General features: G+C 68.0%; 49 protein-coding genes (1 of these 49 running past the window's edge). 41 read left to right on the forward strand and 8 right to left on the reverse strand.

All coding sequences use genetic code 11. The features are described from left to right. Positions 1-366 carry the end of a cyanate transporter gene (locus AC3WQR_RS02435; protein WP_492741049.1) on the forward strand. 945 nt of this gene lie to the left of the window's left edge, so only the last 366 of its 1311 coding nucleotides appear in the window; the start codon falls outside the window, past its left edge; its stop codon occupies positions 364-366. Between the two features lie 20 nt (positions 367-386). Then, complete coding sequence (locus tag AC3WQR_RS02440; RefSeq protein WP_492741050.1) at positions 387-881, forward strand: nucleoside deaminase; 495 nt, start codon at positions 387-389, stop codon at positions 879-881. An 8-nt stretch (positions 882-889) separates the two neighbouring features. Here the strand turns inward: AC3WQR_RS02440 and AC3WQR_RS02445 are convergent, their stop codons facing one another. Further along, on the reverse strand, positions 890-1744 hold the full coding sequence (locus AC3WQR_RS02445; RefSeq protein ID WP_492741051.1) for a DUF7822 domain-containing protein: 855 nt from the start codon (positions 1742-1744) through the stop codon (positions 890-892). A gap of 131 nt (positions 1745-1875) precedes the next feature. Here AC3WQR_RS02445 and AC3WQR_RS02450 point away from each other — a divergent pair, with 131 nt between their 5' ends. Beyond that, on the forward strand, positions 1876-2268 hold the full coding sequence (locus AC3WQR_RS02450; RefSeq protein ID WP_492741052.1) for a hypothetical protein: 393 nt from the start codon (positions 1876-1878) through the stop codon (positions 2266-2268). Positions 2269-2293: 25 nt separating this feature from the next. Here the strand turns inward: AC3WQR_RS02450 and AC3WQR_RS02455 are convergent, their stop codons facing one another. From AC3WQR_RS02455 to AC3WQR_RS02465, 3 genes are all read right to left on the reverse strand, one after another. Further along, complete coding sequence (locus AC3WQR_RS02455) at positions 2294-2719, reverse strand: PaaI family thioesterase (RefSeq protein ID WP_492741053.1); 426 nt, start codon at positions 2717-2719, stop codon at positions 2294-2296. A 100-nt stretch (positions 2720-2819) separates the two neighbouring features. Then, a complete protein-coding gene (gene dkgB / locus AC3WQR_RS02460; protein WP_492741054.1) occupies positions 2820-3641 on the reverse strand; it encodes a 2,5-didehydrogluconate reductase DkgB in 822 nt (273 codons plus the stop codon). Between the two features lie 57 nt (positions 3642-3698). Next, the gene (locus AC3WQR_RS02465) at positions 3699-4901 is read right to left on the reverse strand and encodes an MFS transporter (RefSeq protein WP_354345761.1); all 1203 of its coding nucleotides are present in this window, start codon (positions 4899-4901) and stop codon (positions 3699-3701) included. Between the two features lie 520 nt (positions 4902-5421). Between AC3WQR_RS02465 and AC3WQR_RS02470 the strand changes: the two genes are divergently transcribed. From AC3WQR_RS02470 to AC3WQR_RS02485, 4 genes are all read left to right on the forward strand, one after another. After that, positions 5422-5658 carry a hypothetical protein gene (locus AC3WQR_RS02470; RefSeq protein ID WP_354338803.1) on the forward strand — a complete coding sequence of 79 codons (237 nt, stop codon included), beginning with the start codon at positions 5422-5424 and terminating at the stop codon, positions 5656-5658. Between the two features lie 45 nt (positions 5659-5703). Further along, a complete protein-coding gene (locus AC3WQR_RS02475; RefSeq protein WP_492741055.1) occupies positions 5704-6012 on the forward strand; it encodes a helix-turn-helix domain-containing protein in 309 nt (102 codons plus the stop codon). Continuing rightward, positions 5975-6994: a reverse transcriptase family protein gene (locus AC3WQR_RS02480; protein WP_492741056.1), complete on the forward strand. Its 1020-nt coding sequence runs from the start codon at positions 5975-5977 to the stop codon at positions 6992-6994. Before AC3WQR_RS02475 ends, AC3WQR_RS02480 begins: the two co-directional genes overlap by 38 nt. Before the next feature lie 328 nt (positions 6995-7322). Next, on the forward strand, positions 7323-7643 hold the full coding sequence (locus AC3WQR_RS02485) for a hypothetical protein (protein ID WP_492741057.1): 321 nt from the start codon (positions 7323-7325) through the stop codon (positions 7641-7643). Between the two features lie 49 nt (positions 7644-7692). On the opposite strand, the gene AC3WQR_RS02490 is transcribed toward AC3WQR_RS02485, so the two are convergent. After that, positions 7693-8538 (reverse strand): alpha/beta hydrolase, encoded by an 846-nt coding sequence (locus tag AC3WQR_RS02490; RefSeq protein ID WP_235944225.1) that lies wholly within the window; start codon positions 8536-8538, stop codon positions 7693-7695. Between the two features lie 164 nt (positions 8539-8702). Between AC3WQR_RS02490 and AC3WQR_RS02495 the strand changes: the two genes are divergently transcribed. After that, positions 8703-9332: a 2-hydroxychromene-2-carboxylate isomerase gene (locus AC3WQR_RS02495; RefSeq protein WP_070060143.1), complete on the forward strand. Its 630-nt coding sequence runs from the start codon at positions 8703-8705 to the stop codon at positions 9330-9332. A 25-nt stretch (positions 9333-9357) separates the two neighbouring features. Here AC3WQR_RS02495 and AC3WQR_RS02500 read toward each other — a convergent pair whose 3' ends face one another. Next, positions 9358-10269 carry a LysR family transcriptional regulator gene (locus AC3WQR_RS02500; RefSeq protein WP_056575757.1) on the reverse strand — a complete coding sequence of 304 codons (912 nt, stop codon included), beginning with the start codon at positions 10267-10269 and terminating at the stop codon, positions 9358-9360. Positions 10270-10449: 180 nt separating this feature from the next. On the opposite strand from AC3WQR_RS02500, the gene AC3WQR_RS02505 reads away from it, so the two are divergent. From AC3WQR_RS02505 to AC3WQR_RS02560, 12 genes are all read left to right on the forward strand, one after another. Next, positions 10450-11103, forward strand: coding sequence for a hydrolase (locus AC3WQR_RS02505; RefSeq protein WP_062474264.1), 654 nt, complete (start codon positions 10450-10452; stop codon positions 11101-11103). Positions 11104-11132: 29 nt separating this feature from the next. Further along, entirely contained in the window at positions 11133-11429 is a 297-nt protein-coding gene (locus AC3WQR_RS02510; RefSeq protein ID WP_159273859.1) for a DUF1427 family protein, read from the forward strand. An 80-nt stretch (positions 11430-11509) separates the two neighbouring features. Beyond that, the gene (locus tag AC3WQR_RS02515) at positions 11510-13411 is read left to right on the forward strand and encodes an amidohydrolase (protein WP_492741073.1); all 1902 of its coding nucleotides are present in this window, start codon (positions 11510-11512) and stop codon (positions 13409-13411) included. Between the two features lie 8 nt (positions 13412-13419). Next, complete coding sequence (locus AC3WQR_RS02520) at positions 13420-13818, forward strand: DoxX family protein (RefSeq protein ID WP_492741058.1); 399 nt, start codon at positions 13420-13422, stop codon at positions 13816-13818. Continuing rightward, entirely contained in the window at positions 13811-15394 is a 1584-nt protein-coding gene (locus tag AC3WQR_RS02525) for an MFS transporter (protein ID WP_492741059.1), read from the forward strand. Before AC3WQR_RS02520 ends, AC3WQR_RS02525 begins: the two co-directional genes overlap by 8 nt. Before the next feature lie 60 nt (positions 15395-15454). Continuing rightward, positions 15455-16276 carry an alpha/beta fold hydrolase gene (locus tag AC3WQR_RS02530; RefSeq protein WP_139702990.1) on the forward strand — a complete coding sequence of 274 codons (822 nt, stop codon included), beginning with the start codon at positions 15455-15457 and terminating at the stop codon, positions 16274-16276. A 76-nt stretch (positions 16277-16352) separates the two neighbouring features. After that, a complete protein-coding gene (gene dapF, locus AC3WQR_RS02535; protein ID WP_492741060.1) occupies positions 16353-17237 on the forward strand; it encodes a diaminopimelate epimerase in 885 nt (294 codons plus the stop codon). After that, complete coding sequence (locus tag AC3WQR_RS02540) at positions 17234-17929, forward strand: DUF484 family protein (protein WP_095948166.1); 696 nt, start codon at positions 17234-17236, stop codon at positions 17927-17929. The genes dapF and AC3WQR_RS02540 overlap by 4 nt, the downstream gene beginning before the upstream one ends. Before the next feature lie 53 nt (positions 17930-17982). After that, the gene (locus AC3WQR_RS02545) at positions 17983-18570 is read left to right on the forward strand and encodes a YdcF family protein (protein ID WP_235944226.1); all 588 of its coding nucleotides are present in this window, start codon (positions 17983-17985) and stop codon (positions 18568-18570) included. Between the two features lie 40 nt (positions 18571-18610). Further along, positions 18611-19531, forward strand: coding sequence for a tyrosine recombinase XerC (locus AC3WQR_RS02550; protein ID WP_369631242.1), 921 nt, complete (start codon positions 18611-18613; stop codon positions 19529-19531). A gap of 61 nt (positions 19532-19592) precedes the next feature. After that, the gene (locus AC3WQR_RS02555) at positions 19593-20807 is read left to right on the forward strand and encodes a class I SAM-dependent rRNA methyltransferase (protein WP_492741061.1); all 1215 of its coding nucleotides are present in this window, start codon (positions 19593-19595) and stop codon (positions 20805-20807) included. Positions 20808-20908: 101 nt separating this feature from the next. Next, positions 20909-21961: a CobW family GTP-binding protein gene (locus AC3WQR_RS02560; protein WP_062474247.1), complete on the forward strand. Its 1053-nt coding sequence runs from the start codon at positions 20909-20911 to the stop codon at positions 21959-21961. A 72-nt stretch (positions 21962-22033) separates the two neighbouring features. On the opposite strand, the gene AC3WQR_RS02565 is transcribed toward AC3WQR_RS02560, so the two are convergent. Then, a complete protein-coding gene (locus tag AC3WQR_RS02565; protein ID WP_492741062.1) occupies positions 22034-23572 on the reverse strand; it encodes a YdgA family protein in 1539 nt (512 codons plus the stop codon). A 442-nt stretch (positions 23573-24014) separates the two neighbouring features. Between AC3WQR_RS02565 and dksA the strand changes: the two genes are divergently transcribed. The 21 genes from dksA (at position 24015) to AC3WQR_RS02670 (ending at position 48376) form a co-directional block, all read left to right on the forward strand. Continuing rightward, positions 24015-24905 carry an RNA polymerase-binding protein DksA gene (gene dksA, locus AC3WQR_RS02570; protein WP_409574652.1) on the forward strand — a complete coding sequence of 297 codons (891 nt, stop codon included), beginning with the start codon at positions 24015-24017 and terminating at the stop codon, positions 24903-24905. Positions 24906-24989: 84 nt separating this feature from the next. After that, positions 24990-26603: an STAS domain-containing protein gene (locus tag AC3WQR_RS02575; protein WP_492741063.1), complete on the forward strand. Its 1614-nt coding sequence runs from the start codon at positions 24990-24992 to the stop codon at positions 26601-26603. Positions 26604-26707: 104 nt separating this feature from the next. Continuing rightward, positions 26708-27253: an ATP-dependent protease subunit HslV gene (gene hslV, locus AC3WQR_RS02580; RefSeq protein ID WP_056508874.1), complete on the forward strand. Its 546-nt coding sequence runs from the start codon at positions 26708-26710 to the stop codon at positions 27251-27253. Between the two features lie 2 nt (positions 27254-27255). Beyond that, the gene (gene hslU, locus AC3WQR_RS02585) at positions 27256-28584 is read left to right on the forward strand and encodes an ATP-dependent protease ATPase subunit HslU (RefSeq protein WP_095743605.1); all 1329 of its coding nucleotides are present in this window, start codon (positions 27256-27258) and stop codon (positions 28582-28584) included. 273 nt (positions 28585-28857) lie between these two features. Further along, entirely contained in the window at positions 28858-29286 is a 429-nt protein-coding gene (gene mraZ / locus AC3WQR_RS02590) for a division/cell wall cluster transcriptional repressor MraZ (RefSeq protein ID WP_056576192.1), read from the forward strand. 8 nt (positions 29287-29294) lie between these two features. Beyond that, on the forward strand, positions 29295-30218 hold the full coding sequence (gene rsmH / locus AC3WQR_RS02595) for a 16S rRNA (cytosine(1402)-N(4))-methyltransferase RsmH (RefSeq protein WP_062474238.1): 924 nt from the start codon (positions 29295-29297) through the stop codon (positions 30216-30218). A 2-nt stretch (positions 30219-30220) separates the two neighbouring features. Then, positions 30221-30562: a cell division protein FtsL gene (gene ftsL / locus AC3WQR_RS02600; protein ID WP_062474236.1), complete on the forward strand. Its 342-nt coding sequence runs from the start codon at positions 30221-30223 to the stop codon at positions 30560-30562. After that, a complete protein-coding gene (locus AC3WQR_RS02605) occupies positions 30559-32313 on the forward strand; it encodes a peptidoglycan D,D-transpeptidase FtsI family protein (RefSeq protein ID WP_062474234.1) in 1755 nt (584 codons plus the stop codon). Before ftsL ends, AC3WQR_RS02605 begins: the two co-directional genes overlap by 4 nt. 1 nt (position 32314) lies before the next feature. Next, complete coding sequence (locus AC3WQR_RS02610) at positions 32315-33880, forward strand: UDP-N-acetylmuramoyl-L-alanyl-D-glutamate--2,6-diaminopimelate ligase (RefSeq protein WP_492741064.1); 1566 nt, start codon at positions 32315-32317, stop codon at positions 33878-33880. Between the two features lie 5 nt (positions 33881-33885). Continuing rightward, positions 33886-35325: a UDP-N-acetylmuramoyl-tripeptide--D-alanyl-D-alanine ligase gene (locus AC3WQR_RS02615; protein ID WP_492741065.1), complete on the forward strand. Its 1440-nt coding sequence runs from the start codon at positions 33886-33888 to the stop codon at positions 35323-35325. A 15-nt stretch (positions 35326-35340) separates the two neighbouring features. Next, complete coding sequence (mraY, locus tag AC3WQR_RS02620; protein ID WP_070060130.1) at positions 35341-36519, forward strand: phospho-N-acetylmuramoyl-pentapeptide-transferase; 1179 nt, start codon at positions 35341-35343, stop codon at positions 36517-36519. A 10-nt stretch (positions 36520-36529) separates the two neighbouring features. Next, on the forward strand, positions 36530-38815 hold the full coding sequence (gene murD / locus AC3WQR_RS02625) for a UDP-N-acetylmuramoyl-L-alanine--D-glutamate ligase (protein ID WP_492741066.1): 2286 nt from the start codon (positions 36530-36532) through the stop codon (positions 38813-38815). Next, positions 38812-40107 (forward strand): putative lipid II flippase FtsW, encoded by a 1296-nt coding sequence (ftsW, locus tag AC3WQR_RS02630; protein ID WP_062474228.1) that lies wholly within the window; start codon positions 38812-38814, stop codon positions 40105-40107. Before murD ends, ftsW begins: the two co-directional genes overlap by 4 nt. Beyond that, the gene (gene murG / locus AC3WQR_RS02635) at positions 40104-41168 is read left to right on the forward strand and encodes an undecaprenyldiphospho-muramoylpentapeptide beta-N-acetylglucosaminyltransferase (protein ID WP_487848087.1); all 1065 of its coding nucleotides are present in this window, start codon (positions 40104-40106) and stop codon (positions 41166-41168) included. Before ftsW ends, murG begins: the two co-directional genes overlap by 4 nt. Then, positions 41165-42628, forward strand: a complete 1464-nt coding sequence (murC, locus tag AC3WQR_RS02640; protein WP_492741067.1) for a UDP-N-acetylmuramate--L-alanine ligase — start codon at positions 41165-41167, stop codon at positions 42626-42628. Before murG ends, murC begins: the two co-directional genes overlap by 4 nt. Then, complete coding sequence (locus tag AC3WQR_RS02645) at positions 42625-43596, forward strand: D-alanine--D-alanine ligase (protein ID WP_062474222.1); 972 nt, start codon at positions 42625-42627, stop codon at positions 43594-43596. The genes murC and AC3WQR_RS02645 overlap by 4 nt, the downstream gene beginning before the upstream one ends. Before the next feature lie 3 nt (positions 43597-43599). Next, entirely contained in the window at positions 43600-44388 is a 789-nt protein-coding gene (locus tag AC3WQR_RS02650; protein WP_062474220.1) for a cell division protein FtsQ/DivIB, read from the forward strand. A 20-nt stretch (positions 44389-44408) separates the two neighbouring features. Continuing rightward, the gene (ftsA, locus tag AC3WQR_RS02655) at positions 44409-45638 is read left to right on the forward strand and encodes a cell division protein FtsA (RefSeq protein ID WP_056575685.1); all 1230 of its coding nucleotides are present in this window, start codon (positions 44409-44411) and stop codon (positions 45636-45638) included. Between the two features lie 170 nt (positions 45639-45808). After that, a complete protein-coding gene (gene ftsZ, locus AC3WQR_RS02660; RefSeq protein ID WP_062474218.1) occupies positions 45809-47023 on the forward strand; it encodes a cell division protein FtsZ in 1215 nt (404 codons plus the stop codon). A 227-nt stretch (positions 47024-47250) separates the two neighbouring features. Further along, positions 47251-48174 carry a UDP-3-O-acyl-N-acetylglucosamine deacetylase gene (gene lpxC / locus AC3WQR_RS02665; protein ID WP_056575680.1) on the forward strand — a complete coding sequence of 308 codons (924 nt, stop codon included), beginning with the start codon at positions 47251-47253 and terminating at the stop codon, positions 48172-48174. A gap of 25 nt (positions 48175-48199) precedes the next feature. After that, positions 48200-48376: a hypothetical protein gene (locus AC3WQR_RS02670; RefSeq protein WP_167394968.1), complete on the forward strand. Its 177-nt coding sequence runs from the start codon at positions 48200-48202 to the stop codon at positions 48374-48376. 10 nt (positions 48377-48386) lie between these two features. Here the strand turns inward: AC3WQR_RS02670 and AC3WQR_RS02675 are convergent. Continuing rightward, positions 48387-49319: LysR family transcriptional regulator (locus AC3WQR_RS02675; RefSeq protein ID WP_492741068.1), on the reverse strand; the 933-nt coding region annotated here is incomplete at its 5' end.

A 49319-nucleotide genomic window follows, 5' to 3' on the forward strand; every position in this document is an offset into this window, starting at 1 on the left:
GCGCTGCCCGTGCCGGCGGCCGTCATCGCCGTCGTGCTCGGCGCCGGTTTGGGCGGTGCGTTCTCGCTGTGCATGGTGCTCGCGCTCGACCACCGGCCCGACCCCGCGCAGGCCGGCGCGCTCGCGGGCTTCATGCAGGGCGTGGGCTTCATGATCGCGGCGCTCGCGCCCTTCGTCACCGGCTGGGTGCGCGAGCAGACCGGCGGCTTCACCATGGCCTGGGCCTACCTGGCCGCCGTCACCGTGCTGCTGCTGCCCGCCGTGCTGCGCTTCGATCCGCGCCGCTACGCCGGTGCCACTGCCGGCCTGTTCGGCGCGCAGACTGCATCCGCGCCGTCCCCCATCGACCAGGCTCGCAAGGCTTGAGACCCAAGGAGATTCGACCCATGTACCAAGAACACTTCATGCAGCGCGCCCTGGCCCTTTCGGCCCGGGCGCTCCAGGAGCCCGGCACCGAGCCCTTCGGCGCCGTCGTGGTCAAGAACGGCGAGGTGGTGGGCGAGGGCTTCAACCACTCCGTCGCGCACCACGACCCGACCTCGCATGGCGAGGTCGAGGCCATTCGCGATGCCTGCCGCCGGTTGGGCACCGTCGACCTGTCGGGCTGCGAGCTCTACACCTCGTGCGAGCCCTGCGCCATGTGCGTGGCGGCCATGCACATCGCGGGCATCGGCCAGCTGTACTACGCGGCCACGCTCGCGCAGTCGGGCGAGGCATTCAAAGGCGTGACCGTGGCGGCGCGCCACCCCATCGACGTCGACGTGCTGCGCACCGAAGCCGGCGCACCGCTGGCCGCGCGTGCGCAGCCGGCCGAACAGAAGATGGACGCCGAAGCCGTGCGCATCCTCTCGGCGTGGGCCGAGCCGCGACGCGGCGACTGAAGCAAGCGCTACGCAGCAGCAGCGTCGCCGCGCGTTGCGGCTTCGAACTCGGCGCGGTTGAGCAGGCCGAAGTACAGCACGTCGTACCACTGCAGCCCCAGCGGATATTCCGTGGCGCGGCTGCGCGTGCTGTCGCAGTCGTCGTCGAAGCGCAGCCCGAAGAACGCATCGAGCGGGGCCGCCTGCTTTTTCGCACCGGTTTCGCGCAGCAACTGCGCCGCCGCTGCGATGTCTTGCGGCAGCGCATCGAGCGCGGCGCCGGCCTGCTGGCAGCGGGCAAGCTCCTTCTCGACGCAGGCCCGCAGCGGGGCTTCTTCCGATTCGGTCATGGTGTCGAGCTCGACCGTCTCCAGCAGCAGGTGCTCGTTGCGGTGGGCTTCGAGAAAAGCCAGGGTCTCGTCCAGCCAGCCCGGCAGCTGCGTCGAGCCCGTCGCGGGTGTGGCCGCTGCGCGTGCGACAGCCGCCGGAGTCGCCTTCGGTGCGGCGGACGGCGAGAACCAGCCCTTGAGCCGGTCGACGAACGACGCGGCCTTCGGCGCGGCCACGACGGGCGCTGCTACGGGCGCAGGCACCGGCGCCTGCGCCGCCAGGTACCGCATGATGTCGATGAGCCGCTTCACCCGCGCAAAGCCCGGCTCGAAGCGGCCGCTGATCGCGTACAGCCGGACCTTCTCATCCCCTTCGTCGCTGTCGAGGCCATCGGAGATCAGCGACGCGCACAACTGCGGATCGCCCGACATCAGCAGTCGGTACATGAACGGAATGTCGTAGTTCCATTCGGACAGGCCCGAGATTGTTTCGGGTCGGTCCGTGTACGCCGTGGGCCGGTTGGTGAGGCTGTAGAGGTAAGAGCGATTGGCCATGGATCAAAGTGTGAATGGCGGCTGCAATGCGAGCGCGTCGCCGTGACAAGAATGAAGAAGAGCCACCCCTCGCGAAGCGGCCTTCGGCCTGGTCGGCAGATTCTGCCTTCGCCAGATTTACACTCCGCCCCATGCAAGGAAAGCAAGGAAGCAACGACGTTCAGCGCGGCCTGCAGCCCGTGGTGGAGCTGCGGTCTGAAGGCGCGTCGTACCTGTATTCCGTGCGCGCGCCGCGCTCCAAGGGCGTGATCCCGCCCAGCTCGTACAGCCACACCGGCTTTGCCAGCGTCGCCGATTGCCTGCGCGACATTGCCCGCGCGCTCGGGGGCAACTTCAGTCGCATCTACGTGCGCCTCGAAGGCCATTGCGTCGGCGAGCGCGACATTGCCGAGCTGCGCAAGGCGCCCGACATCGTCGCGGCCGAACTGCAGGCCCTGTGCCGCGCGGTGATCGCCGAGCAGCAGCAGAAGCAGAAGCAGAAGCAGCAACAAGATCAGAGCGAAGCCACCACGCCGCGTTGCTAGCCGCGCGAAGCGGGGTGTCGTTCGCTCACTGCGGCACGTTCACGATGGTCGCTTGCATCATCGCCACCACCTTGTAGTCGGTGTCGCCCGCCTTCGCGAAGGCACGCACCTCGCCCGTGCACACCGCGAGCAGCTTGCCCGAGCTTTGCACCCGGCCGACGGCCAGGAAGCGCTCGCCCAGCGCGGGCCGCATGAAGTTGATCTTGAACTCCGCCGTCACCACGTCGCAGCCCTGCTGCGCCTTCGTGAGCCCCGCGTAGCCGCAGGCGCTGTCGACGATGCTCGTCACCGCGCCCGCATGCACATAGCCGCGCTGCTGCGACAGCGCTTTTGAAAACGGCATCTCGATGTGCACCTCGCCGTCGCCCACATGCACCAGCCGCGCGCCGAGCGTGCCCATCAGGCCCTGTGCATTGAAGCTGTCGGAGATGCGGGTGTGGAGGTCGGTCATGGCTGGCAAGCGAAAAGAAGCAGAAGAAAAGGGCGCCCATGGAGGCGCCCCGAGGGGTCACTGCATTCTGCCGCGCGGCGCTACGCCCGGTGCCAGCGCCTCAATCCCACGCCGGCGACAGCCCTTGCGGATCGGTCAGCCGCTCGCCCCGGTCGAGCGCGGCGATCTGCGCCATCTCGGCCTCGGTCAGCGTGAGCTGCTGCGCCTTCAGGTTGCTTTCGAGGTTCGCGCGCTTCGTCGACGACGGAATCACCGCGTAGCCCAGCTGCATCGCCCAGGCCAGCACCACCTGCGCGGGCGTCGCGCCGTGCGCCGTGGAAATCGCGCCGATCACCGGGTCGTTCAGCACCTTGCCGTAGGCCAGCGTCATGTACGAGGTGATGCGGATGCCCTGGCTCTGCGCGAAGGCCGCCACCTTGCGGTTCTGCAGGTAGGGGTGCAGCTCGATCTGGTTCGTGGCAATGGCCGGCGCGCCCACGGCGGCAATGGCCTCCTGCATCAGCGCGATGTTGAAGTTCGACACACCGATCTGCTTCGTGAGCCCCAGCGCCTTGGCCTCGGCCAGCGCGCCCATGAACTCCGCCACCGGCACGGCGTTGGCGGGCGAGGGCCAGTGGATCAGCGTCAGGTCCACATGGTCTGTGCGCAGCTTGGCCAGGCTGTCTTTCAGGCTGGGCACCAGCTTGTCTTTCGCGTAGTGGTCGGTCCAGATCTTGGTGGTGATGAAGAGCTCGCTGCGGGCCACGCCGCTTTCGGCAATGGCCTGGCCCACCTCGGCTTCGTTGCCGTAGATCTGCGCCGTGTCGATCGTGCGGTAGCCCAGGTCGAGGCCGTTCTTCACCGAGTCGATCACCACCTGGCCCTGCAGGCGGAAGGTGCCGAGGCCGAAGGCGGGAATGGAAGAGTTGTTGTTCGTGGTCATGGCGTGTGTTGTCCTTGTGCGTTCAAAGAAAGGGAAAAGAAGAGGGAGGAAGAAGGCTCAGTGCCCGACCGGCACCGGCCCCGAGGCGCGCACCGGAATGCCGGCACGGCGGTCGAGCGAGCCGCTCCACTGCGTGAGGGCCAGCGACACCAGCACGACGAGTGCGCCGATCCAGGGCGTGTGCATCAGCCCGAGGTGCGTCACGATCAGGCCGCCGGCCCAGGCCGCGCCTGCAATGCCCAGGTTGAAGGCCGCGATGTTCAGGCCCGAGGCCACGTCCACCGCCTGCGGCGTGAAGCGTTCGGCCTGCTTCACCACGTACACCTGCAGCCCCGGCACGTTGCCGAACGCCACTGCGCCCCACATCAGCACCGCCACCAGCGCCAGCCACTTGTGCGGCGCCGCGAAGTTGAAGACCAGCAGCACGGCCGCCAGCAGCGCAAAGATGATCTTCAGCGCCGGAATCGGGCCCATGCGGTCGGCCAGCTTGCCGCCCCAGATGTTGCCCACCGCCACCGAGATGCCGTAGACCAGCATCACCCAGCCCACCGCGCCGGCGCTGAAGCCCGACACCTCCGTGAGGATCGGCGCCAGGAACGTGAACGGAATGAACGAGCCGCCGTAGCCGATGGCCGTCTTGGCATACACCAGCAGCAGGCGCGGCTCGGCCAGCACCTTGGCTTGTTGCGCCAGCGAGGCCGGCGGCGTGTGGCGGATGTTGCCCGGCACGAAGATCCAGCTGCCGATGAAGGCGACCACGCCCAGCGCCGACACCGCCAGGAAAGTCTCGCGCCAGCCGAAGTGCTGCCCGATGAACGTGCCCAGCGGCACGCCCGTGACCAGCGCCACCGTGAGGCCCGTGAACATGATCGCGATGGCGCTCGCCGCCTTTTCCTTCGGCACCAGGCCGGTGGCAATCGTCGAGCCGATCGAGAAGAACACCCCGTGCGCCAGCCCCGTGAGCACGCGGGCGGCAATCAGCGATTCATAGCTGGGCGCCTGCCACGCCAGCAGGTTGCCGACCGTGAACAGCGCCATCAGCCCGAGCAACAGCGCCTTGCGCGGCAGCTTGCCCGTGAGGGCGGTGAGCACCGGCGCGCCAATGGCAACGCCCAGCGCATAGAGGCTGACCAGCAGGCCCGCCGAGGGAAGGCCGATGCCGAGGTCGGCAGCGACGGTGGGAATGAGGCCAACGATGACGAACTCGGTCGTTCCGATGGCGAAGGCGCTGAGGGTCAGCGCGAGTAAGGCGATTGGCATGAGAGCACTCCTTGTGGGATGAGGAGGAGTGTCTTGCGGTTACCTTTGCGGATAAATGGGGGTTGGGTCAGAAGATAGTTGCTCTAAGCGCAATAGTCTCAGGGCAGACCGGATCGCTGGGTGTCACGCCTTGAAACAAAAAAACGTACTGACAGTCAAATGTTGACTGTCTATGACAACTAGAATTCGACCACGGCGGCACGTTACCGTGCTGACGCGGTTCTTCCTAGATTGTGTTTTTCCTTCATTCCACGAAGCAAAGTCAGTGATCAGGCTTCGCGTAGGCGAAGTCCCTCTGCTGGACAGAAGCAGAGCGTTAACGCAGCTGTCCCCCCGGGCGACCGGAGGACGGTGACGAGTGAGTCGAGTTCCTCAAGCCCAGTACGTAGTGCTGGGGGGACAGAGGGGACAGGCGCATTGAGTCGGCGGCAACTGTGATGGGCTTGGTAGTCGAGTTGGCTCCTTTTCGGCGCTGCTTAGTGGGGACAGGGCAATGTCGCCTTGAGAAGGAGTTTCAGAAATGAACAAGCAATCTTGTGAGAACAACATCGAGGTCCTGAAAAAGGTTCGCGATGCATGCAGTAGCCAACTCGACGATGGAGTGTTGTCTGATTTGAATCGCGTAATTGATGAACTGGAGAAAGTTCGTGATGGCGGTTTGAACGCGGCGGAGGCCAGCCGGCTTGCGCTGCGGGTGCTTCAGATGTTCGCGGTATTGGTTCACCTCGTGACCAACATCCGTGATTGGATGAAGTGATGACGACGGGCTCCCCAAGCCCATTCTTTGTTTAGATGGACTTTCATGAATATTGGCAGTGCTATCCAGCTTTCGAGAACAAAGCGGAAGCTCTCGCAAGTCCAACTCGCAAAGCGGGCTGGAATATCTGTTTCTTACTTATCTCTGCTTGAGCGGTCACTTCGCGATCCGCCTCTCTCGACCCTCCAGAAGGTTGCTGCGGGTCTCAATATGCCCTTAGAGATACTGTTCTTTCTTGGAGCAGAGGGCAAAGAGCTTTCTGGATTGAGCCAGGAACTGGCGGGACAACTTGCTGTTGCAGCGCTGGAGCTTTTGAATGAGCCTGAACCTCCTCAAGCCGATCTACCCCTATAGACCAATCAGTTCGTTGAAAGCATTGGCTGCTGCGTTGCGGGTAAGCGAACAAGCGCTGATTGAGATTGCAGGTTCCGCGGATCAGATGTATCGCAAGGTCAAGCCGAAGCCTGGTTCAAGTCGGCAAACTTTCGATGCCAACGCGCCGTTGAAACCTCTGCACGCGCGAATAAAAAAAGCGATCCTCGCGAAGGTAGTCTTTCCAAGCTATCTAACTGGGAGCTTGAAGGGGCGTGACTACAAAACCAATGCCGATCTACACGCCAACAAGAGTGTTGTAATTTGCGAGGATGTGAAGGGATTCTTCAACTCGGTATCGGCAGAGCTCGTCTATGACCTTTGGCGAAACTTCTTCAAATTTGCGCCTGAGGTCGCGCAAGTCTTGACACAGCTCACAACGAAGGATGGAGCGTTACCTCAGGGAGGGATTCCTAGTTCTTTCCTCGCGAACTTGGTGCTTTGGCGAGATGAGCCGCTCTTGCAAGCCAAGCTGCACGCGCGCGGCGTAACCTACTCCCGGTACGTCGATGACATCGCGATGTCTTCTAAGTCACCTCTAACTCTCACGGAGAAAAAAGAGTTGATCGCAGCGGTCTACGGGATGCTTCGAAAGAACAATCTATATGCGCGCCGCGACAAGCACGAGATCACTCCTGCCACAGAACGGATGATCGCAACGAAACTTGTCGTCAATCGAAAGGCGGCATTGCCTAGTGAACGTCGATCAAATGCTCGTGTTCCCGTATTCCAAGTGGAAAAGATGGCTGAGGGCGATTTTGATCCTGCAGAGCTAGCGTTAGCTCTGAACAAGGCTGCGAATCGAGTGGGTCAGCTTGGTCGATTTCATCGAAATCTGGCCAAGCCACTAAAAGAGCGGCTGTCTAGAGTTCGTGACCTCTTGCCAGCGGTGGCGATGGTGCCCGCAATTACTGGATCGCCAGTTCAACTTGAAGATGAAGTGTCTGCGCCCCCTTGGGAGTAGCCGCGTCACGTGCGAAGCGTCAAGAACGCAACTGGAGTGACGGAGCCTCGCGCGCTAGTGCTCTAGATATACTGCCCCGTCGCGCAAAAAAAGCGCGATCGGGTTTGGAAGCCCGCTAAAACCCCTGCGACGAAAGCCGCAGGACCCGCACATGGTCTGCGGCTTTTTCGTTCGCGCTGCTTTTTTAGGCGGCTCGGACGGGAGGGCGCGAGCCCTGCCGGTTTCTCTACAAGGGGTTTTCCGGTCTTCCAACCCGTTCGAGCTGCCGCCATCGTTTGGAAGCGGGGGCGTCGGTTGTGGCAAACCAAAATCCCTTCGGAGGCCGCACATGGCTGAATCTGCATCCGTCCCAGCGCAACCGAGCGCCCGTCCCACTTCCTCGTCATCAGACCTCGACGACCTTGCGGTCCAAGCCTGCGACGACGCCGACAACCTCAACGCTGTAATGCGCGCCTACACCGCGCTAGAAAAGCTCGTAGACACCAGCGCCCTGAACGACAGCGAAGAGCTCGCCCCCACCCGCACCGAACTGAGCGCCTTGCTGCGCCTGCTCAACGAGGCGTTGATGACGCGCATCGCCACCGTCAACGAGACAGCCGGTGCCGTGCGCGATGCGCTGCAAGCGCACCCCTCGCTCAAGCCGGCCTAGCTCCTGGCGGCCGGCGTGAGGCCTCTGCATCACGCCCGGCCCGCAACCCTCAAGCCGCCTTCGTCTCCGGCAACACCGCCGTCAGCGCAAAGTCCACCAGCATCAGCCAGGTCTCTTCGAGCCCGGTGATGTTGTGGTGGTCCGAGTTCGACACGGTCTGCACGCTCACGGGCGTGGGCCAGGCGGCGATGAGTTTTTCGGAGCGTTCGTGGGGCACCACGTCGTCCTTCGCGGCGAGCAGCACCTGGGTCTTGGCGGCGACTTCCTTGCTGTGCTCGATGGAGTTGAAGCGGTGGCGCAGCAACAGCGACAGCGGCACGAGCGGAAAGCGCTTCTTGGCGACTTCGAGCAGCGAGTCGTACGGCGTGATGAGCTGCAGGCTCGCAAACTCCTGCCGCGCCACGAGCTGGATGGCCACGCCGGTGCCCAGGCTGCGGCCCACCACGTGCAGGCGCGCCTGCGGAAAGGCGCGGCGCAGGTGGCTGGCGAACTGGGCGGCGTCGGCCACGGAGGCGATTTCAGACGGCGCGCCCTGCGAGTCGGCTACGCCCCGGTAGTTGAGGGCGGCAAAGCCGAAGCCCTCGGGCAGCCAGTGCAGCATCTGCGCGGTGGCGCGCACGTCTTCGCCGCGGCCGGCGAAGTAGATGAACAGGTCCTGCAGCGCGTCTTCGCCCTGCGGGTGGTACACGTAGCCGCGCACCATGCCGCCCGGCACGGGGTGCGAGTAGGTCGAGAAGTCGTCCGACAGATGCACCACGGGCAGCTTGCGGGCGTTGAAAAGAATGTGGCCCTGGCGCGTGGCGAGCAGGGTCCAGTAGGCGGCCAGGCTGCCAATGGCGGCGGCCGAGGCCGACAGGGCAATGCGGGCAATCTTGGCTTGGGTGTTCTTCTGCAAATCAGGGCTCCCGAGAAAGTGGCGGCGTGGCATCGCAAGGGCAGGGCCCGGCCGGTGCACAACGCGCAAGGGGCGTAGTTTCACCGCGTTCGCGAGGCGGTGCGTTGCGAGGTGTATGGCCGTGGCGCGCGGCGCGCCGGCCGGGGGCTGAAGATAATCCCCGCATGATCGCCATCGACTGCTACTACAGCCTTTCCTCGCCCTGGGCCTACCTCGGCGGCCCGCAACTGCAAGACATCGTGCGCCGCCACCATGTGCAGCTCACGCTCAAGCCCTACGACTTCCAGGCGGTGGTGCCGCAGACCGGCGGCATTCCGCTGAAGACGCGCCCCGAGCCGCGCCGCACGTACCACGCGCTGGAGCTGTCGCGCTGGCGCGATTACCTCGGCATGCCGATGAACCTGGAGCCCGCGCACTACCCGAAGGGCGCGCCGACCGATCCGAACTGGAACAAGTACCCCGGCTGGATGGTGATCGCCGCCCAGCTGCAGGGCCTGGACGCGCAGCCGCTGTCGCACGCGCTGCTGCGTGCGCTGTGGGCCGAGGAGCGCGACACGGCGCAGGCCGCGGTGCGCATCGCGATCGCCGACGAAAACGGCTACGACGGCGCGGCGCTGCAGGCGCTGGAGCAGTCGGCCGAGGTGCTGGCGGTGTACCGCGCCAACAGCGCCGACGCGGTGGAGGCGGGCGTGTTCGGCGCGCCCACGTTCATCCTGAACGGCGAGCGCTTCTGGGGACAAGACCGGCTGGCGTTTCTCGACCGGGCGCTCGACAAGCTGCGCGCCGGCGGCTGAGCGACAAGCTCTCTTTTTTCTTCTCTCAGAGGAACGAGCGCGGCAGCAGCGCGGGCACGAGCGTGCGGTGCAGCCGCTCGCGCCACCAGCGCAGCGCCTGGCCCTGCGCGCCGGTCTTCCACGCGAGCCAGAAGGCTTCGGGCGCGCGCGGTTCCTCGGTCGGCAGTTCGACCAGCGTGCCGCGCGCCAGCTCGTCGGTGATGCAGGCGCGCGGCAGAAAGCCGTGGCCCAGCCCGGCGACCTGGCAGGCGACCTTGGCGGCCATCGACGGCACGGTGATGCGCGGCTGGCCGGCCATGAGGCCCACGGTGCGGTCCGACAGGGTGCGCGCGGTGTCGCCGACCACGATGGCGTTGCAGTCGATGAGGTCGCCGCGCTGCACGGGGCGCTTCAGCCGCGTGAGCGGATGGGTGGGCGCGACGCAGAAGGCGAACGCCAGGCTGCCCACGGCCACGGCCTGGTGGCCGCCGCCGGCCGGGCCTTCGCCCGCGGCCACGACGATGTCGGCGCGGCCCTCGCGCAGCGCCTCCCAGCTGCCGGTGAGCGCCTCGCAGCCGATGCGCAGCCGCGTGCCGCAGCGCAGGTCTTCGAAGGCGCGGATGTCGTCCATGAAGGCCTGCGTGGGAATGAGCGAGTCGTGCACCAGCCGCAGCTCTGATTCATAGCCGGTGGCAATCTGCCGCATGCGCGATTCGAGGTCGCTCGCGGCGCCGAGCAGCCAGCGGCCTTCCTTGAGCATTTCTTCGCCGGCGGCGGTGAGGGTCACGCGCGGGCCGTTGCGCTCGAACAGCAGCATGCCCAGCTGTTCTTCGAGCTTGCCCACGGCGTAGGAGATGGTGGAGGGCACCTTGTTCAGCCGCGCGGCGGCGGCGGCAAAGGAGCCGTGGCGCGCAATGGCGTCGACGACCTCGATGGCTTCCAGGGTGAGCTTGAGCACGGCGCGTTCCTCGCAGCAAAAAGGAATGATCGAAAACTTCGATCATTGATGGTGAAAATTTTCGTCGATAGAGGCCTGCGTGCACCGGATGATTCAGCCCACGCCAAGGAAATTCCCTCCGAAAGCGATTGTGAACCGAATCGAATATCCACGCACCCAACTTTGCCGAAGGAGCCTTTCATGACCGTCCAAGCCACCCCCACCGCCGGCGCCAAGCTGCTCACCCCCACCGACCACACGCTGGTGATGATCGACTTCCAGTCGCAGATGGCCTTTGCCACGCACTCGATCGACGCCGTCAACCTGCGCAACAACGCCGCGCTGGTGGCGCAGGCGGCGGCCGGCTTCAAGGTGTCGACCATCCTCACGACCGTGGCCGAGAAGAGCTTTTCGGGCCCGATGTTCAGCGAGATCACCGACGCCTTCCCCGGCCAGAAGATGCTGGACCGCACCTCGATGAACACCTGGGAAGACGCCGCCGTGATCGAGCGCGTGAACGCCATCGGCAAGCCGCGCATCGTGCTGGCCGGCCTGTGGACCAGCGTGTGCATCGTGGGCCCGGCGCTGTCGGCGCTGGACCAGGGCTTCGAGGTGTACGTGATTGCCGACGCCTGCGGCGACGTGTCCACCGAGGCGCACAACCGCGCGATGGAGCGCATGGTGCAGGCCGGCGCGCAGCCGATGACCTCGCTGCAGTACCTGCTGGAGCTGCAGCGCGACTGGGCGCGTGGCGACACGTACGAGTTGACGACCGGTATTGCGAAGAAGGTGGGCGGCGCCTACGGTCTGGGCGTGACGTACGCCAAGACCATGTTCGGCGCCCACGAGGGTTGAGCGCAGAGCACCCGGAAGGCCGACCGACCATGAAGACCTATGTCGTTTCCCTCGCGCTCGGCCTGCTGGTCGGCGTGATCTACGCGCTCTTCCAGGTGCGCTCGCCGGCGCCGCCGGTGATCGCCCTGGTGGGCCTCTTGGGCATCCTGCTCGGCGAGCAGATCCCGCCGCTGGTGCGGCAGGTGTTCGACCGGCCGGCCGCCACCTCGTGGCTGCATGACCAGGTCAAGCCGCACGTGTTCGGCGAGCTGCCGACCTGCGCACAGCCCGGGGCGGTGAAGTCCGCCGCCGCCGGCAGCCGCCCGTCCGAGCGGAGCGACGCATGAACGCCCCCGACCCGCAACGCCGCCACTTCCTGGGCGCCCTCGGCGCCTTTGCAGCCACCTCTCTCGCACCCGCATCCACCATGGCCACCACCCAGACCCCCGACCTCATCCTGCGCAACGGCCGCTTCACCACGCTGGACCGTGCCAACCCCACGGCCGACGCGGTGGCCATCAAGGACGGCCGCTTCACCCGCGTGGGCCGCGCCGAAGACGTGCTGCCGCTGGCCGGCAGCCAGACCCGCGTGATCGACCTGCAGGGCCAGCGCGTGCTGCCGGGCCTCATCGACAACCACCTGCACATCATTCGCGGCGGCCTGAACTACAACATGGAGCTGCGCTGGGACGGCGTGAAGAGCCTGGCCGACGCCATGGGCATGCTCAAGCGCCAGGTGGCGATCACGCCCGCGCCGCAGTGGGTGCGCGTGGTGGGCGGCTTCACCGAGCACCAGTTCGTCGAGAAGCGCCTGCCGACCCTGGCCGAGCTGAACGCGGTGGCGCCCGACACCCCGGTGTTCATCCTGCACCTGTACGACCGCGCGCTGCTCAACGGTGCCGCGCTGCGCGCCGTGGGCTACACGAAAGACACGCCCGCGCCGCCCGGCGGCGAGATCGTGCGCGACAGCGCCGGCAACCCCACGGGCCTGCTGCTGGCCAAGCCGAACGCGGCCATCCTGTACGCCACGCTGGCCAAGGGGCCGAAGCTGCCCTTCGACTACCAGCTCAACTCCACGCGCCACTTCATGCGCGAGCTCAACCGCCTGGGCGTGACCGGCGCCATCGACGCGGGCGGCGGCAACCAGAACTATCCCGACGACTACGAGGTGATCCAGAAGCTGCACGACGACGGGCAGCTCACGATCCGCCTGGCCTACAACCTCTTCACGCAGAAGCCCAAGGCCGAGAAGGACGACTTCCTGAACTGGACCGCGAACTCCAGGTACAAGCAGGGCGACGACTACTTCCGCCACAACGGCGCGGGCGAGATGCTGGTGTTCTCGGCGGCCGACTTCGAAGACTTCCGCCAGCCGCGCCCCGACATGGCGCCCGAGATGGAAGGCGACCTCGAAGGCGTGGTGCGCATCCTGGCGCAGAACCGCTGGCCCTGGCGCATGCACGCGACCTACGACGAAACCATCAGCCGTTCGCTCGACGTGTTCGAGAAGGTCAACAAGGACACGCCGCTGGCCGGCCTGAACTGGTTCTTCGACCATGCCGAGACGATTTCCGAGAAGTCGATGGACCGCATCGCCGCGCTGGGCGGCGGCGTGGCGGTGCAGCACCGCATGGCCTACCAGGGTGAGTATTTCGTCGAGCGCTACGGCCCCGGCGCGGCCGAGGCCACGCCGCCGGTCAAGAAGATGCTCGAGCGCGGCCTGAAGGTGTCGGCCGGCACCGACGCGACGCGCGTGGCCTCGTACAACCCGTGGGTGTCGCTGTCGTGGCTGGTCACGGGCAAGACGGTGGGCGGCATGCGGCTGTACCCGCAGCGCAACTGCCTGGACCGCGAGGCCGCGCTGCGCATGTGGACCGAGAACGTCACCTGGTTCTCGAACGAAGAGGGCAAGAAGGGCCGCATCCAGGAAGGCCAGCTGGCCGACCTGGTGGTGCCCGACCGCGACTTCTTCGCCTGCGCCGAATCGGAGATTGCCGACACCACGGCGCTGCTCACGATGGTGGGCGGCAAGGTGGTCTACGGCGCCGGCCCGTTCGCCGCGCACGACGAAGGCGGCCTGCCGCCCGCCATGCCCGACTGGTCGCCCGCGCGCACCTTCGGCGGCTATGCGGGCTGGGCCGACACGGCGCGGTCCGCGGAAGGCGCGCCGCTGCAGAAGGTGATGCGCAACGCCGCGATGTCGTGCGCCTGCGCCAACGACTGCAACGTGCACGGCCACAGCCACGCGACGGCCTGGAGCAGCAAGCTGCCCATCGCCGACCTGAAGAGCTTCTGGGGCGCGCTGGGTTGCGCCTGCTGGGCGGTGTGATGAAGGCCATGCACTGGACCCTGTCGCCCGCCGTGCGCTGGATCGCCTTGCTGCTGCTGTGCGCGGCCTACCTGCAGGGCGGCCTGAACAAGGCGCTGGACTTCAACGCCGCCATCGCCGAGATGAACCACTTCGGCCTGGCGCCGGCCGGCCCGCTGGCCGTGGCGGTGATCGTGCTGGAGCTGGGCGCCGCGGCGCTCATCCTCACCGGCTTCTGGCGCTGGCTCGGCGCGCTCGCGCTGGGCGGCTTCACGCTCATGGCGACTTTTGTCGCGCTGCGTTTCTGGGAGATGCCGCTGGGGCAGGAGCGCTTCATGGCGGCCAACGCCTTCTTCGAACACCTGGGCCTGGTCGGCGGCTTCCTGCTCGTCGCCTGGCTCGACCTCAAGGAGCGCCACGATGACTGAGCCCCAAGCCAAAGCCGCCGGCGCCTTCGCGCCGCTGCGCCAGCCGGTCTTCGCCGTGCTGTGGGCCGCCACGGTGCTGGGCAACATCGGCAGCTTCATGCGCGACGTGGCCAGCTCGTGGCTGGTGACCGACCTGTCGGCCAGCCCGACGGCGGTGGCGCTGATCCAGACGGCGGCCACGCTGCCGATCTTCCTGCTGGCGATTCCGGCGGGCGTGCTCTCGGACATCCTCGACCGCCGGCGCTTCCTGATCTTCGTGCAGGTGCTGCTGGCCGCGGTGAGCGGCACGCTGCTGGTGTTGTCGCACACGGGCGCGCTCACGGTCGAATACCTGGTCGCGCTGACCTTCGTGGGCGGCATCGGCGCGGCGCTGATGGGGCCGACCTGGCAGTCGATCGTGCCGGAGCTGGTGCCGCGCAGCGAGCTGAAGGGCGCGGTGGCGCTCAACTCGCTGGGCATCAACATCGCGCGCTCCATCGGGCCGGCGGCGGGCGGGCTGATCCTCGCGAGCTTCGGCGCAGCCGCCACCTACGGGCTCGACGTGCTGAGCTACGTGTTCGTGATCGCGGCGCTGCTGTGGTGGAAGCGCCCGGCGGCGGTCGACAGCGGGCTGTCCGAGAACTTCTTCGGCGCCTTCCGCGCGGGAATCCGCTACACGCGGGCCAGCAAGGAACTGCACGTGGTGCTGCTGCGCGCGGCGGTGTTCTTTTTGTTCGCCAGCTCGGTGTGGGCGCTGCTGCCGCTGGTGGCGCGCCAGATGCTCGGCGGCACGGCGAGCTTCTACGGCATCCTGCTCGGCGCGGTGGGCGCGGGCGCCATCGGTGGTGCGTTGGTGATGCCGCGGCTGCGTGCGCGGCTCGATGCCGATGGCATGCTGCTGCTGGCCTCTTTGCTCACAGCCGCGGTGATGGGCGCCCTGGTGTTCGCGCCGCCGCAATGGCTCGCGGTGCCGATGCTGGGCGTGCTGGGTCTGGGCTGGATCATTGCGCTGACCACGCTCAACGGGGTGGCGCAGTCGATCCTGCCGAACTGGGTGCGCGGGCGCGGGCTGGCCGTGTACCTCACGGTGTTCAACGGCGCCATGGCCGCCGGCAGCCTGGGCTGGGGCCTGGTCGCGCAGCAGATCGGCGTGCCGGCCACGCTGGTGGCGGGCGCCGTGGGGCTGGTGGTGATGGGGCTGGTGTTCCACCGCGTGCGGCTGCCCGCCGGCGAGGCCGACCTGCAGGCCTCGAACCACTGGCCCGAGCCGCTGCTGGCCGAGCCGGTGGCGCACGACCGCGGGCCCGTGATGATCCAGGTCGAGTACCGCATCCGCAAGGAAGACCGGCCGGCGTTCCTCGATGCGATGAAGCGCCTGTCGCTGGAGCGCCGCCGCGACGGCGCCTACGCCTGGGGTGTGCACGAGCATATGGCCGACGCCGAGCGCGTGATGGAGTGGTTCCTCGTGGAGTCGTGGGCCGAGCACCTGCGCCAGCACCACCGCGTGTCGCACGCCGACGCCGACCTGCAGGCCGAGGCGCTGCGCTTTCACATCGGCCCGGGCAAGCCCGAGGTGCATCACTTCCTGGCGCTCTGAGCGGCGCGGATTCTTCTTTCTCTTTCCCTTTCACCCTTTCGTCCATCTCAAGGAAAAACCATGACCACACTGACCCTTCGCGACGGCACCGAGCTCTATTACAAGGACTGGGGCAGCGGCCAGCCCATCGTCTTCAGCCACGGCTGGCCGTTGAGTGCCGACATGTGGGACGCCCAGATGCTGTTCTTCGCCGAGCGCGGCTACCGCGTCATCGCGTTCGACCGCCGCGGTTTCGGCCGCTCCAGCCAGCCCTGGACCGGCTACGACTACGACACCTTCGCCGACGACATCGCCGAGCTGATCGAAAAGCTCGACCTGAAAAACGTGATCCTGGCGGGCTTCTCGATGGGCGGCGGCGACGTCACGCGCTACATCGCGCGCAAGGGCAGCGCGCGCGTGGCGAAGCTGGCGCTCATCAGCGCGGTGACGCCGCTGTTCATGAAGACCGCCGACCATCCCGTGGGCCCCGAGGCGTCGCTCTTCGCGGGCATCCGCGCCGGGCTGGCCGCCGACCGGGCGCAGTTCATCGACGACTTCAGCACGCTGTTCTACGGCACCAACCGCCCGGGCGCGAAGGTGTCGCAGGGCGTGTTCAAGCAGACGCTGCAGATCGCGCTGCAGGCCTCGATCAAGGCCACCATCGACTGCGTGACGGCGTTCTCCGAGACCGACTTCCGCCCCGACATGGCGAAGATCGACGTGCCCACGCTCGTGATCCACGGCGACGACGACCAGGTCGTGCCCTTCGAGGCCACGGGCAAGCTGGCGGCCGAAATGATCAAGGGCAGCCAGCTCAAGCTGTACGCCGGCGCGCCGCACGCCACCTGCACCACGCACGCGGCGCAGGTCAACGCCGACCTGCTGGCGTTCATCCAGGGCTGAGGCCGGGTGTGTCGAAAGGGCCGCGCCCTGCGGCCCTTTCGGCGCGAAGGGCGGCGCCGGTGGCGATAATCCGGCGATGCGAATCCGCTTTACCAAGATGCAGGGAGCCGGCAACGATTTCGTCGTGCTGGACGAAACGCGCGGCACGCTGGGCCTCACGGCCGCGCAGTACCGCTTCCTGGCCGACCGCCATTTCGGCGTCGGCGCCGACCAGATCCTCACGGTGCGCCCGTCGCCTGCCGAGGGCATCGACTTCCAGTACGTGATCCACAACGCCGACGGCGGCGAGGTGGAGCAGTGCGGCAACGGGGCGCGCTGTTTCATGCGCTTCGTGAGCGAGCACGGCCTGACCGAGAAGAAAGACGTGCGCGTGCAGACGCTGGCCGGCGTGATCGAACCGCGCATGGGCGACGACGGCCGCGTGACGGTCGACATGGGCGCCCCGGTCTTCGAGCCGGTGCGCGTGCCCTTCGACACGGCCGGGCTCGACCCGCAGCACCGGGGCGACTGGCAGACCTGGCACCTCGCCCTGGGCACCCGGGCCGGCAGCGCTATCGTTTCGGTAGCGGTGCTGTCCATGGGCAACCCGCACGCGGTGCAGGTGGTCGACAACGTCGACACCGCGCCGGTGGCCGAGCAGGGCCCGCAGATCGAGCACCATCCGCGTTTTCCGCAGCGCGTGAACGCGGGCTTCATGCAGGTGGTCGACCGCACGAACATCAAGCTGCGGGTGTTCGAGCGCGGCGCCGGCGAAACGCTGGCCTGCGGCACGGGCGCCTGCGCGGCGGTGGTGGCAGGCATCCGCCTGGGGCTGCTGGACACCCGTGTCGACGTGCAGACGCACGGCGGCATTCTCACGATCGAGTGGCAGGGCGACGGCCGGCCGGTGCTCATGACAGGACCGGCCACGACGGTGTTCGAGGGCGAGATCGACGTGCCCGACATTTCGGAACAGCCATGACCCCATTCACCCACGACAACAACGCCATGAACCCGATCACCGAAGACGACATCGCGAACTACCTGTCGAACACGCCCGACTTCTTCGAACGCCACGCCCAGCTGCTGGCGCAGGTGCAGCTGACCAGCCCGCACGGCAACCGCGCCGTGAGCCTGCAGGAGCGCCAGGCTGAGATGCTGCGCGAGAAGATCAAGGCGCTGGAGCACCGCCTGATGGACATGGTGCGCCACGGCACCGAAAACGTCGTCATCGCCGACCGCCTGCAGCGCTGGACCAAGGGCCTGTTGACCACGCGCGACCCGCGCAGCCTGCCGTACCGCATCGCGGTCGACCTGCAGTCGCTGTTCCTGGTGCCGCAAACGGCCATCAAGGTGTGGGACTGCGGCACCGAGTACCTGAATGAAGCCTATGCCCAGTGGGTGAGCGACGACGTGAAGGCGCTGGCCACCTCGCTCACTTCGCCGTACTGCGGGCTCAACGCGGGCTTCGAGGCGGCCAACTGGTTGCCCGAGCCACAGGGCGCCGCGTCGATCGCGCTGATTCCGCTGCGACCCGACGCCGAGTCGCCGGCCTTCGGCCTGCTGGTGCTGGCCTCGCCGGACGCGCAGCGCTTCAACGCCGAAATGGGCACGGACTTTCTCGAGCGCATCGCCGAGCTGTCGTCGGGCGCGCTGTCGCGGCTGCGCCCTTGAGCCGTTCCGCGCGAAGCGGGTGGCGACGCCGGCCTTGGCTGACCGGCCTGTGCGTGGTCTTGCTGGCCGGCGTGCTCACCTATGCCGCCATCGCGGGCGTGATCTGGCAGCGCGCCGAGGCCGCACTGGCCGGCCCGATGCCGCGCGCGGCCGACGTGGCGCTGGTGCTGGGCAACCGCGCCTACCTCGACGGCAAGCCCAACCCCTGCCTCACGGGCCGGGTCGACCAGGGCATCGTGCTGGCGCGCGCCGGTCGTGCGCAGACGCTGGTGTTCTCGGGCGGTGTCGACGTGGAAGACGGCCGCATCGAAGCCGAGGTGATGCGCGACCACGCCACGGCCGAGGGCTACACGGGGCCGATGGTGCTGGAGTCGGTGTCGTCGTCCACGCGCGCCAACCTGTCGCTGTCGCGCACGGTGCTCGAAGCCAATGGCGTGCGCAGCGTGATCATCGTGTCGGAGCCCTACCACCTGTGGCGCATCGAACGCCTGGTGCGTGCCAGCGGCTTCGACCAGGCCTTCGACGTGCAGTACGCCGCTGCGCCCACCTCGTGCTGGCGCCGCTGGGGCATGCTGTTCAAGGGCGCATTGCGCGAGCCGGCGGCCATCGTGAACAATGCGTCGCTCGGTTATCTGTTCTAGCTAGCGCGGCCCCGCGCAGCGCACGGAGCACGACGACACCATGGAATGGATCGACAAATACCTCGAACACGTGCGCGTGGAGCGTCGGCTCGCGCCGCGCACGGTCGAGCTGTATGCATTCCATCTGCGCGCGCTGACCGACCATGCCGCCGAGGCCAACCTGCCGCTGGACCGCGTGCAGACCGCCCACATCCGCCGCTGGATGGCGCAGCTGCACAGCGCCGGGCGCGAGCCGCGCGGCATTGCGCTGGTGCTGTCGTGCTGGCGCAGCTTCTACCGCTGGCTCGGCCATGAAGGGCTGATCGGCTTCAACCCGGTGCAGGACGTGCACGCGCCCAAGGCGGGCCGCCCGCTGCCGAAGGCGCTGGGCGTGGACGACGCGGTGCGCCTGGCCGAGCTGTACGACCCCGAGGCCGACCCCTGGACCGAAGCGCGCGACGGCGCCATCGTTGAAATGCTCTACGGCTGCGGCCTGCGCGTGAGCGAACTCACGGGGCTTGACGCCCAGGCCAGCGCCACGGCGCTCGGCTGGGTCGACCTCGATGCCATGGAAGCCCACGTGCTCGGCAAGGGCAGCAAGCGGCGCAGCGTGCCCGTGGGCAGCAAGGCGGCCGAGGCATTGCGCGACTGGCTCGCGGTGCGCGGCGAGCGCCAGGAGCCGGCGCTGTTCGTCAGCGCGCGCGGTGCGCGCATGTCGTCGCAGGCGGTGTGGAAGCTGCTGCGCGAGCGCAGCCTGAAGGCCGGCCTGGCCGCGCCGGTGCATCCGCACATGCTGCGCCACTCGTTCGCGAGCCACGTGCTGCAGTCGAGCAGCGACCTGCGCGCGGTGCAGGAGCTGCTGGGCCATGCCAACATCGCGACCACGCAGGTCTACACGCGGCTGGACTTCCAGCACCTGGCCAAGGTCTACGACGCGGCGCATCCGCGCGCCAAGGCCCGGTCGGACAAGGACGGCAAGTAGCCGTCACCCGTCGCCTGCATCGTTTTCTTTCGTCTTTCATTTCTTCTTTCATTCATCTCCCATGAAAACCCTCCGCCTCAAGCCGGGCAAGGAGCGCTCGCTCCAACGCCGCCATCCCTGGGTCTTCGAATCCGCCATTGCGCGCGGCGGCGCGGACTCGGGGGAAACGGTGCGCGTGGAGTCGCACGACGGCCACTTTCTCGCGTGGGCGGCCTTCGGCCCCACCTCCAAGATCCGGGCGCGGGCCTGGAGCTTTGATGAGAAGCAGCGCATCGACGCTGCTTTTTTTTCCACGGTCTGCACGCGCGCGGTGAACGCGCGCGGCCTGTTCGACCTGCAGAGCGACGGCGTGCGGCTGGTGCACGGCGAGGCCGACGGCCTGCCGGGGCTGATCGTCGACCGCTACGGCGACACGCTGGTGGCGCAGTTCCTGTCGGCCGGCGTGGAGCGCTGGAAAGACGTGCTGGCCGATGCGCTGCTCAAGGCCACGGGGCTCACCAGGCTGTATGAGCGCTCCGACGCCAGCGGCCGCGAGCGCGAGGGCCTGAAGCCGGTCACGGGCTGGCTGCGCGGCGAGGGCGAAACCCAGATCACCATCCGCGAACACGGCTGGCAGCTGTCGCTGGACATCGCGACCGGCCACAAGACCGGCTTCTACCTCGACCAGCGCGACAGCCGCCAGCGCTTTGCCGAGCTGGCGCAGCACCGGCGTTTTCGCCGAGTGCTCAATTGCTTCTGCTACACGGGCGGCTTCACCGTGGCGGCGCTCGCGGGCCTGAAGGCGGCCGGGGCGCTCGAGGGCGCCTCGCTGGTGTCGGTCGATTCGTCGCAGCCCGCGCTCGAGCGGGCGCGCGCGCACCTGGCGCTCAACGGCTTCGAAGGGCAGGGCATTGCCACGGAGTTTCTCGACGCCAACGTGAACACGGTGCTGCGCGAGTTCATCGACCAGGGCCGCACCTTCGACGCCATCGTGCTCGACCCGCCGAAGTTCGCGCCCACGGTGGCGCACGCCGAGCGCGCCGCGCGCGCCTACAAGGACATCAACCGCCTGGCGCTCAAGCTGCTGGAGCCGGGGGGCGTGCTGCTCACGTTTTCCTGCTCGGGCGGCATCAGCGCCGACCTGTTCCACAAGATCGTGGCCTCGGCCGGGCTGGACGCCGGCGTGGACGGTTACATCGCCGAACGTCTGGGCGCCGCGCCCGACCACCCGATGACCATCGAGTTTCCGGAAGGCGAGTACCTGAAGGGGCTGGTGGTGGTGAGAAAGCCCCTGTGAACGAGGGCTTGACCCCGTCGGCAACGCAACTCAGTGGCATTGGCTAAACTGCCCGCCAATCCCCCGCCTTTTTCTGTTTTCCGTTTCCGGAGCACTTTTCCATGGCCCTCATCCCCGCGACCATCCTGACCGGCTTTCTCGGCTCGGGCAAAACCACGCTGCTCAAGCGCATCCTGACCGAGGCCCATGGCCAGAAGATCGCGGTCATCGAGAACGAGTTCGGCGAGGAGAACATCGACAGCGACATCCTCGTGACCGAGTCGAAGGAGCAGATCGTGCAGATGAGCAACGGCTGCGTCTGCTGCACGATCCGCGAAGACCTGCGCGAAGCGCTGCAGCTGCTGGCCGCCAAGAAGCGCCAGGGCCTGCTGGATTTCGACCGCGTGGTGATCGAGACCACCGGCCTGGCCGACCCCGGCCCGGTGGCGCAGACCTTCTTCATGGACGACGAGATCGCCGAGAGCTACCTGCTCGACTCGATCCTCACGCTGGTCGATGCCAAGCATGCGCCGCAGCAGCTCAACGACCGCCAGGAAGCACGCCGCCAGGTGGGCTTTGCCGACCAGATCTTCATCAGCAAGAGCGAGCTGGTGTCGGCCGAAGAGACCGACGCGCTCATTCACCGTCTGAAGCACATGAACCCGCGCGCGCCGCAGCAGAAGGCGCACTTCGGCGACGTGCCGCTGAAGGACATCTTCGACCTGCGCGGTTTCAACCTGAACGCCAAGCTGGACATCGACCCCGACTTCCTGAAGGAAGACGACCACGATCACCACGACCATGACCACGCGCATGGCGAGGCGTGCGACCACCCCTCGCACAAGCACGAAGGGCACGGTCACCATCACCACACGGACGACGACGTGAAGAGCTTCGTCTACAAGGCCGACCGCGCCTTCGACCCGGCCAAGCTGGAAGACTTCCTGGGCGCCATCGTCAACATCTACGGTCCGCGCATGCTGCGCTACAAGGGCGTGCTGAACATGAAGGGCACCGAGCGCAAGGTGATCTTCCAGGGCGTGCACCAGCTCATGGGCAGCGACCTGGGCCCGGAGTGGGGCAAGGACGAGGCGCGCCAGAGCCGCATGGTGTTCATCGGCATCGAGCTGCCGCGCGAGATCCTGGAGCAGGGGCTGGAGCAGTGCCTGGTCTGAGCACGCCCGCTTGACATGAAAAAACGGCGCTGACCGCGAGGTCAGCGCCGTTTTTCATGGGGCAGACAGTGGCTACTTGCCGAAATTCCCCATCGGCTTGCCTAGGAGCTTGAGCTGGCCTTCGCTGAACTCGACCTGGCTGACCACGTCGTCACCTGCGCGCTTCACGTAGCCGTTCTGCTCGCCCTGTTCGATCAGGCCCGCGAGCATTTCAGGCGGCGGCGTGCGGCCGCTCTCGGCGCCGGTTTCAGCCAGCTTCTCGATCCACTTCACGGGCAGGCGCGCGTTGGCCTTGAGCACGCCGCGCTTGAGCACCAGCGCGTTGCCGGGCAGCTGCAGGTCTTCGTCGGTCACGCCGGCGAGGGCCACCGAGTAGCTGAGTTCGGCGCTGTGGCCGCCGATCTCGACCAGCAGGCGGTCCAGGCCGGCTTCGGGGCTGTGCTTGGCCATGGCCTTGAGGTCGGGCGCCAGCTGCTCGATGAGCGCCTGCATCGCGTCCTTCTGGGCCTTGCTGCGCTGGCCGCAGCCGGCACCGGCGGTCGACTGCAGCCAGGCGTCGGCCAGCTTCTTGTAGCCGGCCGCCTGGATGCGGCGTGCGCTGCTGGCGATCTCGAACTTGTCGATGGCGGTCTCGTTGACCTTGCCCTTGCCCTTGAAGGCGCCTTCGGAGGCGTACAGGCCGTCCTTGATGGTGGCTTCGCCGGTCAGGTCGATGCTTTGCAGCAGCACCTTGATCGCCTTGGCGGGGGCGGCCTCGGTGCCTGCGCCCAGGCCCAGGCCCTTGGGCGCGTTCAGCTCGAAGCTGTCGAGGCGGCCTTCGGACTTGCCGGTGGCCAGCATCCAGCCGGCGCTGCCGTCCATGTCGGCCTTGGCGGTGAACTTGCCCATCTTGACCTGCACGCCCTTGGAGGCGGTGCTGACGTCCAGGCCGGGCATCGTCATGTCATAGCGCACGTGGGTGCGGGCCGCGTTCATGTCCAGGCGGGCCTGCGCGCCTTGCCAGGCGAACTCGCCCTTGCCTTCTTCGACCAGCTTGGCGGGCGCGACGGTGAAGTCGCTGGTGAAGCCGCCGCCGAAGCCGACCTGGGTGCGCGCGGTCAGCGGCTTGGCCTTGCCGAACAGCTTCTCGGCCTCGGCCTGCGCCTTGGCGTCGAGCACCAGTTCGCTGTCGATGACGGCCGCGGCCAGCGCGGCGCCGGCGATCGGGCCGTGGCGGATGGTGTCGCGGATGGTGATGCGCACGGGCTTGGGCGGGGTGGCCGCGGCGTCGCTGTCGTCTCCGGCGGGTTCTTCTTCGTCGCCTTCGGTCGCGGCTTCGGCGACGTCGGTCGTGGCAGCGGCCGGCGCGGCGGCGGGCGCCGACGCGGCAGGGGCGGTGGCGGCTTCGGCCTCGGCCGGGCAGCCCAGTTCGAGCGTCACGGTGCTCACGGCGCCGAAGAAGTTGTGTTCGTAGCTGCGCTCGATCACGCGCACCAACGCGGTCTGCTTGGGCAGTTCGCCCAGGGCGACGTCGTAGCTCGATTTGATTTGCGTGCCGGCCCACCAGGTGCTGCCGCCGTAGGCGACGGCGATGGCCGCGGCCAGGACTCCCAATACTGCTTTTTTGCTCAAGATTATTTTCCGATCGGTTGTTTGAAGGGCCGCCGCGGTGTTTCCCCGACCCGCGGCGTGCCTGCGCCACCCCCTGTGGCGGCGCCGGGCGATGCTACCGGAGCAGGGCAGTGCGTCACCCGATGGCCTTGCGTTTCGAGTTCTCTATACAATCGCGCGCCTGTTCCGGGAGCCATGCTTCGTCCACAGGGGCGAGATATGACTTACGGCACGGGGCGCCAAGGGTTTTTGGCGGGCTTTCGGGGGTATAACCCCGGGGTTCACCACTTGAGGACGCCCCCGACAACGTGAGCCGACGCGGCCTGACACCCGCAACGGTTCCCTTGGGAGGAGACACCCAGTGAAAGCGCGTTCCAGTTCGTACAAGGAGCCAGTCACCGTGAAGAAACCCGCCGCCAAGGCCACGCCAGCCACCAAGCCCGCCGCAAAGAAGGCGACGGCTGTGAAGGCTGTACCCGCGACGAAGAAGGTTTCTGCCACCGCTGCTGCTGCCTCTGCCGCGAAAGAGAAAAGCGCTGCCAAGAAGCCTGCGGCAACCCCGGCCAAGACCGGGACCGCGGCTGCCAAGAAGTCCGCCAAGCCCGCAACCAAGTCCGCGGGCGCGGCGCCTACGTCATCCCAACCGGTCGGCCGTCCTGCGGCCGCCCTTTCTGCTCCCCCGACCCCCATGAAAAAAACGGCTGCCGCCTCTTCTTCCGCCCCGGCGACACCCTCGATCCCCGCTACGCCCGCTCCCGCTGCGCGTGGTGGCCGCGTGTCCCGGCTGTCGCAACTGACCGTGCCTTCGATGCCGCAATCCGTGGCCTCGACCGCCGCCAAATCCAGCTTCTCGCAGGCGCCTTCCACCGCGCTGGTGCCGCCGCCGCCCCTGGCCGTCAAGAAAGACCCGAAGCTGGCCAACAACTGGAAGACCAAGACGCCCGCCGAGCTGAGCGACGCCGAGGTCATCGCGATGCCCGACGACGAGTACATGAACGACAAGCAGATGGCGTTCTTCCGCCTGAAGCTCGAAGAACTCAAGCGCGGCATCCTCGAGAACGCCGGTGAAACCACCGAGCACTTGCGCGAAGACACCGTGGTCGTGCCCGACCCGGCCGACCGCGCCACCATCGAGGAAGAGCACGCGCTCGAACTGCGCACGCGCGACCGCGAACGCAAGCTGCTCAAGAAGATCGAGCAGTCGATCCAGCGCATCGACGCCGGCGACTACGGCTACTGCGACGAGACCGGCGAGCCCATCGGCGTCGGCCGCCTGCTGGCCCGCCCGACCGCCACGCTCTCGCTCGAAGCGCAGCAGCGCCGCGAGCTCAAGCAGAAAATGTTCGGGGATTGAACGGCTGCACGGTAGAACGGAACCCGCGCTTTCGATAACCTTCTCTGAATGCCAAAGGAAGAGTCAGGCCGCCTTTTTTCGAAGGTGGCCAAGTTCGTTCGAAATCCCCTGAAAGACTGGTCGGAGCTGGACACGCCGTCCTCCGACTCGTCGCTGCCCGAGCAGACCTACAGCCGCGAGATGCTGAAGGAAATGATCGAGCGGCGCCAGCGCAACGACTTCGTGCGCCGCCGCGAGTTCGACATGCTGCGCAAGCTGCGCCAGCGCGAGGCGGCGGCCCATGCCTTCGAGGCGACGGTCACGCCGTCGTCGTTCAACCTCAACAGCACCTCCGAAAAATCCGAAGGCCGCGCACTCACGCTCAAGAAGATCGACGAGATCGAAGAGCAGATGTCGCAGCAGTGGTGGAAGGGCCGCGGGCCGAACGGGGAGACGCTGGTCAATCCGCCGCCCGACGCGGGCGCTGAAACGCTGCCGCCGGTCGACAGTGGCGGCGACCAGTTGCCGGCTGAGCCGGCTGCTTCTGCGCCCGTGGCCGCAGCGCCAGAGGTTGCTGCCACCGCAGCTGTCCCCGCGCCTCAGCCGTCCCGGCTCGCGCATGACGGCGCGCTCGAAGAAGCGGTGATCCGCTTCGCGCACGGTGACGACACCGGCGCCGAAGCCATCCTGCTGCAGGCGCTGGCCGCCGAAAGTGCGTTCTCCACCGACGACACTGCCGCAGCCGTCACGCTGGAGCGCGACGACGCCCGCTGGCGTGCGCTGTTCGACCTGTACCGCGCCACCGGCGACGCCGCCAAGTTCGCGGCCGCCCGCATGCGCTATGCGCAGCGCATGAAGCGCATGGGGCCCGACTGGGTCTCGCTCGACGAGCTTGCCCGCAGCGTGAAGGCCGTCACCGCCAGCGAAGACGCCGAGGCGGCCTCCGACACCACCGGCGCCGCCGACTGGGCCAGTCCCGCGCACCTGACGCGCGAGGGGCTCATGGCGCTCACGCGCGCGCTCTCGCAGGCCGGCATGGTCTGGACGCTCGACTGGCGCGCGCTCACCGAGATCGATCCGCCGGCCGCCGCGCCGCTGCGCATCCTGTTCGCGCACTGGTCCGATTCGCCGGTGCAGCTGCGCTTCTTCGGCGCCTCGCAGCTCATGGCCGTGCTGGCCGCGGCCACGCCCAACAACGAGCGCCATCCCGACGACGCGTGGTGGCAGCTGCGCCTGGCGGCGCTGCGCATGATGCACCTGCCCGACGACTTCGAGCTGGTGGCGCTCAACTACTGCATCACCTACGAGGTGTCGCCGCCGTCCTGGCAGGACCCGAAGGGCGAGTGCACCTCGCTGGCCGCGCCGCCGGCGAGCCGGCCGAGCTCGGTCTGGTCGCTGCTGTCGGTCGGGGGCGATTCCGAGAGCTTCCCGTCCACCGACAGCGGTTTTGCCGCGCTGGCGGGCGACCTGCGCGGCGATTCGCTGTCGTGCTGGCAGCGCCTGGACCACGACCTGCGCCACACGACGGCGCCGGTCATCTCGTGCGCGGCCCTGCTGCGCATGGACCTGACGGCGGCCGGCACGCTGTTGAGCTGGGTCCGCGAGCGCGATGCGAACGGCGAGCGGGTGCAGTTCGTCGATGCGCACCGGCTGATTGCCGCGCTGTTCGGGCTGATCGGCATCACCGACCACGCCACGGTCGCCGTCCGCAAGAACTGACCCCGCCACAGGGGTTCCGCGGCCCCTGCGCGGCCGTGTTTTCCGCCAGCAGTTTGTCCGACCGCAAGGGTTGCATTGGCGGGGCCCATCCCCAGATGGCTGCGATGGAACAGTTTCACGGCACCACCATCGTGAGCGTGCGCCGCAAGACCCCCCAAGGCGATCAGGTCGCCATCGGCGGGGACGGGCAGGTCACTCTCGGCAACATCGTCATCAAGGGCACGGCGCGCAAGGTGCGGCGGCTCTATCACGGCAAGGTCCTGGCGGGTTTCGCCGGTGCCACAGCCGATGCCTTCACGCTCTTCGAGCGCTTCGAGGCCAAACTTGAAAAGCACCAGGGCCACCTGACCCGCGCGGCGGTCGAGCTCACCAAGGACTGGCGCACCGACCGCGTGCTGCGCAAGCTCGAAGCCATGCTGGCCGTGGCCGACGCCACGACTTCGCTCATCATCACCGGCAATGGCGACGTGTTGGAGCCTGAAGACGGCGTGATCGCCATCGGTTCCGGCGGTGCCTACGCCCAGTCGGCGGCCAAGGCGCTGATCGACAACACCGAGCTCTCGGCCGAGCAGATCGTGCGCAAATCGCTGGCGATCGCCGGAGAAATCTGCATTTACACGAACATGAACCACACGGTGGAAGCGCTCTGACCATGTCCATGACCCCCCAGGAAATCGTCTCCGAGCTGGACAACCACATCGTCGGCCAGCCGGCCGCCAAGCGCGCCGTGGCTATCGCGCTGCGCAACCGCTGGCGCCGCCAGAAGGTCGACGAGAAGCTGCGCCACGAGATCACGCCGAAGAACATCCTCATGATCGGCCCGACGGGCGTCGGCAAGACCGAGATCGCCCGCCGCCTGGCCCGCCTCGCCGACGCGCCGTTCATCAAGGTCGAGGCCACCAAGTTCACCGAGGTGGGCTACGTGGGCAAGGACGTCGACTCCATCATTCGCGACCTGGCCGAGATCGCCGTCAAGCAGACGCGCGAATCCGAAAGCGTGAAGGTGCGCGCCCGCGCCGAAGACGCGGCCGAGGAGCGCATCCTCGATGCGCTGCTGCCCCCGGCGCGCGGCGTCGACGGCGCTGCGCCCGCACTCGACAGCCCCAACCCGACGCGCCAGGCCTTCCGCAAGAAGCTGCGCGAGCACCAGCTCGACGACAAGGAGATCGAACTCGACCTCGCCGAAACGCGCGCGCCGCTGGAGATCATGGGCCCGGCCGGCATGGAGGAAATGACCGAGCAACTGCGCGGCATGTTCGGCCAGCTCGGCGGCGGCAAGCGCAAGACGCGCAAGCTCAAGATCGCCGAGGCGATGCGCCTCCTGATCGACGAGGAGGCCGCCAAGCTGGTCAACGAGGACGAGATCCGCACGCAGGCGATCGCCAATGCCGAGCAGAACGGCATCGTGTTCATCGACGAGATCGACAAGGTCGCCACGCGCAGCGAAGCGCAGGGCTCCGACGTCTCGCGCCAGGGCGTGCAGCGCGACCTGCTGCCGCTGGTGGAGGGCACGGCCGTGTCCACCAAGTACGGCGTGGTGCGCACCGACCACATGCTGTTCATCGCGAGCGGCGCGTTCCACCTGAGCAAGCCGAGCGACCTCATTCCCGAGCTGCAGGGGCGCTTTCCGATCCGCGTCGAGCTGCAGTCGCTCTCGGTGTCGGACTTCGAGAGCATCCTCACGCAGACCCGCGCTTCGCTCGTGAAGCAGTACCAGGCGCTGCTGGCCACCGAAGGCGTGACGCTCGACTTCGCGCCCGACGGCATCACGCGGCTGGCGGCCATCGCCTTCGAGGTGAACGAGCGCACCGAGAACATCGGCGCGCGCCGTTTGTCGACCGTGATGGAGCGCCTGCTCGATGAGGTAAGCTTCGATGCCACCCGCATCGAGGGCCAGACGGTCCGCATCGATGCCGCTTATGTCGACGAGCGCCTCGCGGCACTAAGTCACGACGAAGACCTTTCGCGCTTCATCCTCTGAAGCCGCCTCCCTCGGCCCCTGTAACGGGGTCGTCCTTCACGCATCACTTTCACTGCGTGAGCTAAGTACTTCATTTTCAACACAATTCGCCGATTTCCAGGTTTGGAAATCGGCGCTAAGTCGTTGATTCCATTACAAAAAATACCCCCGAGCCCCAGTTGCGTCGCAAGTGTTTCCTGCTACAGTGGAAAAAAGTGCAGTTAAGTGGGAAAAAGTGCGGGCAACGCCCCTTCCGGGTGTCGCGGCACCTCCCACCACAGGGGTTTCGTGGTCGTGTTTCAAGGCGCTTCATCGCTCAGTCTGGATGCCAAGGGGCGGCTCTCCGTGCCGACCCGGCATCGCGACGTCCTGAGCGCCACGGCAGGCGGCCAGCTCACGATCACCAAGCATCCGCACGGATGCCTGATGGTGTTCCCCCGTCCCGAATGGGAAAAATTCCGCGAACGCATTGCTGCGCTGCCGATGTCGGCGCAGTGGTGGAAGCGCGTCTTCCTCGGTAACGCGATGGACGTCGAGATGGACGGCACCGGCCGCGTGCTGGTGTCGCCCGAGCTGCGCGCCGCCACCGGCATCAACCGCGAGACGCTGTTGCTGGGCATGGGCAACCACTTCGAACTCTGGGACAAGGCGACCTACGAGGCCAAGGAGGCCGAGGCCACCCAGGGCGAGATGCCGGATGTGTTTCAGGACTTCGCGTTCTGAGGAGCCCCGTGAACACCCCCCTGACCCACACGACCGTCTTGTTGAACGAGGCGGTGGAAGCCCTTCTTTCCGGCAGCGCGGCAGCCACGGGCACGTACGTGGACGCCACCTTCGGCCGCGGAGGACATGCGCGCGCCATCCTCGCGCGGCTGGCGCCGGAAGGCAGGCTCATCGCATTCGACAAGGATGCAGAAGCGGTGGCCGAAGCAGCGCGCATCTCGGATGCGCGTTTTTCTATCCGCCACCAGGGATTCCGCTCGCTGGGCGAATTGCCCGATGCCAGCGTCAACGGCTTGCTGATGGACCTGGGCGTGAGTTCGCCGCAGATCGACAACCCGGTGCGCGGTTTCAGTTTCCGTTTCGACGGTCCGCTCGACATGCGCATGGACACCACGCGCGGCGAGAGCGTGGCCGAATGGCTGGCAACGGCCGAACTTCAACAAATTGCAGAGGTGATCCGTGACTATGGCGAAGAACGGTTTGCTGTTCAGATTGCAAAGGCGATTGTTGCTCGCAGACAAGAACGGGGCGCAATTTCAACCACCACCGAACTGGCCGAGCTCGTGGCTGGCACGGTCAAAACCCGCGAGCAGGGCCAGAACCCTGCAACGCGCACATTTCAGGCTTTTCGGATTTTCATCAACGCCGAGCTTGAGGAGCTGCAACAAGCGCTAGAGGCCAGCCTGTCGGTGCTCGCGCCCGGCGGCCGGCTCGCGGTGATCAGCTTCCATTCGCTCGAAGACCGCATCGTCAAGCAGTTCATCGCCAAGCACTCGAAGGAGGTCTACGACCGCCGCGCGCCCTTCGCTGCGCCCAAGGTGATGAAGCTGCACGCGCTCGAGCGCATCAAGCCGTCCGAAGAAGAAGTGCGCGGCAACCCGCGCTCGCGCAGCGCCATCCTCCGGGTGGCCGAACGCACGGAGGCCGGGTAGCCATGGCGCGCATCAACCTGCTTCTTCTGCTGGCCGTCATTGCGACGGCTTTGTACCTTGTGCACACCCAGTACCAGTCGCGCCAGCTCTACACGGAGTTCGACCGCGCCCTGCAGGAGACGCGCAAGCTCGAAACCGAGCATGACCGCCTGCAGGTGGAGAAGCGCGCCCAGGCCACGCCGCTGCGCGTGGAGAAGCTGGCCAAGGAACAGCTGCAGATGCGCACGGCCTCGCCGGCGATCACGCAGTACGTGCGCCCCGACGGCTCGGTGATCCCGGCCGTCGCGCCGCTGCCGCCGACCACGCCGCCCAAGCCCGGCACCACCGCGAGGCCCGCCCGATGAGCCGCGGCAACCGCAGCGTGCGCTACACCACCAGCCCCTTGCTCGCGAGCAAGACGCCGGTGTGGCGCAGCAAGTTCATCGTCGCCGGCATCGCCTTCGGCTTCGTCATGCTGGCGGGGCGGGCTGCGTACGTGCAGGTCTTCAACAACAGCTTCTTCCAGCGCCAGGGCGAAGTGCGCTTCGCCCGCACGCTGGAGCTGCCGGCCAACCGCGGCCGCATCCTCGACCGCAATGGGCTCATCCTGGCGTCGAGCGTGGTGGCGCCCAGCATCTGGGCCATTCCCGAAGACGTGGAGCGCGACGACCCCGAGGTGCGCGCCAAGCTCAAGCAGGTGGCCAAGCTGCTCGGCATGCCGCAGAAGGACTTCGACAAGAAGCTCGAAGACGAAGACAAGACCTTCGTCTGGATCAAGCGCCAGGTCGACGAGCCCATCGCCAAGCAGATCGCCGCGCTCAACCTCAAGGGCATCTACCAGCGCAAGGAATACAAGCGCCAGTACCCCGAGGGCGAGGCGGCCGCGCACGTGGTGGGCTTCACCAACGTGGAAGACAACGGCCAGGAAGGCATCGAGCTGGCGTTCAACAAGGAACTGGCCGGCAAGGCCGGCTCGCGCCGCGTCATCAAGGACCGGCTGGGCCGCGTGGTCGAGGGCGTGGGCGAGCAGGTGCCGCCGGTCGAGGGCCGCGACATCCAGCTCAGCGTCGACAGCAAGGTGCAGTTCTTCGCCTACCAGAAGCTGCGCGACGCCGTGACGGCGCGCCGTGCCAAGGCCGGCAGCGTGGTGGTGCTCGACAGCACCACCGGCGAGGTGCTGGCGCTGGCCAACTACCCGAGCTACGTGCCCGACAAGCGCCAGAACCTCACCGGTGAGCAGCTGCGCAACCGCGCGCTCACCGACACCTTCGAGCCCGGCTCGACCATGAAGCCCATCACCGTGGCGATGGCGCTGGAGGCCGGCCGCGTCAAGCCCTCCACCATCATCGACACCGCGCCCGGGCGCTACCAGCTGGGCGGCTTCACCATCAGCGACACCCACAACTACGGGGCGCTGACGGTGGAGGGCGTGATCCAGAAGTCGAGCAACGTGGGCGCGCTCAAGATCGCCCAGAAGATGACGCCCCACGAGATGTGGGACACCTACACCGCGCTGGGCTACGGCCAGAAGCCGCAGATCCAGTTCCCCGGCGCCGTGACGGGCCGGCTGCGTCCGTGGAAGACCTGGAAGCCGGTCGAGCAGGCCACCATGGCCTACGGCTACGGCCTGTCGGCGTCGCTGTTCCAGATGGCGCATTCGTACACCTCGTTCGCGCACGACGGCTCCATCATTCCGGTCACCATCCTGAAGAACACCGAGCCGCCGGTCGGCGTGCGGGTGTTCTCGCCGTCCAATGCGCTCGCGGTGCGCAAGATGCTGCAGATGGCCGCCGGCCCGGGCGGCACCGGCACGCGCGCGCAGACGGTGGGCTACTCGGTCGGCGGCAAGTCGGGCACGGCCCACAAGCAGGTCGGCAAGGGCTACGCCAGCAACAAGTACCGCGCCTGGTTCACCGGCATGGCGCCCATCGAGAAGCCGCGCATCATCGTCGCGGTGATGATCGACGAGCCGACCGACGGTCAGTATTTCGGCGGCCTCGCCGCGGCGCCGGTGTTCAGCGAAGTCGTGCAGCAGACCCTGCGCATGATGAACGTCCCGCCCGATCTGGCGGTCAAACCCCTCGTGCAGACGCAAGACGTCCCCGAGAGCTTCTGACATGCTGACACTCACTTCCCCCACCACCGCCGCGTTCTGGCTCAAGGAGCGCGTGCAGGGCGCGTTGCTCGCCGACAGCCGCGCGGTCGGCCCGGGTGACGCCTTCATCGCCTGGCCCGGTGCCGCGACCGACGGCCGCCAGCACGTGGCGGCTGCACTGGCGCAGGGCGCCGTGGCCTGCCTCGTCGAGCACGAGGGCGTGGACGCCTTCGGTTTCGACGGCGACGAGCGCATCGTGAGCTACCCCGGCCTCAAGGCCGCCACCGGCCCGATCACCGCCGCCTTCTACGACAACCCCTCGGCGCAGCTCGACCTGCTGGCCGTGACCGGTACCAACGGCAAGACCTCCACCGCGTGGTGGCTGGCCGAGTCGCTGTCCACGCTGCGCGCGGCCGGCGGCGTGCGCGCCATGCGCCCCGACGGCACCACCGAGCGCGGCGCTCCGTCGCCCTGCGCCGTGGTGGGGACGCTGGGCATCGGCGTGCCGCCCGAGCTCACCTACACCGGTCTGACCACGCCCGACCCCGTGATGCTGCAGCGCGCGCTGCGCGACTTCGTCACCGAAGGCTTCGGCGCCTGCGCGATCGAGGCTTCGTCGATCGGCATCGCCGAACGCCGGCTCGACGGCTGCCGCATCGCGGTCGCCGTGTTCACCAATTTCACGCAGGACCACCTCGACTACCACGGCAGCATGGACGCCTACTGGCAGGCCAAGGCCGAGCTGTTCCGCTGGCCCGGCCTGCGCGCCGCGGTGATCAACATCGACGACATGCACGGCGCCAGCCTGTGCGCCAACCTGCTGGACGCCGGCATCGGCGCGCTCGACGTCTGGACCGTCTCCGCCGGCGGCAAGCCCGCACGGCTGGTGGCGCGCGACATCGGCTACGACGCGCAGGGCCTGCAGTTCACCGTGGCCGAGCACGGCAGCACGGCGCCGGCCGAACGGCTCGCGACCGGGCTCATCGGCCAGTACAACGTGGCCAACCTGCTCGGCGTGCTCGGCACCCTGCGCGCGCTGGGCCTCACGCTCGCCCAGGCCGTGGCCGCCTGCGCCCACCTCAGCAGCGTGCCGGGCCGCATGGACCGCGTGCAGCCGACCGAGGGTGCGCCGCTGGCCGTGGTCGACTACGCCCACACGCCCGACGCGCTCGACAAGGCCCTCGCGGGCCTGCGCCCGCTGGCCAAGCAACGCGGCGGCGCGCTCTGGTGCGTGTTCGGCTGCGGCGGCAACCGCGACCCGATCAAGCGCCCGCTGATGGCGGCCGTCGCCGAGCGGCAGGCCGACCATGTGGTGCTCACCAGCGACAACCCGCGCAACGAGAACCCCGACGCGATCATCAGCCAGGCGCTGCGCGGCTTCACGCGCGTCGAGGCGGCCCGCGTGCAGGTCGACCGTGCGCGCGCCATCGCCGAAACCATCGCCCAGGCCGCGCCGCAAGACGTGGTGCTGATCGCCGGCAAGGGCCACGAGGAGTGGCAGGAGATCGCCGGCCAGCGCCTGCCGTTCTCCGACAAGACCCACGCGCTCGACGCGCTCGACGCGCTCGCAAAGCGGGGTGCCGCATGACCGCCATGGCCACGCCTATCTCTACACCGCTCAACCTCACGCTGGCGCAGGCGCAGCAATGGGTGCCGGGGTCGCGCCTCGTGGGCGACCCGGCCACCGTGATCGCCCGCGTCCACACCGACACCCGCACCCTGGCCGCTGGCGACCTGTTCGTTGCGCTCAAGGGTGAGCGCTTCGACGCCAACGACTTCCTGGCCGATGCGAAGAAGCAGGGCGCCGTCGCCGCCATTGCGCACGGCGGCCTCGAAGCCGCAGGCCTCGCAGGCCTCGAGGTGCCCGATTCGCTCATCGCGCTCGGTGCGCTGGGCGCCGGCTGGCGCGCGCAGTTCAACCTGCCGCTGATCGCCGTCACCGGCAGCAACGGCAAGACCACGGTCACGCAGATGATCGCGGCCGTGCTCGCCGCCTTCCGCGCCGACCGCGCGCTGGCCACGGCCGGCAACTTCAACAACGAGATCGGCGTGCCGCTCACGCTGATGCGCCTGCGCGCGCAGCACCAGCTGGCGGTGCTCGAGCTGGGCATGAACCATCCGGGCGAGATCGCGCGGCTGGCCGCCATGTCGCGCCCGACCATCGCGCTGGTCAACAACGCGCAGCGCGAGCACCAGGAGTTCATGGCCAGCGTCGAGGCGGTCGCCATCGAGAACGCCGCCGTGTTCGCCGAACTGCCCGACGACGGCACGGCCGTGTTCCCGTACGGCGACACCTTCACCTCGCTGTGGACCGACCTGGCGCGCCAGAGCGGTTCGCGCCGCTGCCTGACTTTCGGCGAGCACGCCGACGCCGACATCTCGCTCGACAGCGCCGAATGGCAGCAGGGCGCCTGGAGCGTTCGCGTGCGCACGCCGCTGGGCGCCTTCGAGGCGCGCCTGCACATCGCGGGCCGTCACAACGTGGGCAACGCGCTCGCCGCCACCGCCTGCGCGCTGGCCGCCGGCGTGTCGCTCGACACCATCGCCGCGGGCCTGTCGGCCTTCGAGCCGGTCAAGGGCCGTTCGCGCGCCAGCGAGGTCGTGCTGCCCGGCGGACACGCGCTCACGCTGGTCGACGACAGCTACAACGCCAACCCCGACTCGGTGATTGCCGCCATCGACGTGCTCACCGGCCTGCCCGCGCCGCGCCTGCTGGTGCTCGGCGAGATGGGCGAGGTCGGCGACCGCTCGCCGGAGTTCCACGCCGAGGTCGGCGCCTGGGCGCGCCAGAGCGGCCTCGATGCCGTCTACACGCTGGGCGGCGAGACCGTGCATGCGGCGACGGCTTTCAACAACAACGATGGTGTCGATGGACGCCATTTCGACGATTTCGACACGCTCCGCGCGGCCGTGCTCGCCCGCCTGCCGCAGCTGGGCAGCGTGCTGGTCAAGGGGTCGCGCTTCATGAAGATGGAGCGCGTGGTGCAGGCGATCGAAGCACAACAACAAAAGGAGGCCGGTCATGACGCATGAGCCGCGCAACACACCATGCTGATGTCCCTGGCCCAATGGCTGCAGACGCTGTCGCCCGAGTTCGGGTTCTTGCGCGTTTTCAACTACCTCACGTTCCGCGCCCTCATGGCCGCGCTGACCGCGCTCGTCGTCGGCCTGGTGGCCGGCCCGTACGTCATTCGTCGCCTCGCCGCGCTCAAGATCGGCCAGCCGATCCGCGGCTACGGCATGGAAACGCACCTGACCAAGAGCGGCACGCCCACCATGGGTGGCGTGCTCGTGCTGTTCGCCATCGCCTTCGCTACCTTGCTGTGGTTCGATCTCTCGAACCGCTTCGTGTGGATCGTGCTGTGGGTCACGATGGGCTTCGGCGCCATCGGCTGGGTGGACGACTGGCGCAAGGTGGTGCGCAAGGACCCCGAAGGCATGCGCTCGCGCGAAAAGTACTTCTGGCAATCGCTGGTCGGCCTGCTCGCCGGCTTCTACCTGCTGTTCAGCATTTCCGAGAGCTCCAACTGGCGCGTGCTCGAGCTGTTCTACGCCTGGGTGCGCTCGGGCTTCGACCTCGACTTTCCGCCCAAGATCAACCTGCTGGTGCCTTTCTTCAAGGAAGTGAGCTACCCGCTGGGCGGCATCGGCTTCGTGATCCTCACCTACCTGGTGATCGTGGGCGCGAGCAATGCCGTGAACCTCACGGACGGCCTCGACGGCCTGGCGATCATGCCGGTGGTGATGGTGGGCTCGGCGCTGGGCGTGTTCGCCTACGTCACGGGCAGCGCGGTGTACTCCAAGTACCTGCTGTTCCCCAACATCCCGGGCTCGGGCGAGCTGCTGGTGTTCTGCTCGGCCATGGCCGGCGCGGGCCTCGCGTTCCTCTGGTTCAACACCCATCCGGCGCAGGTCTTCATGGGCGACGTGGGCGCGCTGGCGCTGGGCGGCGCGCTGGGCACCATCGCGGTCATCGTGCGCCAGGAGATCGTGTTCTTCATCATGGGCGGCATCTTCGTGGTCGAGGCGATCTCGGTGATGGCGCAGGTCATGTACTTCAAGTACACGAAGAAGCGTTATGGCGAAGGCCGGCGCGTGCTCAAGATGGCGCCGCTGCACCACCACTTCGAGAAGAGCGGCTGGCGCGAGACGCAGGTCGTCGTGCGCTTCTGGATCATCACGATGCTGCTGTGCCTCATCGGCCTGTCGACGCTGAAGCTGCGGTAACAACACAACCATGCGGCACCTGAAAGACCTCCCCGTTCTCATCCTCGGCCTCGGCGCGTCCGGGCTGGCGATGGCGCGCTGGTGCGCGCGCCACGGCGCGGTCGTGACCGTGGCCGACACGCGCGAGGCGCCCGCCTCGCTCGCGACGCTGCAGGCCGAGCTGCCCGACGCCACCTTCATCGGCGGGCCGTTCACGGCCGCGCTGGTCGAAGGCACGCCGATCCGCGCCGTGTACCGCTCGCCGGGCCTGTCGCCCGCGACGCTGGCGCCAGTCGTCGACGCCGCCAAGGCCGTGGGCCTCGTGGTCGGCGGCGAGCTGGACCTGTTCGCGCGCGCGCTGCTCGACCTGCGGACGGTCGAGGTGCCGGTGGTGGAAGTCGAGGCTGAAGTGCCGGTCGAAACCGCCGTGGTCGAGCCTGTCGTTGAAACGCCGGCCCAGGCCGAGCTGGCCCTGAGCGAAGAGGTTCCTGTGGCGGGGGCTGCGGTGGTCGAGACGCCGGAAGTGCCTGCGCCGGAGGCTGCTGCGGTTGTCGAAGGCGAAGCCGAAGCGGCTGCGCCTGTTGAAGCAACTGACGTTGTTGCACTCACTGACGCTGTGGCTCCTGAGCCGACGGCAGAGCCGACCGAAGCCGCACTGCCGGTCGATGCGACTGCCGCAGAAGCCGAACCCGTCGCTCCCGTCGAACCGACCGAAGCCGCTGAAGTCACACCGCCCGCCATGGCCGAAGCCATGCCGCGCGATGCATCGCTGAGCGTGCCGGTGACGCCGCCCGCCGAAGACGTCGTCGCCGAAGGCGCCACGACGGAAGACGCAGCCACGGAAAACGGCGCAGCACCAGCCGCCGCCGAAACGCCCGCCGTGTCGCCCGCACCCGCCGCCACCGTCTCCCGGCTCCCGACCCCCGGCAAGCCCTACGTGCCCACCGCGGCGCGCGAGGCCGCCGAGTTCGTCGCCAAGATCGCCGAGCTGTCCGCCACCAACCCGGCGTCGGCCGCGGTCGAGGAAGAGGCCACGCCGCAGCTCGAACTCGTACCCGAACCCGAGCCCGAAGCGCCCAAGGGCTACACGCCCGCCGTGCTCGCCATCACCGGCACCAACGGCAAGACCACCGTCACCTCGCTCACCGGCCAGCTGGTCGAGCGCGCGGGCAAGACCGTGGCCGTGGCCGGCAACATCGGCCCGACGCTGCTCGACACGCTGGCGGGGCACCTCGACGCCGGCACGCTGCCCGACGTGTGGGTGCTCGAACTCTCGAGCTTCCAACTCGACGGCGTGCAGGGCTTCGAGCCCACGGCCGCGACCGTGCTCAACCTCACGCAGGATCACCTCGACTGGCATGGCGACATGCCGGCCTACGCGGCCGCGAAGGCGCGCATCTTCGGCGCCAAGGGCCTGATGATCCTCAACCGCGACGACGCCGGCGTGATGGCCATGCTGCCGCCGCCGGTCAAGGTGCGGCTGCAGCGTCCGCAGATCCGCACCCACGTCACCTTCGGTGGCGCGATGCCGCTGCGCCCCGGCGACTACGGCATCGAGCGCATCAACGGCGTGGCCTGGCTGGTGCGCGCGCTGGAAGCCGACGAAACGCAGAAGCGCAAGCGCGGCGCGGTGGTGGAAGAAGAGCTCTTCTTCCAGCGCCTCATGCCCGCCGACGCGCTGCGCATCCGTGGCCGCCACAACGCCATGAACGCCCTGGCCGCGCTCGCGCTCGCCAGCGCCGCCGACTGCCCGCTGGGCCCGATGCTCTACGGCCTGCGCGAGTACCGCGGCGAGCCGCACCGCGTCGAGCCGATCGCCATCGTGGACGAGGTCGAGTTCTTCGACGACAGCAAGGGCACCAACGTCGGCGCCACCGTGGCCGCACTGAGCGGCCTCGGCGAGGAGCGCCGCGTGGTCGTGATCCTCGGCGGCGAAGGCAAGGGCCAGGACTTCGAGCCGCTGGCCGACCCCGTGCGCCAGTACGCGCGCGCCGTCGTGTTGATCGGCCGCGACGCCCCGCTGATCGAGGCCGCGCTGGCTTCCACCGGCGTCTCGCTGAAGCATGCGGGCTCGATGGAAGAGGCCGTGAAGCTCGCCGCCGCGCGCGCCCACCCCGGCGATGCCGTGCTGCTGTCACCGGCCTGTGCGAGCTTCGACATGTTCAAGGACTACGCGCACCGTGCCGAGGTGTTCTGCGAGGCCGTCGAGGCCTATGCCGACAGCCCGCGCGAGGCCGTGGGTGGCGACGACGCGGTGGTGTCGTACGCCCCGCAAGCTTCGCTGTCCACCGCCGGATCGATGGAGGACCCGATTTGAACTCCGCAGCCGCAGGCCAGGAAACCAGCACCGGCAGCCGTTTCGGCGGCTGGTTCAGGCGCGCCCGCAGCGGCATGGATTCGCTGCCCGTGCACCTGCCCGTGCGGCTGGGCGGCGCCGGTGTCGCGCAGACCAAGGCCACGCCGATGCGCGTGCTGGGCTTCGACCAGGCGCTGGTTTGGGTCACGGTCGCGCTGATGACCTGGGGCCTGATCATGGTGTATTCGGCCTCGATCGCGCTGCCCGACAACCCGCGCTTCGCACGCGCCGGCTACAGCGCCTCGTACTTCCTCACGCGGCATGCAGCCTCGCTGGTCATCGCCTTCATCGCCGCGCTGCTGACCTTCCAGGTCCCGATGAAGACCTGGGAGCGTGCTGCGCCCTGGCTCTTCGTGGCTTCGCTGCTGCTGCTGGTGGCGGTGCTCATTCCGCACATCGGCATCAACGTGAACGGTGCGCGCCGCTGGCTGCCGATGGGCTTCATGCGCTTCCAGCCGTCGGAGCTGGCCAAGTTCGCGATGGTGCTCTACGCCGCCAGCTACATGGTGCGCAAGATGGAGATCAAGGAACGGTTCTTCCGCGCCGTGCTGCCGATGGGCATCGCGGTGGTGGTGGTCGGCATGCTGGTGATGGCCGAGCCCGACATGGGCGCCTTCATGGTGATCGCCGTGATCGCCATGGGCATCCTGTTCCTGGGCGGCGTGAACGCGCGCATGTTCTTCGTGATCGCGACGCTGGTGGTGGTGGCCTTCGGCTCCATCGTGGCGAGCAGCCCGTGGCGCCGCGAGCGCATCTTTGCGTACCTCGATCCGTGGAGCGAGGAGCACGCGCTGGGCAAGGGCTACCAGCTGTCGCACTCGCTGATCGCCATCGGGCGCGGCGAGGTCTTCGGCGTGGGCCTGGGCGGCAGCGTCGAGAAGCTGCACTGGCTGCCCGAGGCGCACACCGACTTCCTGCTGGCCGTGATCGGCGAAGAGTTCGGCCTGATCGGCGTGCTGCTGATCATCGGCCTGTTCCTGTGGCTCACGCGCCGCATCATGCACATCGGCCGCCAGGCGATCGCGCTCGACCGCGTGTTCTCGGGCCTCGTGGCCCAGGGCGTGGGCGTGTGGATCGGCTTTCAGGCCTTCATCAACATGGGCGTGAACCTGGGCGCACTGCCGACCAAGGGCCTGACCTTGCCGCTGATGAGCTTCGGCGGCTCGGCGATTTTGATGAACCTCGTGGCGCTCGCTGTCGTGCTGCGCATCGACTACGAGAACCGCGTGCTGATGCGGGGAGGTCGCGTATGACCGGCCGTACCGCACTCGTCATGGCAGGCGGCACGGGCGGCCACATCTTCCCGGGCCTGGCCGTGGCCGAGGCCTTGCGCGAGCGCGGCTGGCGCGTGCACTGGCTGGGCGCGCCCGGCAGCATGGAAGAAAAGCTCGTGCCCCCGCGCGGCTTCGCCTTCGAGCCCGTGCAGTTCGGCGGCGTGCGCGGCAAGGGTCCGCTCACGCTGTTCCTGCTGCCGCTGAAGCTGCTGCGCGCCTTCTGGCAGAGCCTGGCCGTGGTGCGCCGCGTGAAGCCCGACGTGCTGGTGGGCCTGGGCGGCTACATCACCTTCCCGGGCGGGATGATGGGCGTGCTGATGGGCAAGCCGCTGGTGCTGCACGAGCAGAACTCGGTCGCCGGCCTCGCCAACAAGGTGCTGGCCGGCGTGGCCGACCGCGTGTTCACGGCCTTCCCGAACGTGCTGAAGAAGGCGCAGTGGGTGGGCAATCCGCTGCGCGCGGCCTTCACCTCGCAGCCCGATCCGGCCGCGCGCTTCGCGGGCCGCACGGGGCCGCTCAAGTTGCTGGTGGTCGGCGGCAGCCTGGGCGCGCGTGCGCTCAACGCCGTCGTGCCGCAGGCGCTGGCGCGCATCGCGCCCGACGCCCGCCCGCAGGTGCTGCACCAGAGCGGCGCCAAGCAGATCGACGAGTTGCGCGCCAACTATGCGGCGGCCGGTGTCGAGGGCGAACTCACGCCCTTCATCGACGACACCGCGCAGGCGTACGCCGAGGCCGACCTCATCGTCGCGCGCGCCGGCGCCAGCACCGTCACCGAAATCGCGGCCGTCGGCGCAGCAGCGCTGTTCGTGCCTTTCCCCTCGGCGGTCGACGACCACCAGACCACCAACGCGCGCTTCCTCGTGGACGCGGGCGGCGGCTGGCTGGTGCAACAGACCGACCTCACCCCTGAATTGCTGGCTGATTTGCTACAGAAAACCGAACGCGCGACCTTGATCGACCGGGCCACCAAGGCCAAGACCCTGCAGAAGACCGAAGCAGTGGACGCGGTTGTCCGCGCCTGCGAGGAGCTTGCGAAATGAAGCACGCGATCCGTCACATCCACTTCGTCGGCGTCGGCGGCTCGGGCATGAGCGGCATCGCCGAGGTGCTGCTGAACCTGGGCTACAGGATCACCGGCTCCGACTTGTCCGACAGCGCCACGCTGCGCCGGCTCTCGGGCCTGGGCATCGGCACCTTCGTGGGCCATGCCGCCGCGCACATCGACGGCGCGGACGCGGTCGTCACCTCCACCGCCGTGCAGTCGGACAACCCCGAGGTGCTGGCCGCGCGCGAAAAGCGCATTCCGGTCGTGCCGCGCGCGCTCATGCTCGCGGAGCTGATGCGCCTGAAGCAGGGCATCGCCATCGCCGGCACGCACGGCAAGACCACCACCACCAGCCTGGCCGCGAGCGTGCTCGAGGCCGCCGGGCTCGACCCGACCTTCGTGATCGGCGGGCGTCTGAACAGCGCCGGCGCCAACGCGCAGCTGGGCAGCGGCGACTACATCGTGGTCGAGGCCGACGAGTCGGACGCCTCGTTCCTGAACCTGCTGCCCGTGATGGCAGTGGTCACGAACATCGACGCCGACCACATGGAGACCTACGGGCACGACTTCGCGAAGCTGAAGAAAGCCTTTGTCGATTTCCTGCACCGCATGCCGTTCTACGGCGTGGCCATTCTCTGCACCGACGATCCGGCGGTGCGCGAGATCGTGGCCGACGTGACCTGCCCGGTCACCAGCTACGGCTTCGGCGAGGACGCCCAGGTGCGTGCCATCGACGTGCGCGCCGTCGGCGGCCAGATGCATTTCACCGCGCAGCGCCGCAACGGCGTGACGCTGCCCGACCTGCCCATCGTGCTGAACCTGCCGGGCGAGCACAACGTGCGCAACGCGCTGTCGGTGATCGCCATGGCGGTCGAGCTCGGCATTGCCGACGAAGCGGTGCAGCGCGGCCTGGCCGGTTTCAAGGGCGTGGGCCGCCGCTTCCAGAGTTACGGCGACGTGGCCGTGCCGAACGACACGGCCGGCGGGCGCTTCACCGTCATCGACGACTACGGCCACCACCCGGTCGAGATGGCGGCCACCATCGCGGCCGCGCGCGGCGCCTTCCCGGGGCGCCGGCTGGTGCTGGCCTTCCAGCCGCACCGCTACACCCGCACGCGCGACTGCTTCGAGGACTTCGTGAAGGTCATCGGCACGGCCGATTCGGTCTTGCTGGGCGAGGTCTATGCCGCGGGCGAGGCGCCCATCGTGGCCGCCGACGGCCGCACGCTGGCGCGCGCGCTGCGCGTGGCCGGCAAGGTCGAGCCGGTGTTCGTGGACGACATCGTCGCCATGCCGCAGGCCATCCTGGACAACGCCCGCGCGGGCGACGTGGTGCTGTGCATGGGTGCAGGCTCCATCGGCGCGGTACCGGGCAAGGTGGTCGAACTCGGCACGCCGCCCGCACCCTCATCAACAACTTCAGAGCGCACTGCGCGCAAGGGGAGGGCCGCGTGAGCCTTCAGGATCCACAACTTTTCGGCAAGGTCGCCGTGCTGTTCGGCGGCAGTTCCGCCGAACGCGAGGTGTCGCTGATGTCCGGTGCCGGCGTGCTGCAGGCCCTGCGTTCGCGCGGCGTCGACGCGCATGCCTTCGACCCATCGGAGCGCGAGCTGACCGACCTGAAGCGCGAAGGCTTCGCGCGCTGCTTCGTCGCGCTGCATGGCCGCCATGGCGAAGACGGCACCGTGCAGGGCGCGCTCGAGCTACTCGGCATTCCCTACACCGGCTCGGGCGTGATGGCCTCGAGCGTGGCGATGGACAAGGTCATGACCAAGCGCATCTGGCAGGCCGACGGCCTGCCCACGCCCAAGTACGTGCGCCTGGCCTTCGACCAGCAAAGTCGCGAGCAGATCATGGTCGTGCCCGACGTGCTCGGCCTGCCGCTGATCGTGAAGCCGCCGCGCGAGGGCTCGTCCATCGGCGTGACCAAGGTCGAGGGTTACTCGCAGATGCAGGATGCCGTCGCGCTGTCGGCGAAGTTCGACGCCGACGTGCTGTGCGAGGAGTTCATCGACGGCGAGGAAGTCACCTGCGCCGTGCTCGGCCAGGGCCTGGACGCGCGCGCGCTGCCGGTGGTGCGCATCGCCGCGCCCGAAGGTGCCTACGACTACCAGAACAAGTACTTCACCGACGACGTGAAGTACCAGTGCCCGAGCGGCCTGCCCGAGGCCGAGGAACGCGAGATCCAGCGCATCACGCTGGCCGCGTACCACACGCTCGGCTGCCGCGGCTGGGGCCGCGCCGACGTGATGATCCGCGCCAGCGACCGCAAACCCTTCCTGCTCGAGATGAACACCTCGCCCGGCATGACCAGCCATTCGCTGGTGCCGATGTCGGCGCGCGCGGCGGGCATTCCCTACGAAGAGCTGTGCGTGCGTGTGCTCGCGTCCGCATCGCTGGATGCCAAGGGAGGCGCGAACTAAGCCATGGCCGACAGCATCCCCGCTCCCTTCGACGTCAAGCTGATGAACATCGTCGCGAACGTTGCGTTCGTGCTGGTGGCGCTCATGCTGCTGGCGGCGAGCGCGTGGTGGGTGCTGCGCCAGCCTTTCTTCCCGATCTCGGGCATCAAGGTGGACGGCGAGGTCACGCACAACAACGCGGTCACGCTGCGCGCCAACGTGGCGCCGCAGCTCAAGGGCAACTTCTTCACCATCGACCTGGCGCGTGCGCGCACCGCCTTCGAGACGGTGCCGTGGGTGCGCAGCGCGGTGGTGCGGCGCGAGTTCCCGAACAAGCTGCGCGTGACGCTGACCGAGCAGGTGCCGGTGGCGGTGTGGGGCGACGAGGCCGGCTCCAAGCTGATCAACGGCTTCGGCGACGTGTTCGAGGCCAACGTGGCCGAGGTCGACGCCGACCTGCCGCGCCTGGACGGTCCGATCGAGCAGGCCGGGCAGGTGCTGGGCATGTACCGCGTGCTCGCGCCGATGTTCGAGCCCTATGACTTCGACATCGCCGAGCTGCGGCTGTCCAGCCGCGGCAGCTGGAAGGTGCTGCTGGACAGCGGGGCCGAGATCGAGCTCGGCCGCGGCCAGAGCGACGAGGTGTCGGCGCGCCTGCAGCGGTTCCTGAAGACCGTGACGCAGGTCGCGGGCCAGTACCGCCGCACGGTGGCCGACGTCGAACGCGCCGATCTGCGCCACAACGACGCGTATGCCCTGCGGCTGCGCGGCGTCACCACGGTCTCGCCCGAGGCCCCAAGAAAAATCAAGTAGCGAATACCGAGGACATCTACATGCCCAAAGAATACAAAGACCTGGTCGTAGGCCTGGACATCGGAACCGCCAAGGTGATGGTGGTCGTGGCCGAGGTGCTGCAAGGCGGCGAGCTCAAGCTGGCCGGCCTGGGCATCGCGCCCAGCAACGGCCTCAAGCGCGGCGTCGTGGTGAACATCGACGCCACCGTGCAGAGCATCCAGCAGGCGCTGAAAGAAGCCGAGCTGATGGCCGACTGCAAGATCAGCCGCGTCTACACCGGCATCACCGGCAGCCACATCCGCGGCATCAATTCGAGCGGCATGGTGGCGGTGAAGGACAAGGAAGTCACGCCCGCCGACGTGGCCCGCGTGGTCGAGACGGCGCGCGCCATCAACATCTCGAGCGACCAGCGCCTGTTGCTGGTGGAGCCGCAGGAGTTCGTGATCGACGGCCAGGACGTGAAGGAGCCGATCGGCATGAGCGGCATGCGCCTGGAGGCCAAGGTGCACATCGTGACTGGCGCGCAGAGCGCGGCCGAGAACATCATCAAGTGCGTGCGCCGCTGCGGCCTGGAGGTCGACCAGCTGATGCTCAACCCGCTGGCCTCCAGCCAGGCGGTGCTCACCGAAGACGAGCGCGAACTGGGCGTGGTGCTGGTCGACATCGGCGCGGGCACCACCGACGTGGCGATCTTCACCAACGGCGCGATCCGCCACACGGCCGTGATCCCGATCGCGGGCGACCTCATCACGAGCGACATCGCGATGGCCCTGCGCACGCCCACCAAGGACGCGGAGGACATCAAGGTCGAGCACGGCTACGCCAAGCAGCTGCTGGCCGACCCTGAATCGCAGGTCGAAGTCCCCGGCCTTGGCGATCGCGGCCCGCGCATGTTGAGCAAGCAGGCGCTTGCCGGCGTGATCGAGCCGCGCATCGAAGAAATCTTCTCGCTGGTGCAGCAGGTGGTGCGCGAGTCGGGCTACGAGGAAGTGCTGTCGTCGGGCGTGGTGCTCACGGGCGGCAGCGCCGTCATGCCCGGCATGGTCGAGCTCGGTGAAGACATCTTCCTCAAGCCCGTGCGTCGCGGCATTCCGAAGTACTCGAGCGCGCTCTCGGACATGGTGGCGCAGCCGCGCGCGGCCACCGTGATGGGCCTGCTTGAAGAAGCACGTTTTGCACGCATGCGTGGCTTCAAGGTCGCACAGAAGAACGGGTCCGTAAAGACTGCGTTCGGACGTTTCAAGGACTTCATCGTGGGGAACTTCTGACCATGAACCACTCCCCACTCTGGCTCGCACGCGCGGGCCCTCCGCTGCATTTCAACGAGCGATGGCGACGCACCGGTCCACCATCGCGACGGCGATCCCGTTGATCACGTCACGGCAAAAGAAATATTCATAGACACATAACGGCAACTGCAATATTCAAGGAGTTAGAAATGACCATCGAAATGATCGAAGTCGAAGAATTCAACCAGGGCACGCAGATCAAGGTGATCGGTGTCGGCGGCGGCGGTGGCAATGCGGTCGCCCACATGATGGAGCGTGGTGTGCAAGGCGTGCAGTTCGTTTGCGCCAACACCGACGCGCAAGCCCTGCAACGCAGCAACGCGCACAAGAACATCCAGCTGGGCATCAGCGGCCTGGGCGCCGGCAGCAAGCCCGAGAAGGGCCGTGACGCGGCCGAAGCCGCGGTGGACGACATCCGCGCCGCCATCGACGGCGCGCACATGCTGTTCATCACGGCCGGCATGGGCGGCGGCACCGGCACTGGCGCGGCACCCGTGATCGCGCGCGTGGCCAAGGAAATGGGCATCCTGACGGTGGGCGTGGTGACCAAGCCCTTCGACTGGGAAGGCGGCCGCCGCATGACCAACGCCGACGCCGGCCTGGCCGAGCTCGAAGCCAACGTCGACTCGCTGATCGTGGTGCTCAACGAGAAGCTGCTGGACGTGCTCGGTGAAGACATCACGCAAGACGAAGCCTTCGCGCACGCCAACGACGTGCTGAAGAATGCCGTGGGCGGCATCTCGGAAATCATCAACGAGTACGGCGGCGTGAACGTCGACTTCGAAGACGTGCGCACCGTGATGGGCGAACCCGGCAAGGCCATGATGGGCACGGCCGCGGCCGCAGGCCCTGACCGCGCGCGCATCGCCGCCGAACAGGCCGTGGCCTGCCCGCTGCTCGAAGGCATCGACCTCTCGGGCGCCAAGGGCGTGCTGGTGCTGGTGACGGCATCGAAGGGTTCGCTGAAGCTGAACGAGTCGAAGCTCGCGATGAACACCATCCGCGCCTACGCCTCGCCGGACGCGCACGTGATCTACGGCGCCGCCTACGATGAAAGCCTGGGCGACCAGATGCGCGTCACGGTGGTGGCCACGGGCCTGTCGCGTGCCGACGCACGCCGCCAGGCCCCGACGCTCGAAGTGATCCGCACCGGCACCGACAACATCCCGTTCACCGTGCCGACGCTCGGCGGCGTGGGCCACGCGGGTGGTGGTTCGGGCAGCCAGCCCAACTACGACGGCATGGCCGTGCCCAGCGTGTGGCGCACCAACCGCACGATGGCCGCCGCCAAGGTCGACGCGCTGTCGTCGGGTGGCATGGACGACTTCGAGATCCCCGCATTCCTGCGCCGTCAAGCAGACTGACCGCAGGCCACCGAACGCAGAGGGCACGAGGGTTCGCAAGGGGACGGGGAAGACCTGAAAGGGACTGACCCCCGGCTCTAGGCGCTGCGTCCACCTCGTGCCCCTTGCGTCCACCGCCGGGGGCTCCCCGGCTTTTTTGTTCTTTCTTATCTGACCGGTCCATGTCTATCGCGGCCATAGCGAAGGGAATAGGGCGTCACGGTCGCCGCCCGCCTAAAATCTCGGGCGTGCTGCAACAACGAACCCTCAAGTCGATCAGCCGCGCCGTGGGCGTGGGGCTTCACAGCGGCCAACGCGTGGAGCTGACCCTGCGACCGGCCCCCGCCGACACGGGCATCGTGTTCCGCCGCGTCGACCTGCCCGAGCCGGTCGAGATCCGCATGACCGCCGAATCGGTCACCGACACGCGCCTGGCGTCCACCGTCTCCACGGGCGGCGCCAAGGTGCAGACCGTCGAACACATCATGTCCGCCTGCGCGGGCCTGGGCATCGACAACCTCTACATCGACATCACGGCCGACGAAGTGCCGATCCTCGACGGGTCGGCTTCGTCCTTCGTGTTCCTGCTGCAAAGCGCGGGCATCGAGCTGCAGAAGGCGCCGCGCCGCTTCATCCGCGTGCTGCGCAAGGTCGAGGTGCGCGAAGGCGAGGGCGCCAACGAGAAGTGGGCGAGCCTGGAGCCGTACCACGGCTTCAAGCTGAGCTTCGAGATCGACTTCGACCACCGCGTCGTCAACTCCACCGGCCAGCGCGTGGAGTTCGACCTGGGCACCGACTCGTACAGCCGCGACATCGCGCGCGCACGCACCTTCGGCTTCACGAAAGAAGTCGAGTACATGCGCAGCAAGGGCCTGGCGCTCGGCGGTGGCCTGGACAACGCCATCGTCATGGACGACACCAAGGTGCTCAATGCCGGCGGCCTGCGCTACGACGACGAGTTCGTGAAGCACAAGATCCTCGACGCCATGGGCGACCTGTACATCATCGGCAAGCCGCTGCTGGCCGCGTACACCGCGTTCCGCTCGGGCCATGCGCTCAACAACAAGCTGCTGCGCGAGCTGCTCTCGCACAGCGACGCCTACGAGGTCGTGACCTTCGAGGACGAGAAGCGCGCACCGCGCGGCTTCGGCGAAGTGGCGCGGGCCTGGTAAGCCCGGCGCACGCCTTTTCTTTCCGATGCTTCTCTTTCGCTGGGCCATCCTGCTGCTTCTGCTGGTGGCGGGCGTGTCCTTCGCGTTCTATGCGGGCACGGGGCAGGTCAAGTACCGCCGCTTCGGCTGGATCGTGTTCAAGTGGACGGTGCTGGCGGCGCTCGGCTTCTTCGCCGTTCTCATCGCCGAGCGCGTCGCGTAGCGCGAGCCGCTCAATCGACCAGGGCCTGCAGCGCCTGCACCTGCTGCGCGAGCAGCGGCCCCTTGCGGTGCGCGGGCACCAGCAGCATCAGCGTGTCTCCCAGCGCCTTCGGCCGCCCCCAGGGCGCGTGCAGCCGGCCTTTCTCGAGCAACGGCGCCACCAGCCGCTCGCGCCCCATCAGCACCCCTTCGCCGTCGAGCGCGGCCTGCAGCGCGAGGCTGTAGAGCGAGAAATCCGGGCCGGCAGCCAGCGCATCGGCTTCGGTCGAGGTGGTGCCGGGGCGCACGGCCTGCAGCCAGCGAGACCAGTCGTCGCGCCACACCGTGTCGTGCAGGCCGCCGCAGCGCGCGAGCACGTCGACGAGGTCGTCGAGCGGGCGCGGGCGTGCGCTCTCCAGTGATGCGCGCACGCGCGGGCTGCACACGGGCACGAGGCGGTCGCGTGCGAGCGGGATGCCCGTGGCGCCGACGGCGGCTTCGGCGCCGCGCGCGTAGAACAGCCCGAGGTCGAAGGGCTCGCGCCGGAAATTCGGTGGCTGCTCCAGCGCCGTCACCGACACCTGCACGCCGGGCAGCGCGGCCTTCAGCCGCGAGAGCCGCGGCGACAGCCACAGCTGCGCCATGGCCGGCAGGGCCGCCACCTGCAGCGTGCTGCGGCGCGCGGCGGTCTGGGTTTCCTGGCGCAGCGCCTGCACCGCGAGGCCGAGCTGGTCGACCGCTGCACTGAGCGCAGGCAGCGCGCGCCGGCCGTGCGCGCTGAGCCGGATGCCCTGGCTGTGCCGCTCGAACAGTGCACCGCCGGCCCAGGTCTCGAGCGCCTTGATCTGCTGCGCGACGGCGGCGGGCGTCACGAACAGCTCTTCGGCCGCGCGCGCGAAGCTGCCGTGGCGCGCCGCGGCCTCGAAGGCGCGCACGGCCGTGTGCGGCGGCAGGCGAGGGCGGGG

This window comes from Variovorax sp. FW305-3-2-15-B-LB1 (assembly GCF_058787635.1).

What these genes read in the sequence shown, in the direction of transcription:
- AC3WQR_RS02440 (WP_492741050.1), top strand. Translation starts at nt 387, where the DNA reads ATGTACCAAGAACACTTCATGCAGCGCGCCCTGGCCCTTTCGGCCCGG.
- AC3WQR_RS02445 (WP_492741051.1), bottom strand. Translation starts at nt 1,744, where the DNA reads ATGGCCAATCGCTCTTACCTCTACAGCCTCACCAACCGGCCCACGGCG.
- AC3WQR_RS02450 (WP_492741052.1), top strand. Translation starts at nt 1,876, where the DNA reads ATGCAAGGAAAGCAAGGAAGCAACGACGTTCAGCGCGGCCTGCAGCCC.
- AC3WQR_RS02455 (WP_492741053.1), bottom strand. Translation starts at nt 2,719, where the DNA reads ATGACCGACCTCCACACCCGCATCTCCGACAGCTTCAATGCACAGGGC.
- dkgB (WP_492741054.1), bottom strand. Translation starts at nt 3,641, where the DNA reads ATGACCACGAACAACAACTCTTCCATTCCCGCCTTCGGCCTCGGCACC.
- AC3WQR_RS02465 (WP_354345761.1), bottom strand. Translation starts at nt 4,901, where the DNA reads ATGCCAATCGCCTTACTCGCGCTGACCCTCAGCGCCTTCGCCATCGGA.
- AC3WQR_RS02470 (WP_354338803.1), top strand. Translation starts at nt 5,422, where the DNA reads ATGAACAAGCAATCTTGTGAGAACAACATCGAGGTCCTGAAAAAGGTT.
- AC3WQR_RS02475 (WP_492741055.1), top strand. Translation starts at nt 5,704, where the DNA reads ATGAATATTGGCAGTGCTATCCAGCTTTCGAGAACAAAGCGGAAGCTC.
- AC3WQR_RS02480 (WP_492741056.1), top strand. Translation starts at nt 5,975, where the DNA reads ATGAGCCTGAACCTCCTCAAGCCGATCTACCCCTATAGACCAATCAGT.
- AC3WQR_RS02485 (WP_492741057.1), top strand. Translation starts at nt 7,323, where the DNA reads ATGGCTGAATCTGCATCCGTCCCAGCGCAACCGAGCGCCCGTCCCACT.
- AC3WQR_RS02495 (WP_070060143.1), top strand. Translation starts at nt 8,703, where the DNA reads ATGATCGCCATCGACTGCTACTACAGCCTTTCCTCGCCCTGGGCCTAC.
- AC3WQR_RS02505 (WP_062474264.1), top strand. Translation starts at nt 10,450, where the DNA reads ATGACCGTCCAAGCCACCCCCACCGCCGGCGCCAAGCTGCTCACCCCC.
- AC3WQR_RS02510 (WP_159273859.1), top strand. Translation starts at nt 11,133, where the DNA reads ATGAAGACCTATGTCGTTTCCCTCGCGCTCGGCCTGCTGGTCGGCGTG.
- AC3WQR_RS02515 (WP_492741073.1), top strand. Translation starts at nt 11,510, where the DNA reads ATGGCCACCACCCAGACCCCCGACCTCATCCTGCGCAACGGCCGCTTC.
- AC3WQR_RS02520 (WP_492741058.1), top strand. Translation starts at nt 13,420, where the DNA reads ATGCACTGGACCCTGTCGCCCGCCGTGCGCTGGATCGCCTTGCTGCTG.
- AC3WQR_RS02525 (WP_492741059.1), top strand. Translation starts at nt 13,811, where the DNA reads ATGACTGAGCCCCAAGCCAAAGCCGCCGGCGCCTTCGCGCCGCTGCGC.
- AC3WQR_RS02530 (WP_139702990.1), top strand. Translation starts at nt 15,455, where the DNA reads ATGACCACACTGACCCTTCGCGACGGCACCGAGCTCTATTACAAGGAC.
- dapF (WP_492741060.1), top strand. Translation starts at nt 16,353, where the DNA reads ATGCGAATCCGCTTTACCAAGATGCAGGGAGCCGGCAACGATTTCGTC.
- AC3WQR_RS02540 (WP_095948166.1), top strand. Translation starts at nt 17,234, where the DNA reads ATGACCCCATTCACCCACGACAACAACGCCATGAACCCGATCACCGAA.
- AC3WQR_RS02550 (WP_369631242.1), top strand. Translation starts at nt 18,611, where the DNA reads ATGGAATGGATCGACAAATACCTCGAACACGTGCGCGTGGAGCGTCGG.
- AC3WQR_RS02555 (WP_492741061.1), top strand. Translation starts at nt 19,593, where the DNA reads ATGAAAACCCTCCGCCTCAAGCCGGGCAAGGAGCGCTCGCTCCAACGC.
- AC3WQR_RS02560 (WP_062474247.1), top strand. Translation starts at nt 20,909, where the DNA reads ATGGCCCTCATCCCCGCGACCATCCTGACCGGCTTTCTCGGCTCGGGC.
- hslV (WP_056508874.1), top strand. Translation starts at nt 26,708, where the DNA reads ATGGAACAGTTTCACGGCACCACCATCGTGAGCGTGCGCCGCAAGACC.
- hslU (WP_095743605.1), top strand. Translation starts at nt 27,256, where the DNA reads ATGTCCATGACCCCCCAGGAAATCGTCTCCGAGCTGGACAACCACATC.
- ftsL (WP_062474236.1), top strand. Translation starts at nt 30,221, where the DNA reads ATGGCGCGCATCAACCTGCTTCTTCTGCTGGCCGTCATTGCGACGGCT.
- AC3WQR_RS02605 (WP_062474234.1), top strand. Translation starts at nt 30,559, where the DNA reads ATGAGCCGCGGCAACCGCAGCGTGCGCTACACCACCAGCCCCTTGCTC.
- AC3WQR_RS02610 (WP_492741064.1), top strand. Translation starts at nt 32,315, where the DNA reads ATGCTGACACTCACTTCCCCCACCACCGCCGCGTTCTGGCTCAAGGAG.
- AC3WQR_RS02615 (WP_492741065.1), top strand. Translation starts at nt 33,886, where the DNA reads ATGGCCACGCCTATCTCTACACCGCTCAACCTCACGCTGGCGCAGGCG.
- mraY (WP_070060130.1), top strand. Translation starts at nt 35,341, where the DNA reads ATGCTGATGTCCCTGGCCCAATGGCTGCAGACGCTGTCGCCCGAGTTC.
- murD (WP_492741066.1), top strand. Translation starts at nt 36,530, where the DNA reads ATGCGGCACCTGAAAGACCTCCCCGTTCTCATCCTCGGCCTCGGCGCG.
- murG (WP_487848087.1), top strand. Translation starts at nt 40,104, where the DNA reads ATGACCGGCCGTACCGCACTCGTCATGGCAGGCGGCACGGGCGGCCAC.
- murC (WP_492741067.1), top strand. Translation starts at nt 41,165, where the DNA reads ATGAAGCACGCGATCCGTCACATCCACTTCGTCGGCGTCGGCGGCTCG.
- AC3WQR_RS02650 (WP_062474220.1), top strand. Translation starts at nt 43,600, where the DNA reads ATGGCCGACAGCATCCCCGCTCCCTTCGACGTCAAGCTGATGAACATC.
- ftsA (WP_056575685.1), top strand. Translation starts at nt 44,409, where the DNA reads ATGCCCAAAGAATACAAAGACCTGGTCGTAGGCCTGGACATCGGAACC.
- ftsZ (WP_062474218.1), top strand. Translation starts at nt 45,809, where the DNA reads ATGACCATCGAAATGATCGAAGTCGAAGAATTCAACCAGGGCACGCAG.
- AC3WQR_RS02670 (WP_167394968.1), top strand. Translation starts at nt 48,200, where the DNA reads ATGCTTCTCTTTCGCTGGGCCATCCTGCTGCTTCTGCTGGTGGCGGGC.